48 protein-coding genes, 1 tRNA gene and 2 pseudogenes (2 of these 51 running past the window's edge) are annotated in these 57376 nt (G+C 62.3%); 23 read left to right on the forward strand and 28 right to left on the reverse strand.

Annotated features, from left to right (window positions below; genetic code table 11):
• Positions 1 to 348 carry the start of a M48 family metallopeptidase gene (locus ACTJLD_RS24525; protein WP_440659807.1) on the reverse strand. 1347 nt of this gene lie to the left of the window's left edge, so only the first 348 of its 1695 coding nucleotides appear in the window; its start codon is at positions 346 to 348; its stop codon lies off the left edge, out of view.
• A gap of 273 nt (positions 349 to 621) precedes the next feature.
• Between ACTJLD_RS24525 and moaC the strand changes: the two genes are divergently transcribed.
• Positions 622 to 1110 carry a cyclic pyranopterin monophosphate synthase MoaC gene (moaC, locus tag ACTJLD_RS24530; RefSeq protein WP_440659809.1) on the forward strand — a complete coding sequence of 163 codons (489 nt, stop codon included), beginning with the start codon at positions 622 to 624 and terminating at the stop codon, positions 1108 to 1110.
• A gap of 130 nt (positions 1111 to 1240) precedes the next feature.
• The gene (locus tag ACTJLD_RS24535) at positions 1241 to 2224 is read left to right on the forward strand and encodes a tyrosine-type recombinase/integrase (protein ID WP_219705650.1); all 984 of its coding nucleotides are present in this window, start codon (positions 1241 to 1243) and stop codon (positions 2222 to 2224) included.
• Between the two features lie 356 nt (positions 2225 to 2580).
• Here ACTJLD_RS24535 and ACTJLD_RS24540 read toward each other — a convergent pair whose 3' ends face one another.
• From ACTJLD_RS24540 to ACTJLD_RS24560, 5 genes are all read right to left on the reverse strand, one after another.
• Entirely contained in the window at positions 2581 to 3372 is a 792-nt protein-coding gene (locus ACTJLD_RS24540; protein ID WP_219705648.1) for a nucleoside 2-deoxyribosyltransferase, read from the reverse strand.
• A gap of 162 nt (positions 3373 to 3534) precedes the next feature.
• A complete protein-coding gene (locus ACTJLD_RS24545) occupies positions 3535 to 4710 on the reverse strand; it encodes an FRG domain-containing protein (protein ID WP_219705647.1) in 1176 nt (391 codons plus the stop codon).
• A 71-nt stretch (positions 4711 to 4781) separates the two neighbouring features.
• The gene (locus ACTJLD_RS24550) at positions 4782 to 6578 is read right to left on the reverse strand and encodes a GmrSD restriction endonuclease domain-containing protein (RefSeq protein ID WP_219705645.1); all 1797 of its coding nucleotides are present in this window, start codon (positions 6576 to 6578) and stop codon (positions 4782 to 4784) included.
• A 190-nt stretch (positions 6579 to 6768) separates the two neighbouring features.
• The gene (locus ACTJLD_RS24555) at positions 6769 to 7083 is read right to left on the reverse strand and encodes a hypothetical protein (protein WP_219705643.1); all 315 of its coding nucleotides are present in this window, start codon (positions 7081 to 7083) and stop codon (positions 6769 to 6771) included.
• A 34-nt stretch (positions 7084 to 7117) separates the two neighbouring features.
• Entirely contained in the window at positions 7118 to 8728 is a 1611-nt protein-coding gene (locus ACTJLD_RS24560; protein WP_219705641.1) for a lysozyme inhibitor LprI family protein, read from the reverse strand.
• A 139-nt stretch (positions 8729 to 8867) separates the two neighbouring features.
• Between ACTJLD_RS24560 and ACTJLD_RS24565 the strand changes: the two genes are divergently transcribed.
• Positions 8868 to 9110, forward strand: coding sequence for a helix-turn-helix domain-containing protein (locus tag ACTJLD_RS24565; protein WP_219705639.1), 243 nt, complete (start codon positions 8868 to 8870; stop codon positions 9108 to 9110).
• Here the strand turns inward: ACTJLD_RS24565 and ACTJLD_RS24570 are convergent.
• From ACTJLD_RS24570 to ACTJLD_RS24580, 3 genes are all read right to left on the reverse strand, one after another.
• Positions 9105 to 9704, reverse strand: a complete 600-nt coding sequence (locus ACTJLD_RS24570; RefSeq protein WP_219705637.1) for a recombinase family protein — start codon at positions 9702 to 9704, stop codon at positions 9105 to 9107. The two genes, ACTJLD_RS24565 and ACTJLD_RS24570, sit on opposite strands and share 6 nt — an antisense overlap.
• 174 nt (positions 9705 to 9878) lie before the next feature.
• On the reverse strand, positions 9879 to 11006 hold the full coding sequence (locus tag ACTJLD_RS24575) for a hypothetical protein (RefSeq protein ID WP_219705635.1): 1128 nt from the start codon (positions 11004 to 11006) through the stop codon (positions 9879 to 9881).
• Positions 11007 to 11012: 6 nt separating this feature from the next.
• Positions 11013 to 12530 (reverse strand): AAA family ATPase, encoded by a 1518-nt coding sequence (locus ACTJLD_RS24580; RefSeq protein WP_219705633.1) that lies wholly within the window; start codon positions 12528 to 12530, stop codon positions 11013 to 11015.
• A gap of 472 nt (positions 12531 to 13002) precedes the next feature.
• On the opposite strand from ACTJLD_RS24580, the gene ACTJLD_RS24585 reads away from it, so the two are divergent.
• Positions 13003 to 13353 carry a hypothetical protein gene (locus tag ACTJLD_RS24585; RefSeq protein WP_219705631.1) on the forward strand — a complete coding sequence of 117 codons (351 nt, stop codon included), beginning with the start codon at positions 13003 to 13005 and terminating at the stop codon, positions 13351 to 13353.
• Positions 13354 to 13494: 141 nt separating this feature from the next.
• Positions 13495 to 13830, forward strand: coding sequence for a hypothetical protein (locus ACTJLD_RS24590; protein WP_219705629.1), 336 nt, complete (start codon positions 13495 to 13497; stop codon positions 13828 to 13830).
• Positions 13831 to 14073: 243 nt separating this feature from the next.
• Here the strand turns inward: ACTJLD_RS24590 and ACTJLD_RS24595 are convergent, their stop codons facing one another.
• A complete protein-coding gene (locus tag ACTJLD_RS24595; protein ID WP_219705627.1) occupies positions 14074 to 17001 on the reverse strand; it encodes a hypothetical protein in 2928 nt (975 codons plus the stop codon).
• A 618-nt stretch (positions 17002 to 17619) separates the two neighbouring features.
• On the opposite strand from ACTJLD_RS24595, the gene ACTJLD_RS24600 reads away from it, so the two are divergent.
• Positions 17620 to 17994, forward strand: coding sequence for a hypothetical protein (locus ACTJLD_RS24600; RefSeq protein ID WP_219705625.1), 375 nt, complete (start codon positions 17620 to 17622; stop codon positions 17992 to 17994).
• A 665-nt stretch (positions 17995 to 18659) separates the two neighbouring features.
• On the opposite strand, the gene ACTJLD_RS24605 is transcribed toward ACTJLD_RS24600, so the two are convergent.
• Entirely contained in the window at positions 18660 to 23639 is a 4980-nt protein-coding gene (locus ACTJLD_RS24605; RefSeq protein ID WP_219705624.1) for a DEAD/DEAH box helicase, read from the reverse strand.
• A gap of 362 nt (positions 23640 to 24001) precedes the next feature.
• Here ACTJLD_RS24605 and ACTJLD_RS24610 point away from each other — a divergent pair.
• Positions 24002 to 24139 (forward strand): annotated as a pseudogene (locus ACTJLD_RS24610) (cyclic pyranopterin monophosphate synthase MoaC); the annotation flags it as partial.
• Positions 24140 to 24229: 90 nt separating this feature from the next.
• A complete protein-coding gene (locus tag ACTJLD_RS24615) occupies positions 24230 to 25435 on the forward strand; it encodes a hypothetical protein (protein WP_440659814.1) in 1206 nt (401 codons plus the stop codon).
• A 97-nt stretch (positions 25436 to 25532) separates the two neighbouring features.
• On the opposite strand, the gene ACTJLD_RS24620 is transcribed toward ACTJLD_RS24615, so the two are convergent.
• The 9 genes from ACTJLD_RS24620 to recA all read right to left on the reverse strand — a co-directional run bounded on the left by ACTJLD_RS24620 (position 25533) and on the right by recA (position 34709).
• Positions 25533 to 25883, reverse strand: a complete 351-nt coding sequence (locus ACTJLD_RS24620; protein WP_060083077.1) for a TonB family protein — start codon at positions 25881 to 25883, stop codon at positions 25533 to 25535.
• A 453-nt stretch (positions 25884 to 26336) separates the two neighbouring features.
• Entirely contained in the window at positions 26337 to 28115 is a 1779-nt protein-coding gene (locus tag ACTJLD_RS24625) for a PglL family O-oligosaccharyltransferase (RefSeq protein ID WP_440659815.1), read from the reverse strand.
• A 153-nt stretch (positions 28116 to 28268) separates the two neighbouring features.
• Positions 28269 to 28865, reverse strand: coding sequence for a pilin (locus ACTJLD_RS24630; RefSeq protein WP_027789216.1), 597 nt, complete (start codon positions 28863 to 28865; stop codon positions 28269 to 28271).
• Between the two features lie 97 nt (positions 28866 to 28962).
• Complete coding sequence (locus ACTJLD_RS24635; protein ID WP_027789215.1) at positions 28963 to 29667, reverse strand: TerC family protein; 705 nt, start codon at positions 29665 to 29667, stop codon at positions 28963 to 28965.
• 162 nt (positions 29668 to 29829) lie between these two features.
• Positions 29830 to 30711: a succinate--CoA ligase subunit alpha gene (gene sucD, locus ACTJLD_RS24640; protein WP_006477916.1), complete on the reverse strand. Its 882-nt coding sequence runs from the start codon at positions 30709 to 30711 to the stop codon at positions 29830 to 29832.
• A gap of 68 nt (positions 30712 to 30779) precedes the next feature.
• Positions 30780 to 31946 (reverse strand): ADP-forming succinate--CoA ligase subunit beta, encoded by a 1167-nt coding sequence (sucC, locus tag ACTJLD_RS24645; RefSeq protein ID WP_006755512.1) that lies wholly within the window; start codon positions 31944 to 31946, stop codon positions 30780 to 30782.
• Positions 31947 to 32014: 68 nt separating this feature from the next.
• Positions 32015 to 32623, reverse strand: a complete 609-nt coding sequence (locus tag ACTJLD_RS24650) for a DUF2889 domain-containing protein (protein ID WP_060083079.1) — start codon at positions 32621 to 32623, stop codon at positions 32015 to 32017.
• A 146-nt stretch (positions 32624 to 32769) separates the two neighbouring features.
• Positions 32770 to 33639: a recombination regulator RecX gene (gene recX / locus ACTJLD_RS24655; RefSeq protein WP_440659817.1), complete on the reverse strand. Its 870-nt coding sequence runs from the start codon at positions 33637 to 33639 to the stop codon at positions 32770 to 32772.
• A complete protein-coding gene (gene recA, locus ACTJLD_RS24660) occupies positions 33639 to 34709 on the reverse strand; it encodes a recombinase RecA (protein WP_440659819.1) in 1071 nt (356 codons plus the stop codon). Before recA ends, recX begins: the two co-directional genes overlap by 1 nt.
• Positions 34710 to 34898: 189 nt before the next feature.
• Between recA and ACTJLD_RS24665 the strand changes: the two genes are divergently transcribed.
• From ACTJLD_RS24665 to ACTJLD_RS24690, 6 genes are all read left to right on the forward strand, one after another.
• Entirely contained in the window at positions 34899 to 35627 is a 729-nt protein-coding gene (locus ACTJLD_RS24665) for a response regulator transcription factor (RefSeq protein ID WP_059649778.1), read from the forward strand.
• Positions 35628 to 35644: 17 nt separating this feature from the next.
• Positions 35645 to 37192, forward strand: coding sequence for a sensor histidine kinase (locus tag ACTJLD_RS24670; protein ID WP_060174912.1), 1548 nt, complete (start codon positions 35645 to 35647; stop codon positions 37190 to 37192).
• A gap of 225 nt (positions 37193 to 37417) precedes the next feature.
• Entirely contained in the window at positions 37418 to 39076 is a 1659-nt protein-coding gene (locus ACTJLD_RS24675) for an MFS transporter (protein ID WP_059699958.1), read from the forward strand.
• 96 nt (positions 39077 to 39172) lie between these two features.
• Positions 39173 to 39249, forward strand: a tRNA-Met gene (locus ACTJLD_RS24680).
• A gap of 71 nt (positions 39250 to 39320) precedes the next feature.
• Positions 39321 to 39467, forward strand: a complete 147-nt coding sequence (locus tag ACTJLD_RS24685) for a hypothetical protein (protein WP_440659821.1) — start codon at positions 39321 to 39323, stop codon at positions 39465 to 39467.
• Positions 39468 to 39587: 120 nt separating this feature from the next.
• The gene (locus ACTJLD_RS24690; RefSeq protein WP_440659823.1) at positions 39588 to 41780 is read left to right on the forward strand and encodes a hypothetical protein; all 2193 of its coding nucleotides are present in this window, start codon (positions 39588 to 39590) and stop codon (positions 41778 to 41780) included.
• Positions 41781 to 41865: 85 nt separating this feature from the next.
• Here the strand turns inward: ACTJLD_RS24690 and ACTJLD_RS24695 are convergent, their stop codons facing one another.
• Together ACTJLD_RS24695 and ACTJLD_RS24700 are read right to left on the reverse strand one after the other, a co-directional pair.
• Positions 41866 to 42840, reverse strand: a complete 975-nt coding sequence (locus tag ACTJLD_RS24695; protein ID WP_027789208.1) for a LysR family transcriptional regulator — start codon at positions 42838 to 42840, stop codon at positions 41866 to 41868.
• Positions 42841 to 43021: 181 nt separating this feature from the next.
• Complete coding sequence (locus ACTJLD_RS24700) at positions 43022 to 43993, reverse strand: GlxA family transcriptional regulator (RefSeq protein ID WP_060174909.1); 972 nt, start codon at positions 43991 to 43993, stop codon at positions 43022 to 43024.
• Between the two features lie 118 nt (positions 43994 to 44111).
• Between ACTJLD_RS24700 and ACTJLD_RS24705 the strand changes: the two genes are divergently transcribed.
• The gene (locus ACTJLD_RS24705; protein WP_021160187.1) at positions 44112 to 44795 is read left to right on the forward strand and encodes a DJ-1/PfpI family protein; all 684 of its coding nucleotides are present in this window, start codon (positions 44112 to 44114) and stop codon (positions 44793 to 44795) included.
• A gap of 67 nt (positions 44796 to 44862) precedes the next feature.
• Positions 44863 to 45174 (forward strand): cupin domain-containing protein, encoded by a 312-nt coding sequence (locus tag ACTJLD_RS24710; RefSeq protein WP_059523457.1) that lies wholly within the window; start codon positions 44863 to 44865, stop codon positions 45172 to 45174.
• Between the two features lie 37 nt (positions 45175 to 45211).
• On the opposite strand, the gene ACTJLD_RS24715 is transcribed toward ACTJLD_RS24710, so the two are convergent.
• Together ACTJLD_RS24715 and ACTJLD_RS24720 are read right to left on the reverse strand one after the other, a co-directional pair.
• Complete coding sequence (locus ACTJLD_RS24715) at positions 45212 to 45496, reverse strand: PAAR domain-containing protein (RefSeq protein WP_027789204.1); 285 nt, start codon at positions 45494 to 45496, stop codon at positions 45212 to 45214.
• A 138-nt stretch (positions 45497 to 45634) separates the two neighbouring features.
• Complete coding sequence (locus tag ACTJLD_RS24720) at positions 45635 to 45841, reverse strand: hypothetical protein (RefSeq protein WP_196494395.1); 207 nt, start codon at positions 45839 to 45841, stop codon at positions 45635 to 45637.
• Here ACTJLD_RS24720 and ACTJLD_RS24725 point away from each other — a divergent pair.
• Positions 45840 to 46022 (forward strand): hypothetical protein, encoded by a 183-nt coding sequence (locus ACTJLD_RS24725; RefSeq protein ID WP_440659825.1) that lies wholly within the window; start codon positions 45840 to 45842, stop codon positions 46020 to 46022. The genes ACTJLD_RS24720 and ACTJLD_RS24725 overlap by 2 nt on opposite strands.
• 9 nt (positions 46023 to 46031) lie before the next feature.
• Here ACTJLD_RS24725 and ACTJLD_RS24730 read toward each other — a convergent pair whose 3' ends face one another.
• A complete protein-coding gene (locus ACTJLD_RS24730; RefSeq protein WP_440659826.1) occupies positions 46032 to 46424 on the reverse strand; it encodes an MAPEG family protein in 393 nt (130 codons plus the stop codon).
• A gap of 421 nt (positions 46425 to 46845) precedes the next feature.
• Here ACTJLD_RS24730 and ACTJLD_RS24735 point away from each other — a divergent pair, with 421 nt between their 5' ends.
• Positions 46846 to 49953 (forward strand): transglycosylase domain-containing protein, encoded by a 3108-nt coding sequence (locus ACTJLD_RS24735; RefSeq protein WP_440659827.1) that lies wholly within the window; start codon positions 46846 to 46848, stop codon positions 49951 to 49953.
• 34 nt (positions 49954 to 49987) lie between these two features.
• Here the strand turns inward: ACTJLD_RS24735 and ACTJLD_RS24740 are convergent, their stop codons facing one another.
• Positions 49988 to 50335, reverse strand: coding sequence for a GFA family protein (locus ACTJLD_RS24740; RefSeq protein ID WP_027789199.1), 348 nt, complete (start codon positions 50333 to 50335; stop codon positions 49988 to 49990).
• Between the two features lie 155 nt (positions 50336 to 50490).
• On the opposite strand from ACTJLD_RS24740, the pseudogene ACTJLD_RS24745 reads away from it, so the two are divergent.
• Positions 50491 to 50750, forward strand: a pseudogene (locus ACTJLD_RS24745) (DUF1272 domain-containing protein).
• Positions 50751 to 50772: 22 nt separating this feature from the next.
• On the opposite strand, the gene ACTJLD_RS24750 reads toward ACTJLD_RS24745, so the two are convergent.
• Positions 50773 to 51456: a FadR/GntR family transcriptional regulator gene (locus ACTJLD_RS24750; RefSeq protein ID WP_440659872.1), complete on the reverse strand. Its 684-nt coding sequence runs from the start codon at positions 51454 to 51456 to the stop codon at positions 50773 to 50775.
• 163 nt (positions 51457 to 51619) lie between these two features.
• Between ACTJLD_RS24750 and dgoD the strand changes: the two genes are divergently transcribed.
• On the forward strand, positions 51620 to 52768 hold the full coding sequence (gene dgoD / locus ACTJLD_RS24755) for a galactonate dehydratase (RefSeq protein ID WP_021160175.1): 1149 nt from the start codon (positions 51620 to 51622) through the stop codon (positions 52766 to 52768).
• A gap of 174 nt (positions 52769 to 52942) precedes the next feature.
• Here dgoD and ACTJLD_RS24760 read toward each other — a convergent pair whose 3' ends face one another.
• Entirely contained in the window at positions 52943 to 53875 is a 933-nt protein-coding gene (locus tag ACTJLD_RS24760) for a CopD family protein (protein ID WP_059699944.1), read from the reverse strand.
• A 373-nt stretch (positions 53876 to 54248) separates the two neighbouring features.
• Here ACTJLD_RS24760 and ACTJLD_RS24765 point away from each other — a divergent pair, with 373 nt between their 5' ends.
• From ACTJLD_RS24765 to ACTJLD_RS24775, 3 genes are all read left to right on the forward strand, one after another.
• On the forward strand, positions 54249 to 55013 hold the full coding sequence (locus ACTJLD_RS24765) for a c-type cytochrome (RefSeq protein WP_027789194.1): 765 nt from the start codon (positions 54249 to 54251) through the stop codon (positions 55011 to 55013).
• A gap of 19 nt (positions 55014 to 55032) precedes the next feature.
• On the forward strand, positions 55033 to 56331 hold the full coding sequence (locus ACTJLD_RS24770; protein WP_021160171.1) for a c-type cytochrome: 1299 nt from the start codon (positions 55033 to 55035) through the stop codon (positions 56329 to 56331).
• A gap of 134 nt (positions 56332 to 56465) precedes the next feature.
• Positions 56466 to 57376, forward strand: the 5' portion of a protein-coding gene (locus ACTJLD_RS24775; RefSeq protein ID WP_440659830.1) for a DEAD/DEAH box helicase. The gene runs 535 nt beyond the window's last position; the window shows 911 of its 1446 coding nt (coding positions 1-911); its start codon is at positions 56466 to 56468; the stop codon falls past the right edge of the window.

Below are 57376 nucleotides of genomic sequence, written 5' to 3' on the forward strand. Positions count from 1 at the left end.
GGGATCGCGCCGCACTTCGCGCATCACCCGCAGGCCGAGCCGGCGCTCGGCCTGCGGCGTCAGCGAACCGCCGGAGCCGTCGCCCAGGTCGGGCAGCTCGAGCGCGCGAAGCGGCGCGCGCAGGCTCGCGGCCGGTGCCGACGCGCCGCCCGCGTCGGAGAACCGGCTCTCCGCGCCGCCGTACGTACCGAATACGCCGGCCGCGATGCCGGACGGCACGGTGGAAATCGACCGGGCGCCGTCGGCCGCCGCTTCGAGCGGCGGTGCGGACGCACGCTGCGCATGGCCGCTCGGCGGCAACGCGAGCGCCACCGACAGCGACACGGCAAGCAACTGTTTGACACGCATGGCAGGATGAAAACGACGCCGTCCCGCGCGCCGGGCGCGCATCGCGGCGTTTGGTCTGAATATTCGGGTCATTGTACCGGCGCCGCGATGACTGTCCCGTGCCGCGGCGGTGCCATCTGCGCTCCGGCGACGCGAACGCCGCTGCTATGATAAGCGCCCGTTGAAGCGTTGCATCGGGTCGCGGAGCCGGTTTCGGATGCCGCGCGCTGCCCGATCGCGAAGCAGGATCGACGGACGTGCTCGTGCGAGCACGCCGTTCCACTGGAGCACGACATGTCAGGACTCACCCATTTCGACGCCGCCGGCCATGCGCACATGGTCGACGTCGGCGGCAAGCAGGAAACCCAACGCATCGCGATCGCGCGCGGCACGATCCGGATGCTGCCGGCCACGTTCGCACTGATCCGCGACGGCAAGGCCAAGAAGGGCGACGTGCTCGGCGTCGCGCGCATCGCGGCCATCCAGGGCGCCAAGCGCACGGCCGACCTCATCCCGCTGTGCCACCCGCTCGCGCTGACGCGCGTGGCCGTCGATTTCGAGCTCGACGACGCGCTGCCGGGCGTCCACTGCGTTGCGCAGGTCGAGACGTTCGGCCGGACCGGCGTCGAGATGGAAGCGCTGACCGCCGTGCAGGTCGGGCTGCTGACCGTCTACGACATGTGCAAGGCCGTCGATCGCGGGATGGTGATCACCGATGTGAGCGTGCGCGAGAAACGCGGCGGGAAGTCGGGAGACTGGAAGGCGGAAGATGTAAGCGATTGATTTACAAGCCTTTCCTTCAATGCCATACCGGCCACCCGGCGTCGTCATCGTCTGACGAAATCGCCCCGAACCTGACTGCTGGCACACAAAAAATCGGTCTTGTCCCACTCCTGTCCCACAGGAGACTGGAATGGCCTCAATTCGCCAACGAGACGGGAAATGGCAAGTACGTGTTCGGCGTAGAGGATTCGCCGACGAAGCAAAAACATTCAGCACTCGCGCAGATGCGGAACGATGGGCGCGATCTGTCGAAATTGAGATGGATCGCGGAAGCTTCGTCAGTCGTAGCGAGGCAGAAGCAAACACCCTCGAAGACATCATCAACCGCTACATCGACGACGTATGCCCGACACAACGTAGTGGCGCTGACGCAATCATTCGGCTTCGCGCCACCTGCCGCAACACGTTGGCAAAACTCAGCATGGCGGCATTGACGCCGAAGGCTGTCGCAGCTTACCGGGATGAACGACTCAAACAGGTGAAGCCTGCGACCGTGATTCGTGAACTGGCGTTCCTGTCGGCCATCATCAACCACGCTCGTCGTGAATGGGACATCAACATTACGAATCCCATCGCCCTGATCCGCAAACCGTCCACTCCCCAAGGCAGGGATCGAGTGCTGTCCGCCGACGAGGAAACACGGCTTCTTGCCGAACTGGTTCCGACTGGCCGCATCAATGTATGGCTGCTTCCGGCAACTATCCTGAGCTTGGAGACCGGTATGCGACGCGGCGAACTGGTCGAACTTCGGTGGTCGAACGTCAATCTCGAAGCCCAGACTGCGCATTTGCCGATGACCAAGAATGGGACAGCACGAACCGTCCCACTGTCTAAGAAGGCTATCGCCACGTTGACGGCGCTACCACGATCCATCGATGGCCGGGTCATTCCTGTCAAAGGACTCACGTTGCATGCAGCGTTCCGGAAAGCTTGCGTACGAGCAAGGATCACCGACTTTCACTGGCACGACCTAAGGCATACGGCCATCACGCGAATGGCGCAAAAGCTGCCGAATGTCATCGAACTGGCGGCTGTCTCCGGTCATCGCAGCTTGGCAATGTTGAAGCGGTACTACCACCCGTCCGCGACCGATTTGGCCCGGAAGTTGGGCTAGAAGAGTTCGTAAGGCAACCAATTCATCAGGTACCCACAAGTGCCGGATAAAGGAATTCGGCTCACTGCTAACGCACCGATACCGGATGTCAGTTATCTATCGGCAAGTCGCAATAACGCCATGTCTCGTTCGGCGAGTGCCTGTAGTTCGGTCGAATCAGCACTGTTCCGCATTCCCGACACCTGTACGTCGAACTCTCCCACCCTATCAATGCCGCATGAGTGCTCAGCAGCAAGTCACCGTTGAACGTTGCCAGTTCCCGGTGCGGGCATTTACGGCAGTCGGTGTCAATCAGCGCGGTGCAAGCGTAGCACGGTGTCACCAGTTCTCCTTTGTCAGAGAAGAAGGGGAACTGGTCAAAACGGAATGCTATCGTCGAGGTTTGTGTCTTCAGCCTTCTTCCCTGTCGAGTGGAAGGCAAATTTACCCTCATTCACCTCAATCCACTGCCAGCCATTTTCGGTCACGCAAACGCCATCGTAGGTGTCGTAGCTGCTGCCATCGCTCATCTCTTTTATCTCTACGAATTCTTTGCCTTTCAACCGTCTGAGACCAAGATTGAACCCAAGGTTGTTCAACCCCGCACGTTCGCAGTCGTTTTTTACCTCCCACAACGGCGTCGCACCATCGTCGCGAAAGACGCTACTGGCAATCACTCCGAGCACCGTTAGCTCCTGAGATGACAGCCCATCGATGCTAGCCACATTCGACTGTTCCGCCATCTCTTCCAAAACCTCCCCTTGCTCCAGCATGGCTTTCAGACGCTCAGTCAAATTGTTCTTGAACACCTGAAAGTCGCGTGAGGATTCTGTTTTGTAGGTGACGATGGCTCGATGCTGGATATCAAACGGGAACCGCTTCCCAGCCTTCTGCCGATCGTCCGAGCAGGCCATCACAACGGGGCGTCCGGCTGCGTACGCGAACCCGAGTTCGTACCAAACGTTCGGATTGTCTTCCGTGATGTCCGCAAGACACACTGCCGCACGCTTGATGTTTTTCTCAATTGCCTCGACCAGCACCGTCGCGGACGAATCCTGATCGACCCGATAGGCTGTCATCCCCGCAGCCTCGATGGCGGGTTTGTACAGGTCGTCGAATCGCTTGTTGTAGATGTCAGTGAACGGCTGAATCACAAAGCAAATCGACATGGCTGCCCTCGGTTGTTTGCCTGAATTTCGCATGATTTTACTGATAAGGCGCCACGCGCAAAATCCCCGTTCGACCTATGTTTCCAACTGATCCCATTCTCACCAAGCGCCCATCAAGCCACACACCCGCATCGATCAGCACATTGAACACTGGCATCCCCCCTACTCGGACTTTTCTGCGTCCGCCATCTCTTTGCCTTCACTGGGTCTCGCCGGTGTCGGCAACGCTTCGCGCCGGAACACCATGGCATGGCGCATCATCCGACATACGCCGTCGAGACCGGGGAATAAGCTAGCTGCGGTGAGACCCATGAAAGCCAAGTCTTCGAGTGCCTCACTTGCAAACGATACGGGAACCTCTGCTGCCATCAGGTATCGAGCTTCGTAGTGGCGCTCAATATTGCAGATAAACTGTTCGATGTTGCCAACGTTGGAAGCTAGAAAGCGTCCCTGCTGCGCATATAGCCGTGGATTGTCGCGCGGGGAGACCTGCAAGAAGCAGACATATGGTTCCAAGAAGGGAACTGTCACTATCGGTGGACTGAACCGTTCGACAAATGACCGCGTTAGTCCGTAGACCCGCACGCGCGTAGCGTTCGGTCGGGAAGACCTGTTCTCCAACGCATCCGAAAATGCAAAGAACGCCGCGATGTATGGCGAATCAGTCCAGTCAAGCAACGGAGTGGGAAGCCCGTGATGCTGTGCCAATCCAAGCAGTGTCGAATAGTCAGCAGAATCTCCGGGGTTCAGTCTACGGTTCGTTACCGCTTCGACATGTGAATGAAAGAGAGGCAGCGTTTCCGCGCAATATCGCCCAAGCTGGGTTCGACCCGCACGATAGAGACTCGTCTCCAATCTGAATGCATGCGAACCATGCCCCCGGAACGCCACCGCTCCCTCAGTGCGGACGCGACCGGCCCACTGCTTAAATTCATTCCATGACGCACACTGATGAACGTCCGCTAAACCTCCGCGTGACGGCAATGGCTTTAACGAGATTTTTCCACCAGGTCCATCTGCATCCAACCAGGTTCCGCTCATTCCACTGCGAGTCGCCTTGAGCATGGCTCGCGTGGACAACATCAATCGCTGCGCACGCTCACCAACAGGCGGTTCAAATACGTTACCGTGTTGGTTGAGGGTGAAAAGTTTCGCTGCCTGAAACTCAGAAACATTTCCCCTTTGTGCTACTCGCCTGCCGAGTACGGCAACCGCATGCGTCTCCGGAACACCCCACCAGTGGAGCATGATTTCGTCTGGGCGATCTTCATCGCAGCACATCATTGCGAATGCCTTCCCCTGACGCGTCTCAATCGATCCAAATAGCTGCTTTTCCATACGCGTTGCACTCCAACAGTGTCCGATGATTGCGTGACCGCTCGCAATCGACGTATCGACTACGGGTCGAGTTAAAGTCCCTCGTAGTAGCGCCGAATCTTCGAGGCCATGAGCTGCCGCCGCGCCTTCAGGAACTCGTCAAAGCAGTCTTCACCCATCTGGAAAACAGAATCAGGCACGCAGTTCGCGGCCAGGTTCGCATGCAACGTTGCAATATCAGTGATCGCACCGTATTTCACCTGTCCGCCGTTGCACTGATTCAATACGTGGTCAAAGTACGTCGATGGTGCCTTGTTGCCGATCTTGATGTTGGTCTCTTCTTGCGTGTAGGCATAGTTAGCGATCTGGTTGTACTGACTCCGTGACAACCCAGCCTTCTTCAGAAGATCACGCGGGAAGATGTGGTGGATATCGCCCAGATGGCTAACCAACTCCCTGACCGTGATGTCGCGCGACAGCAACCCCTTGTCATTGGCGCGAACTTGCGCAGCAACGAAGACCCAGAAATAGGGGCTGGTAGTCCCCGATGTTTCCAACTGCTGAGTCAGTCCGAAGTCCCAGAATGCGGGAGAGAGTTCTGCTTGCTCGATCTTCCCAAGAATTTCTGCAAAGTCACCGGTTGCAATCTGGCGGATGTCCTTGTCGAACTGAGTCTCTGACGACCCGGAATACCTCCCCGTCAGGATCGACATAACGAACCAACGACGTACCAGGGACTCGATCTTACCGTCCTGAACCCCACTAGCCCGAAGTCGCAGATACACGATATACGCGAAATTCAGCGCCCCACGCGTGCGGATCATGCTGCCGTCGATGAAGCCCGCCGACTTGATAACCATCACGAACCGGTTGAAATTCGATTCGTTGATGAAGTCCAGCACCCCGCCCGTCAGCTTCGCAAATGAAGCCTCCGCAATGGTTTCCTCATAGTCTTTGGTCTCGAAATTGCGTCCCGACAATAGACTCACAAGGTCAGGCAGCTTGCCACGGCCGAACTCTTTGGTGAAAGCCACACGTAACAGATCGTTGTAGGATGGATCGTAGAGATTGCCATTCTCATTCCGTAACCACGCCATCTTCTGGAAGTACGGGGTCTCCACGAATTCCGTGTCAGCTTCCTTGATCTGGGAGTAGAACTCAGGCGCAATCGCCATGTGGCAGAAGTAATCGATGCACTTCCGCAACTGCTGACCACCGTATTTCTGATCAGCCGCGATCTTTGACATGACGAAATCCGCTTGCGACAGCACCGTGCCCTTTGAGTTGATGCGGATGAAAATCTCGGTGACGGTTTCGATGTCGAGGTCGTGCGCAAGTTCGACGAGACCGATCTGCTTCTTCGCAATCGCCGTCAACTTTGCCAAGTTCTCTTCCACCACGTCTGGATCGGCACTCGGGTTCGCATCCATGTATTGCCGATGCGCTTTAATCAACCCCACCTGCCCACTGACCAACGGCGAGATGTCCGAAATCCATACGGCGTCTTTGGTGATCGCGGGGTTCGTAACCTCAAAACGCTCTTCGAGCGGATTAAACGCAATCGAAATCCTTACCTTGCGGTAATCCTTATTGATGACCTGTTGCCCAATGATCGCTGCCGTCAGCGCCGTAACCCGCTGCTGGCCGTCAATCAGTATCATCTTTCCCGATGCGGTAGTGCCGTCCTTCAACTGAACGTCAGGATTCCGCCACGCGATCAAGTATCCGACGGGGTACCCCTGATAGAGCGAATCCAGCAAATCGCGAACCTGACTACTATCCCAGACGAATGGGCGCTGTATTTCCGGGATCGCGATTTCATTCTCACGAACCTTGGCGAGAACACTCTCGATGAGATACTGATTGACGGCGTATTTCTGAGTTTGCATGGACCGACCCCGATTTTGGTCTTGTTAGCACTGTTTCCAACGATCATATCCCGAAAGTCGCCGAAAACAGTGCACCGCCAGCGGGGTGAAAAAGCGGTGCAGCCGACCGGTCACGCTACCCCAGTCCCGCCGCGAATGCAGCAATTCGCCATTCGGCGTGCCGTCGTCCCGCGATGGCCGCGTCGTGAGACTAGTCGTTGGCCGGTCCCATGAACTTTTTCCCGAACGCAGTCAGGCGCACATCCTTGCCGATGGTGTACTTCCGCGTCGTCGCGGGGCTGGCCCCGTCCGATTCGTCAACTTCAATGATGCCGTCGATGTCAGTGTAGTTCCAGCTTGCATTCACGCCCTTCTCGGTCGTGCTGGCTTCAAATTCGCAGCCGTTACACGAACGTTTGTCCGTCAGCGTAATGCGTTCGCCACCATCCTTGATGGTGCCGATGACATGTGCGTCCGCTGCTGTCATTCCAGCAGCCAGCAACAGACCAATAATCAATCGCTTCATTGCATTCCCCTCGTGTAGTCGTTGTCGAAAATCATCACAGCGCGGACAGGGCTTGGATTCGTGCGTCCGTCACGCGCACCAAGCAGGCCGCATCGTCACAGGCGTTGCGTTCCTTCAACCAGTCCCTTTGCTGTTGCTTCAGTGCTGCCGGATCGCTCGATTTCGCTATTGCCGTGCGGTAGACGTCGGCAAGTTGCTTATCTGCCGTCGCGGTTTCCGCGCTGGAACAGATCAGCTTCTCGATCTTCGAAGCAGCCTTGGTGCAGTCGAACGATGCGACGACTGAGGCTTGTGCGGGCTGTGCCGTTTCCAGTTGTGCCGTATTGTTGACCGGGGCCTGTGCACCATCCAGCGCGGGCGTTGCCGTTGCCGGAACATTCGACGCCACGGCCTGATCGCCAAGAATCGATGCAACGCTTTGCGTCATCGGGCACTGCTGGCCGAGGGACTGCACCAGCTTGTTGAGGTTGACGTAACGATTCGCAAACATGCCGCCTGCCTGCTGCGCGAAGCCGAATCGCCACATGTCCTTCTCGGGAACAACCTTTTCGAGTTCGCTGATCCGGCACGTGCATCGGTCAAGGTCGAACGTCTTGCTGCACGACTGGATCGCGTTGTCCTTGAATGTCTTGTCCCACGATGCCGCGTTGTTCGAACTCGCTGTAATATCGGCCCCGGACAGGGATAGCACCTCGTAGTACATCGCATCGGTCTTCAGCAGCTTATCGACTCGACGATCCTCTTCCGTGGTCAACGTGACAATCGGGCCGTTTTTCTGTTCGGCGGCATCCGAAGGCGTGGCAACCTGATACGTGATCGCCGCAGTGAACGTCGCATCCGACACCGGCGTATGGTTGCCAACCAGCATCACCGGGCCAAAGGTGTCCTGCTGCTGCGCACGTTCCAAGTCTTCTTTGGGGAAATCGATCACGAAGCTGGCCGCGCAATCGATGTTCTTGGACTCGTCATTTCGCGCCGTTTCCCGGATTGCATCAACGTGAAACTTGATCCGGTTATCGCGCAAGGCCCAGACCAGATCGGGAATGCCGGTCTTCATGAGCGGATCGGTGCCATACGCGTCTATGACGTATTGCTTCACGTTCGGCGCTGCACAGTCCAACTTGTTGCCGCTGCCGAATAGGCTGGCAAGACTGAAGGACGATCCGCTCGACGACTGATCGGTAGCCCCACCGCTGGTGTCGGCACCGCCGTGCGTCGCGACCAGCAGACCGAAGACGGCGGCGGCATAGGCAATGACGCATGCGAATGCGACCAGTAAGGGTTTCACCAGCGATTTCTTCGCATAGGTCTTGCCGAACTGTTCCCTCACATAGCTGACTTGCTTGCGCCCGGACAGGGCATACCAGACGACGAAGTAGACCAGTCCGCCGATATTGACGGCACCGCGAACGGCGTCTTTGTCGGGGCCAGCCTTGCCGACCAGGCCAATGGCAACAAAACCCATCGCAGCCAGGATCAGCAGGCTGACGTAAAACCATACCTTCGACGCGGCAGCGCGTTCCGGTTGGCCGAGAGTGCGCCAGTTCGACGCGTGAAGATAGCTACCGAACGCCGGGGTCAGCAGAACGCTGAGACTGGCAGCAGTCGCGGGATTCCAGATTCGTTGATTCTGGGTGTTTTGCATATGGAGACTCCCCGAAGGTTGTGTTTCTTCTGAATAGGCGCGTCCCGGTAAGCCCGCTCCACCACGAGGTAGAGCAGATCGCCGGCACAGAGGACCATGGTCCGTCGAATTGGGCGATGTTACCCCACACGATGACGGGATGCCAATTAGCACCCGTCAACACAAGGACCCGTCATTGATCGCACTCGGCGATGCGATTCGCCGCCGACGCGAAACGAAAGAACTCTCGCAAGAGCAACTGGCCTTACTCGCCGACGTTGATCGCAGCTATGTTGGTCGGGTTGAACGCGGCACGAACAATGCAGCCACGTTGACGCTTAAAAGACTGGCGAACGCCCTCGGCATAACGTTGGCTGAGTTGATTGCCGATGCAGGTTTATGAGACAACCGTTGCTTGGGTACCGACTGCTTCCCGTACTCGCATAATGGTCTGCCGACTGGTCTGCATCTCTCGCGCAATCTGCGCAACGGCGACACCGGCTTTCAGTTGAGCCACGACGGTCACGCGCTGCGCCTCAGTCAGCGCAGATGGACGCCCGAACGCCTTGCCTTCCGCCTTTGCCCGACGGAGACCAGACTGAGTACGTTCGATGAGAAGATCGCGTTCAAATTCTGCCACTGCGCTAATCACGCCCATCGTCATCTTCCCGGCTGCACTCGTCAGGTCTACACCGCCCAGGGCGAGACAGTGAACGCGGACGCCAATAGATGCCAGTCGTTCTACGGTAGCCCGTACATCCATAGCGTTTCTGCCAAGCCTGTCGAGTTTCGTGACGATCAGTACGTCACCGTCTTCCAGTCGATCCACCAGCTTGGAGAATGCCTTTCGCTCGAACGCCGGCACGGACCCGCTGGTCGTTTCGCTAATGACCCGCTGCTTCGCTACTGCAAAACCGGCTGCTTCGATTTCTTGTACTTGATTGTCCGTCGTCTGGTCGGCAGTTGATACCCGGCAGTACGCGAAGATTCTTGTCATTCACACCTCGACATGTACGAAATGGGAGTCCGAATAGTACGTCCTGTCCGATACGTATACAAGCTATTTTTCGGACATACTGGAATTGGGAGGTCCGGAACCGGTCGATTTCGGACACCATTACTTGACGATTGGTAGCGCGACGACCGAGCGTCGCGCGGAGCCTGCCCCGTTCTATGCGAGAGATAATCTCCCCCCCGCACACCCCCATCTAACGATATATGCACCGACCTCTTTCCATTCGCTCATAATTCGAGAAGGTATAGATGTGAGACTATGTTCATACTGCGCTCGGCGCTTCGCCTCATCCTCGTCGAATAGCGAAAGAACCTCTACAAGCGTCTTTTTTCCTATCGGCTCGTAGAGATTGCACGTATTCTTACACCTATGCCACTCACCCCAGTGCTTACAAACTTCATCCTTTTTTTCAAGCGAGTTAATATTTTCGATCCAATAACCACCCTTCGAGTCCGCAACTTTTAGGATACTGCATTTGAGTGGCCCTTTGAGCGGTGCATAAGCCCCCGCCGGAATTGAAGCCAGAGTTGAAGCGTCTTTGAACCATCGAACCCCTTCTACATTGACCCCTTTTTTCGCTTGTGCCTCATGAATAAGCGAAGGTGGGACAATATTCTCGATGGAGTAACACTCCAAAATCTTTACATCTGAAAATGGAGATATCGAATCTCTCTCGTGCTCAAAAATTGGAGCCGCAACGTTCGCTCCGAGTGCTGCTCCTGGATGATCCTTATCGCTATCCACAACACACAGAACAAATCGCCTCTTTTCGTCTTTTAGCTTTTTGTACTTCTTGGGCGTCTCACTACCGCCAGCTGCCTGAACATCAAAGGCTAATTTAAGTCCACCTGAAACACATCGTCTCGACTCAAGATATTCACCAATCAATTTAAAAAACTGACCATCACTCTCATTTTCCACCAACAAAACCGGATCATTGAACAAAGTATCTTTATTCAGCATCGAAAGTGGAACTCGCACCACAATTTGGCTACCAACTACTTGTTTCCGCCAGTCTCCATCAGAAACCACCTCGATGTAGCCAGGCACTGATTTGAACAACGCCCGCTTTCCACGTTGACGAGACTTTACCGACGATATGGTCTGCTTCGCTCGATCCGACAGCCCTGGGATAGACCACAGAGTGTCGAGAGTTTTCTCTGATGCGTAAATGATGTGACGCCCTCGACGCCGAGCCGAAAACAAATCCTCCACAAAATCTTGAAGCGCCCCCGGGTTTTTCTGAACAACAGCCTCAAGAGACTCAGTGAGATAGAATAACATGGCATCTCACTCCGCAGGATCGAAAAAGCCATACGGCCAATTTTCAAGATAACCTTCGGAATCGTATCTCGATTCACGCACCAATGTTTTCCCAGACACGCCAACCTTATCAAACAAATAAATCTTCACATCCTCTTGATTATAATCTCCTTTATCAATCGCGCGACCAAATCTGTTTATTAGCGTCTCGCTATGCGTCTCCAAGACAATTCGAAGATTAGATGGCAAATCCTCCTCATCCTTTGTGACGCTGATAAGCAAATCAGCCAACTTGGCCTGCATGCGCGGATGCAAATGGAGCTCCGGTTGCTCTATCGCGAAATAATGAGGAGCGTTCGCGCTAGTCTTTGTTCGTGACGCCTGCCAAAGTTGGGCAAGAATCGGCAAAACTTGTGAAAAACCAAAACCAGTGTCGGCCAGATTAGTGATTTTATTGCTTCCAGGATCGCTAATAACGACAGAAATATGCCCCTGACGCGCCATTGCCCTAACTTCAAAACCCATATGCTTCGCAGTCCAATGAGCAAATTCATTCGCCTCTTCGTCGGTAAGATTTGCCAAAAACATTGCAACATTCCGCCCTTGCGGATCAATCTCATCCACCGCCAACCCTTGAGTCCGATAATAACGCTCAGCCGTTGCGCGTAATGGCGTCACATAGTGAATGCGCTCCGCAATGATCGAAATATAATCCCCGGCCGCCTCCATAAGCTTATAAAATTCCTTGGCATACAAAAGAGTCACAATTGACTTTAGTTGCGGCGACTCTTTAGTCCACTGACCCACGCGATCTGCCCAGTATGTTCCGAGCGACAGCCCTTTCAATTGATCCAAGATGGCCGATGGCGAGCCTACACTGAGATCACGCAAGGACGAATATATCGCCGAAGAATCCTTTTTACCATGAACATAATCCCTCATCGCCGCACATATCTTTGAGTCAAAATAACTTCTCTCCAACTCCAAGTCACTCTTCAGCGTCACCGCTGGAAGTAAATTAAATTGCCTAAATAGCGCATACTCCCCAGCTGCAGCCGCCGTGAAATCCTGACCATTAACGACAAAGGATTTTATTTTTAAATCTTGATTTATAGTTAATGAAATTTTTTGATCATAAAGTCTGAAATCATACCCAGACAAATGCTTTCCACTTACCTCAGGATCAGGAGAAATTGAGACCCGAAAATGCATCGGCATCAAGATGCGTCTAGAAAACTTCATACCGCTATGAGGTCTGAACCTTATTCTTCTAAAAGGCGCACGAAATGCAAATTCGATGCTAATTGCCTCACCCGACGCATCCTGACTAAGAGCCTCCTCAAATGTACCAAAATCAACAAAAGGCCCAAACCACAAAATCCCCGACGTTGTCTTAACTTGCACACTTTGCTTCACAAGAGGGAAAACTCGGATAAATGTGCTTTTCCCCGAACTATTTTGCCCAACCAGAACATTGATCCGCCCAAATTTAAGCGCATCCGTATCACCGAGACTTCTCAGATTCCTTACTCGAATACTCTCCACAAGCCTTCCCCTAAATCCATTTAAAGCTATATAACAAAACCATCACTCGAAGTTTAACCACCATAACCGATCAATCCGCGAGCCATTTATGGAAACAACAAACTCGACCATTACAGTCCCGACGAGGCATCCCAGGACTCTTCACTCCAAAGATACATGAGCCACATCATAGTCAGACGGACAGATACTTGCATCTGTCCTGAGATAAATCGCTGTAATGAGATTCGTTCCGGTCCGCCAGCATGACAACCGTCTACATACGCTGACTAGGTACCCATCGCCCCATCCGACAGATACTCATCGCATATCACACGTATGCTGGTCAAGCTGAATCTCGATCTGATTCACCAGCACACCAGGAAATATTGTCCATCCTGCTACAGGTAAAGAAAATCCTTATACTGCCGATAATCAAACGTAGCAGCTACTGACACCGCCCTATCGCAGAGCGCCGCAGTTTTACTACGTCCGAATGGACAAGCACGGAGAATCCAAAAAAATGGCTATCACTTGCCCAAAATGTAACAGCCTGCAGATAGACAAGCGCAATTACGGAAAAAAAGCAGGCACTGCGGTTGGGGCGGGCGCAGGAGCAGTGGGAGGCTGGCTGGGCGCAGGCGAAGGAGCGGTGGCCGGTGCCGCAATCGGATCGGTCGTGCCTGTCGTCGGAACCCTGCTTGGCGGCATTGCAGGCGGTATTTTGGGTGCGCTAGGCGGTGCTGCCACGGGTGCGGTTGTCGGTTCAAAGGCCGGCGAGATGGTGGATTCGCATGTGCTTGCCAACTACAAATGCCTTGATTGCAGTTACACATTCAGCGAGTAAGCCCTCTTGAGCCGTCCGATTCGCTACGTCGTTGCGATCCGGCAGACGAAAAATACTGACGGAATGTTAGCGTCCGGCATTTCGAAGTCAGCCCGGCGGCCTCGATGCAGCCCCCCCCGTGATCTCCCGATCAGCTAAAACATGACCGACAAGACACTCGAACAGTTCGACCAAGCAATGCGCGGCATCTACGACGCCGCACGAAAACTGAAGCCGCCATACCACGCGACATACTTTCTGCGCATGGTGGGCGAACACGGCGGCAAGGAGACGGCGAACCGACTGCTGGCAACGAACAAGCCATCGGAAGGATTCACCGAACTCTTTCTCCGTGGACGGGAAAACCTTCGCCTGAGCGTCGAATATCTTGTCCTTCAGAAACCGTGGCGTGATCTGTTCACGCCCGAACAGCTTGCGGTCGCGAGGAAGCGATTGATGGCGGTTGAATGTCCTTTGCCTGCGGACGATCAAGGTTGACTTGACTTCGACTTGCACGGCGCGCATTTGGGCTTGGTTGTGTAGTCTGCGGCATACCCATGTGGGATAGTTGCTCAATGCGCCCCCGCCCTGCGGCACGACACCGCCGTTAGGATGCCGGTAGGGAGATAGGGGAGATAAAGGAGACAAAATCCGCTGATTAAAGACGAACATTTTCAAAACCTGTTTCCAAGTAACCGGTTTTATCTCCTTTATCTCCTTTATCTCCTCCTACTAGTCAGTTCAACCGCCCACGCGCCACATGCGTCCGTTCTTGTTGTCACTGACCACTTTCAGTTGCAGGCCGTCACAGAGGCGATTCCTCCGATTTGACAGCACCTTTCCGACGCTAGTTGCTGAAATCTTCGGGCTTGTCGAAACAGCAATCACAGCCTCATTCAACCTGCTGTCGTTCGATTCCGAATAAGTGGTGGCCCGCAAACAGGTAGATGCCACCTCGTTCGCGGTGAATACGCGATCCCCGAAGCAACCATGCAGTGCCAGAAGGAGATTCCGCAGGGATTCTTTTTGCGGGTCTTCCGCCTGATTCTTCTTCGTCAGGTCCATCACATCGCCAAACTGGCCGGGTGCAATGGTGTGGTTGATGAAGACGATTGTCTGCCGGACAAAATCGTCCCACTTTCTAAACGACCCCATTTCTCCGAGGGCCGGACGGCTCACCTTCGCAGACAGGTAGTACCGAATCAACGTCAGGGTCGCTGCAACCATCTTCTGTCGGTTCACCGAGCAGTATCTAAGCGGTTCCACACTGAAGGACCGGTCGAACGGTGTCTCGGACTGCGGATCAATCCGGCATGGCACGACGCGACGTGGCATATCACCAGCCAGCATCATGTTGTTGCCAGTCAACAGAACCATAGCATTCGTCGGAACACTCGGGGTTTCCGACTTCCCCAACTTGCGGTCCTGAAACATCTGGCTGGTGAGCAAACTTGCCAAGGCTGCACTGTCAAAGGTTCCAAGGATATTGTCCAACACGATTGCCCGCTGACCTGCCAACAAGGCCGAAAACAGTCTTTTCCGCATCTCAGCATCGTCATTGCCGGCGATATGCGGATAAACCACTGGCTCACTACCGGTCGCGAGAACAGCTACGCACTGCGCCAACAATGTTTTCCCACTACCTTGTACCGGTGCGTCATACCCAAACGCAGGTGCGGTCGGCAATGATGCGCGGACTGCCGCAGTCACCAGGGCAGCAAGATGGGCAGTCCGCGCAAGGTCGTCCACGAACGGAAAGTTCTTGAACGGGAACCACAGGGTATCGAGCGCCATGCGGGCTTGCGTCTCGGTCGGTGCGAATGGCACAGGGAATACATCGTCTTCATCGATGTCCAGATACAGCCCACTATCCCGGTCATATCCGGGTTTCGCCAGTACAGCGCCGTCTTCGCGAAGCGTTGGCGAAGTGATGATCGCGCGCAAAGGTTTGAGACCGCGTTCGCTGCCAAGGGCCATTATCGTTTTGCAGATAGACAACGGTGGGTCTTCCAATACCTCATAGGTCTGGCCGTCCGCCCCTGTTTTCTTGTGAAAAAACTGAACAACGCCAGCGGCCCAGTAGCGGAGGCTTGCCTCATTCAAGCTGACGGCCTTACCGTCGTTAACCTTCACGACAGCGGTTCCGAAATCGAAAATTTCGGGGCTTTCCCTCATCACTCGTAAGAGACTGTCTACCGCTTCCACTTCCCGACCAGCCACTCTTTCGATCTGCACCAAGTTGCGGCACAGCTTGAACGTCGCGCCCCCATGCGCGAAGCTGTGTATACGGGGCTGCCCAGAACAGTAAATCTTGCCTACGGCACGGCGACCGTCGTATTCCGGTTCCAGCGGGTCCAGTGTGAGACGATTGTCGTACTTCTCGGGGTTGTCGAGGATCGCATCCACCGTGACAAACGATTCACCGCCGTTGGTATCGATAACCACGATTTGCCAGTCACCCATCAACTGACGACGGTCAACGGCCAGATTGACGATAGTTGCAACTGATCGAGAAGTCAGTGATGGCCGCGACGCGGAAATGCTTTCGGTTCGGCTTCGAACCCACTCGCCGCGCTGGCGATCCGCCAAACCCGTCACCGCAGCCCTTGCAGTGGCCTTGTGGCGTTCAGCGGCAGCCACAATATCGCTCGACGGTTCAGGGACCGCACGACGGCTATCAACCGTGCGAAGCGCCTTTTCAAGGACGACTGGAATCCCACGACGTTGTTCCAGCGGCGAGTCGCACGATGCGCCTCCGGCGAAATCGATGCGGTTGGTCTGCCATACGCTGGCATCGAACATGCCACGTTCCAGCAAAAAGCCACCGGAAGACACCTCAAAGCGACCGTGTCCAGCGGCCCATAGGTGTGTCAGCAACGACTTTCCGGCACGAGGTATATCTGATGCATCGTCCAGGATGAAGTAGAGACGCTGGCCTTTGACGCCCACCAACTGTTCGCCCGTTTCGGCGTTGTAGATTTCCGACGAGGTACTGGGCCACCAAAGCACATCGGATTCGGCCAGCATTGGACAGACGGCGTGTACCGCCTCAATTAGTTCGTCTTCCGTCAATGCCGTCGAGTCATCTTTCGGCGCGTCATAGTCCAACATCAAGATTCCCCGACCGGACGGCCACGCGAACGCTTCGGCTGTACGAGGAACCGAGTCTTCCGGGCAGCCCGCCGCATACCACGACGACTTCGTCGTCAGACGCAGTTCGTCGCGAGGACCAACACCGTAGACGACACATTGATCGGGCGTCAGTCCGATCAGTAGGTCCGCGAAGTCACTAAGGTTGCCAAGACGACGCACGCTGAGATTTCCAGACCACACTTGCGCCGCAGTCTGCTTTTCCAGCTTACCGTCCGGGGAAAGACGAAATTTCTTGGTGACGGGCGCGCTCGCAGTCAAGACGGTGAGTGCAACCTCGCTTGTGGAAGCTTGATCACCAGAATCTGATGCGGCACTGTCGCTAGTTGAGGCTGCACGAATGTGCGAATCCAACTCTGTCGAACGATGTGCTTCGTTGACGCATCTGGCTTCGAAGGCAGTCGCTTCGATGACAGAAAGGTCGATTGAGCAATTTTCATCGCCCCAATCACCGAGATCGAAGGCGTGGATACTAATAGGATTGCTTACAAATTGTTGTGTTCCAGCGTGGTTTAACATGATGTCACTGCGCATACAGCGCATAGCTTTTGAGTCCGCACGCGACCGACAGCACCGTACCCGCGAGTTATCGCGTGGGCTGCGCTTCGGCCAGCGAACCGACCATTAGTTTGAATTTTGCCCGCAATCGACCCAATCCAGATGCGAATTGACTCGACGCATGTGGAATGCGCCGCGCTCGACTGCGTGCTGCTAGATAATCATATAGATACGGGACCGATACCGATCACCGTGAAGACGAGCGTTTGATGTTGAGTCAAACGTCTTTTGCTTGGCCCCTACTACGAAGCGTGTTTGACGCCACACAGCAAGCCTTACCAAGAAACAACATTATCGCACAACAAACGCAATGCCGTCAAATAAAACTGGTGCCTTCGTGTTTTCTGTGGTAACGCGCCAACATTCCGCGATCTAAGGGTTTGCTACCGCCAGCCCAGTCGCTCGCGAGATGCCGTACCTCCGCGTCGATAGTCTTGACGGCAGCAGACGTGTGTCCTACGTGCAGCCGCCAGGGCGGTACATCAGTGCGCGATAGCTTGTCGGGCGCTAGAATCTGACGTTGCGGAACACCGGTACTGAATCGCCGAATACCGATAATCGCTACGGGGAGCAACGCAGATGCTTTATTCAATCGACAGCGACAAGTACATCACCGACATTCCATATGAGAAGGACTTTCGTCGCTGGAAAAGTCGTCTCTCTCAGTCAGAATACGATGCCCTTGTTGCCGAACTGAACAACCGAATCGACGGCGGCCAGATTCACACATCCAGTTGGATACCGGGGAACGACTGGTCAGATACGGTCTACGATCCGATCTACCGGAAGGCTTGCGAATACGATGAAGTCGAATCGGGCAAGTGCTTTGGACTATTCGTCTGGGTCGTCCTTCAGCAGCATCAAGATGTCTGGGCGTTTGGGCGCTACCAGAAAGACGGCATTCAGATTCGCGGGTTGACCTACTTCAAGCTCGACAATCCGCCACCGCGTTGAACGCAGTTGAGAATGGATGCCCCCGATAGACCGCGTCAATGCATGGAACCGTTGGAGACCGGTAGTCGCGCCAATGCGCCGGCAATGGTGGGCGACTGTCGCCACTGTAGGCACGGGTCCACCAGCAACACCTACCCACCCGCACCGCACCATACCGACCAGTGTCAACGATGCGGTCCCGTGCCACCGGTACGACAGGTTGATAGGCGCGGTACCGACGCCATTGACCGTCTAGTAACAGCGTCGCCATAGAGGTAACGCCGTTACCCGGCACAGCGTAACGGTCACGGGTGACTGTACATTCCATTCCCGTTGTCACAACGGCAACCAGATCACCGTCAACGGTAGCACGGGCACTGGTTGCGGCCTCACCGTAACGGGTGACCGCGCATTGATTCTCGTCGCCGAACCGTGACCACACAACCTACAGTCGATCAAAGGTCTATGGTTGGCAACCACAACCACTGGCGACTACTGATCAACTGTAACAACCAGTGCTTCGGGTCCACCACGCGTGTAATGACTACCCTTAACCACTGAACACTGACCGGACCACTGCGACTGTTGCCCCTATAGTCGTTGCCAACAGGCATCGACGCCATTGAAACCCGCGTCTCGACAACAGTCGGCATCCACCATTGCAGATGTCAACCGTTGAGAACCAATCAGGCAGTCAATGCGTCTGGTTCGTCCTTAGCTTCCATCAACTGCCCTACAGTCGGACCAGGCTGCTGAATGTCCAGACGCGGCAGGGTCTTCACAATCTTCATCGTTTCCAGACTCACCGTGACGACCCGTTGAAACAGCTCCAATGGATAGCGCGGATTGTTCATTGTTTCGACCGCATAGTCGTTGGCGTCGTTGACGATGCCACTATCTTTGTCAATCTTGACGCACTGGCGTTCGACGACCCAATCCAATGCTGGTTTACCGTTGACCACGTATTCATAGGCTTCCAGCGGGATGCCCTTCAGCGTGATCTTGTCGTTGTAGATCAGCGTCGTGAGGTCTTTGTCCTTGCTCTTCTTGGGATACTTCATCTTCTCGACACGGTAGTCCGCATCCGTCAACAACGGTCCTTCGCCTTCGATCTGCAACGGGAACTTTTCTACCGTCTCGTAGTTGATGTGCAGGTCGGCGAGCTTTCGTCCAGCCTTCGAAAACGCCCAAAAGTCAGTGGCTGTCTTCACGCATGGGATGCGCGGCAACTCCTTCGACAGATTGTCGGCATAGCGTTCGCGGTAGTCAGGTGAATGCAACAAGCCATAGACGTAGTAGAAGATGTCTTCTTTGCTGATCTGTTCGCCGGGATATGCAACTTCGAAGTGCGCGAGTCCTTCGTCAGTTAGCGCATCTCGGCGTTTGCGCCTAGCGGCCTGATCGGGGTCAAACAATCCGGCTTGTAACTGCTCGTCGCCCACTTCGCCATTCGGTTCGTCGTAGAGATAGAGCGGGAAGCACTGAGCACCGCCATCAGGTTGAAGGGAGACGACCTTGTCCACCATTAGCGCAAACTGACCGGCATCGGCGAGATTGCCTTTAATCATGATGGCGCGATTCTCCGCCGTCGCGTCGGGAAAGATACGCGGCATCTGCAATACCATTTCATTGAAACGGCGGTTGAAATACAGCCATTGCTTGCTGAATGGCCGATACAGACTTGGTGTCAGGCATTCCGGTTCGAAGGCAAACCGTCGGTTCTTGACTAGTTCCTGCTTCAGGCCACGCGTCCAACTGATCCGAGAAGGATCATTGTCAATGAAGTCATCCACGCGCAACATCTGAGTCTTCGGGTCCAGCCGACCGAATTTGCTTGAAAACCTTAAAACTTCATGGTTGTAAGCGTCAATCATGCGTGACATGCTCGCTGTCACGCCGCTCTTGGAAGCGTTGTAGCACCATGCGTCACGGTTTGTAGAAACACCCAACGAGAAGTTTTCAAATAGCCTTGGCGCGTTGCTTCTCTTGTCGCCCAACACGATGTATTCGCCGAAACGGTCGTCTCGCTGGTTCAGCCAATCACCGTGTTGGTCAGGGACGATGTGTTGCCAGCCACCTACTTCCCCGATCCCTTGAATGCTTCTGAATGCACTTACCTTCTCCAATTTCTCTTCGCGGCTGAGATAGTCACCGATGTCGTGGAAGTAAATCTGACCATGCTGCACGGCATTCGGATTCTTGACCAGCACAGAAATCGCAATAGGAGCGCGACTGCCGCTTCCAAAAATCTTGCCACCTTCCTTTCGCGACTGTTCTCCCGCCGTGCGTTGATTGCCGCGCAGATGAAACACATAGATAGTCGAAAACTCTTCTGCCAGACATTGGCGAAGACCATCAGCAGTGTTGGCGTCGAGAAAGCCCGCATTGGTCACAAAGCCGATCACGCCACTGTTGCCGATGCGGTCACTGGCCCAGCGAATAGCGCGAATGTAGCTGTCGTACAACCCCTTGGACAGAGCGGCGCTTGACCGCTGCACGTAAGTTTCCGTGATTCGCTTGTCGAGATGCGGGTATGCGACATTCTGGTTGTTGTCATTCGCACTGGCTTGTCCTACCGAATACGGCGGATTCGCCATGATGACGCGAATGTCCAGCTTCTTCTGACGCTTTCGGCGGGCGCTGTTCTGCTCCAACAGCGCATCAACCATGTCTTCCGTCTCGTACATCTGAAACGTATCTGTAAGGCAAATGCCTTCGAACGGCTGGTACTTGCCGCCGACGATGCCGTGATACACCGCTTCTATGTTCACGGCTGCGATGTAGTAAGCCAGCAGCACGATCTCGTTCGCATGAATTTCATGCTTGTACTTGCGTGGCAGTTCTTCGGGCGTGATGTGGCCGCTTTGCAGAAGCCGTGTCACGAACGTGCCCGTACCAACAAAGGGATCGATAATGTGGACGCCCTTGCTACCCAAGGTCTGGCCGAACTCGGACTGCAACACATGGGCAACGCTATGAATGATGAAGTCCACGACTTCGACCGGCGTGTAGACGATCCCCAACCGCTCAGTCATCTTCGGGAAGGCATTGCGGAAGAACCTATCGTACAAATCGACGACGATCTTCTGCTTGCCCGCCGCGTTGTCGATGCCTTCCGCCCGGAGTTTCACACTCTCATAGAACCGTTCCAGCGTGTCGGCTTCCTTGTCCAGCCGATGTTCATCCAGCACATCCAACACATGCTGCATCGCCAGCGACATCGGGTTGTGCTTCGCAAAGCTGTAGTCCGCGAACAGGGCATCGAACACCGGCTTCGTGATGAGATGCTGCGCCAACATCTCGATGATTTCGCCATCGGTGATGCTGCCATTCAGGTCATCACGCAGTTCTGCGGCAAACTCGTTGAACGCGTCTCGTTCCTTCGCGTTGGCAGGGTTCTCGACGATGGCCGTAATACGGTCGATGTGAGTGCGAGCTATCTTCGCGATGTCGTTCGCCCAATCTTCCCAGTGGTGACGGTTGCCGACCTTCTGCACCAGTTTCGCGTAGATGGCCTTCTCGATCTCGCCGATCTCGAATTGCAGTTCGTGCTGTTCCTGCGCGGTGCGCTTCTTGACCGCTTCGCCAATGGTGAAGCCGCCCTTACCAGCGTCCTTGTTCTTCGTCCCGTTGGCTTTCTGCTGCTTCTTCTGAATCTTGTCAGTGATCGCGATGACTTCCATCTTGCTAGTGTTCGGCCCGTTCAATTCGAGCTTGTTCACCATTGCATCGAAGCGGTCGTCGTGCGACCGAAGCGCCTGTAAGACCTGCCAGACGACGGCGTAGGTCTTGTTATCATTCAGGGCTTCGTGTGGTTCGACGCCTGCCGGAATCACCACCGGCAAGACCACATAACCGCGCTTCTTCCCCGGTGCGTTGCGCATCACGCGACCGACCGACTGCACCACGTCAACCTGCGAGTTACGCGGCGTCAGGAACAGCACGGCATCCAGTGCCGGAACGTCCACACCTTCGGACAGGCAGCGAACGTTACTGAGAATGCGGCAAGTGTTTTCGGGCGTCTCGGCCTTCAGCCATGTCAGCTTCGCTTCCTTCTCGCTGGCATTCATGCCACCGTCAACGTGTTCAGCTTCGCAGTGAAGTCGGGCCGCCTGTTCGAATTCTTCCGTCTCTTCAGACTCCTGATACGCTTCAACGACCGCTTGGAACATCCCGGCGATCTGTTTCGAACTGACCTTGTGCGTCTTAGCCCCTTTCGAGACTTCGATGACCTGACAGAAGGCCACTGCACGACTCATAGGATCGCCGTCGCCAACCAAGTCGTCGGTCAATCCCTGCTTCGACAGGGCTTTCCAGCAGCCAACAATCTTGGCTGCGTCGTCAACCTTCAACTGGTTGTTCTCATCCCGCAGCAGGTCTTGCAGACGCCGGTTGACGTGCGTCTCTTCGACCGCCAGCACGATCACCTTGTAATCGACCAGCAACCCGCGTTTGACGGCTTCCGAGAACGTGATGACGAACAGTTCTTCGCCATACAGCGCCTTGTCGTCCATCGAACAAAGCGCAACGTTGTCACGTTCAGCCGTGGCCTTGGCCGAATCTCCGTAGATTCGCGGCGTCGCCGTCATGTACAGGCGCTTGGCAGCGCGGATGTAGTCGGCATCGTGAACCCGAACGAACGTGCTTTCGTCATCGTCGCCAAACGTTGCGCCCGTCGTGCGGTGCGCTTCGTCGCAGACGATCAGGTCGAAGTCGGCCATCCCGAACTGCTTCTGCGCACGGCTGATGACATCAATCGAGTGATAGGTCGAGAAGACGACGCTCATGTGCGACGCATCGTGCCGCTTCGCCATCTCTGCCGCCAGTCGGGCCGAATCCGTCGTGGCCGGATAGCGCAGTTCATGGACGAAGGTTTGCACCATGTCGTCTTCTTTCTTGCGTTTCTTGCCAACATCGCTATCCGAGCAAACCGCAAAACTATGAAGCGGCGTCCCGCTCTCCTGAGTCCATTCCGTCAAGGTCTGTGAAAGTAGCGACAGACTCGGTACAAGGAACAGCACTCGCTTGCCAGCACCGGCCAGCGTTTCTGCGATTTTCAAGCTGGTGAACGTCTTGCCGGTACCACAGGCCATGATCAACTTGCCCCGGTCGGCATCAGAAAGACCATGAACAACTGCATTCAGTGCGTTGGTCTGGTGTGGGCGCAGTTCCTTCTTCGCCTTGATGACCGGCGCAGCCTTGGGCTGGTACTGGCCCCACTCGATCTGGCTTTCTTCAAGAGCAGTCAGATCAATCTTGCTGACGGGCGGCTGCTGATCCAGCAAAGCGTCTTCGGCGTGTTCGCTCCAATGATTCGTCGTAGCGACAATGATTCGACGCGTGAACGGCTTCTTGCCTGATGCCGTGAAAAAGCTATCGATGTCGCTCTTCTGAACCTTGTGTTCGGGCGCAAACAGCTTGCATTGAATCGCATGGAATTCGTCCGTGCCACGCGTCTTCGCAACAAGGTCAATGCCGGTGTCCCGTTTGTCCAGCCCTTGCAGGTCAGCCCATTCCGCATAGGTCCACACGTCGCTGTACAAATCGCGGTACGTGGCCTCGTTCCGCAAATAGGTGACGATCAACTCTTCGAAGTAGGTCCCCTTCTCCCGTTCAGTCACGGCGGTTTGGCGGAAGGTGTCGAGAAGCATTTCGAGTGCGGTCATAGTGCTGAGGTGCTTGTTATTGTGACGATTAAGCCACGAAGCCGACATTATGCCGTTCAGCCAATCCCTCGACACCTGACGAAATCACGAAGCACGTGCCAGCAACGCGGACTGAATCTGATCCAGCGCGATACAACACGTCACCACGCTCCGGCGCACGTCCAACGATGCGCCGAATGATCGCGTCCGAAATATCCTGTCGTGCTACGACATGTACTTTCCCCCGAACGGTTCGATCGCGTAAACTCGCGACACAGTGCGGTCCGATTGTTGTCCCAAATCCGTCCCACTGCTGTCCCACTTTATCAACCGAGTGGGACAAGATCGAATGAGGCGCCATCAGTAAGTCTTTGATTTAAAAGGCCGTGCAGGTCGGGCTGCTGACCGTCTACGACATGTGCAAGGCCGTCGATCGCGGGATGGTGATCACCGATGTGAGCGTGCGCGAGAAACGCGGCGGGAAGTCGGGAGACTGGAAGGCGGAAGACGTCGCGGGTTGACCGCCAGCGGTAACAGCCGCCATTCACGGGGCAGCGCCGGCCGTAGCGATGCTCCGTTCGAACGATAAAAACCAGAAAAACACTTCACTCATGAAGAATCCCACGCTGAAATGCGCCGCGCCGCTGCTGTGCGCGCTCTTCCTGCTGCCGGCCGTCGCATCGGCCGCCGGCGCCTGCCCCGCCGCCGACACCGCCGCGCGCGCGGCCATCGACGCGCAGCACCGCGTACAGCAGATCCGCAATCCGCCGAGCGACGGGCCCGGCGTCGAGATTTCGCCGCCGCTGCGCGACGCGCTGCGTGCGTACAAGCAGGCGCTCGCCGGCGCGATCGATGCGCGGCTCGCCTGCAGTGACGAACAGGTCGACCCGGCCGCGCTGAAACGCACGCTCGCAGCCGCGCTCGGCGTGCCGGCCCGGCCCGTCCAGCCGAAAGACGGCGAATCGGCGTTCGGCCGCAATCCGGACGTGGACGTCGAACGCGGCGGCACGTCCCGCCCGTTGCTCTTCGTGCGCGCCGGCTTCGACATCGCATGCGGCGACGACAACCTGCTGACCGCCTACGCATGGGAAAACGGCGGCTGGCAGCGCGTGCTGCGCTGGCAGGCCGACGACTACAAGGACATCGGCGGCGCGTACGGCGGCGGCTTCTGGTTCTCGGCGCTGCCCGGCGGGCAGATCGCGGTCGTCCACGGCACGCCGTGGTGCGCGTCGCGCTGGAGCCGGTTCGCCGTGGACGTGGCCGCACCGGCCGACGGCCCGACCGCGCAACGCGTGCTGTTCCATGCCGAGAACAGCTACGTGCTCGACGAAAACCCGATCCGGTTCAAGGTGCGCCCCGACGGCTTCGAGGTGCGCGCGACGGTCGGCTCGATGGACAGCGAAGTGTTGACGCGGCCAGGCGTATTCCGCTATCGCGTCGACGGCGGCACCGTGCAGCGCGTACAACCCGTCGCGCTCAACGGCCGCGATTTCGTCGACGAATGGCTGAATGTGAACGATGCGCAGGCGCGCGAATGGAGCGAACCCGCCGCCGCGGCTGCCGCGCTGAAGGGCCGGCAGGCGTTCGACAAGGCCCGCAAGGCGCCCGGTACCGGGTTCGAGTACGGGCCGGTGCGTGGCTGCTCGGACAGCAAGGACCGCTTTCAGGTCGAACTCGATCTGACGGGCAACACCGGGGAGACGGTTGCGCGGCACTACGCGCAGATTCGCCAGGAACGCAACGGGTTCACGCTGCTCGGGCTGAGCACGGCGGCCGAGCCGGCTTGCCGCGGCGCGAACCTGATGCCGCGGCACTGAACGTCGGGCACGCGCGGCCCAAGGCCGCGCGCAGCGAAGGGGCTGACAGGAAACAATACCGGACGGCGACCGGCACGCACGCCGCGCCGCCCGCGCATCACTTGCCGCGCTGCGGCTCGAACACGAACGGTTGGGTCAGCAGGAACGGATTCGCGGTCGCGCCCGTCTGTACGCAGGTTGCGTGCGTCATCGCGTCGACGGCCGCGCGATCGGCCGCCGCATTACGGCTGCTCGTCGTCACGGTGACGTTCTGCGCTTCGCCGGACGTCGTCATCAGCGCGCGCACGAGCACGGTCGCCGGACGCGTGAGCGGCTTCGCGGTATCCGGATAGACGGCGCGCGGAATGTGGCAGGTCAGCTTGCTTTCCTGCGACGACGACAGCATCGCGCAGCCGGAAAACAGCATCGCGACGGCGGGCAGGATCAGGTAGGTCGAGCGAATAGCCATGGTCGAATATCGTTCTTCAGCACTGTTGCGGACGAACGCGCCGCGCGCCGGGGAACATCGCCCGGTCGCATCGCATGCGTCACACCGCGCCGCGGCCATCGGACCGGCGCCCCGTTACGGCCGCACGGCCGATCGATGCTCGGCCGCGATCCTGCGTGGCGGACTTCCCGGGTGGCCCGGTGTTGCCGGTGTTCGCGTCGCCCCTGCCCCACACGGGCCGGCACGCGAGCGCTTTCGCGCATTGTGCACGCGCCGCCCGGCAAGCGGCGGCGATTTGACAATGGTTGACGCGAATCGCCGCGCCTTCAGCCGGAATCCGCGCAATCCGCGAGGTAATCGATACGCGGCCGGATTCGCCGGGTTCACGCCAAGCGGTTGCGTTCGGCACGCGCCGCTGCTTTCGCACGGCGCGGCCCCTGCCGGCATTCCCCGTTCCGGCAGGGGCCGCACGTATCAATCCGAATCGTCGTCGTCCTCGTCGTCGGCCGCGTCGGCCGGAACTTCGCCGTATTTCGCGACGACCGCCGCCTTGAACGTCTTCAGCGCCGGCTGCTGGTCGCACAGCTTGTACAGCGCCGCCAGCTGTTGCGGCCAGTCCTTCAGCTCCTTCGCGAACACGTGCAGGCGCGCGACGGTGTCGAGCGCATCGGCTTCGCGGCCGGCCAGTGCCTGCAGCACCGCATAGCGGCGCAGCACCGTCTCGCCGGGCAGCAGCGCGATCGCGCGCTCGTGCGCGGCGAGCTTGGCCGGCAGGTCGTCCGCCGAAATCGGGAGCAGCGTGGCCGCGCCGTATTCGCCCCAGGCGCCGAACAGCAACGACGGCGCGTCGCGGTATTGCGCGGCCGGATCGCTGCCGTAATACAGCACCTCCGCGCGCTGGTAATCGCGCAGCACGGGCACCGCCGCCAGCACGCCGCCGACCGACAGCACCGTGAACAGCCCGAAGGCTGCACGCCCCGGCAGGAAACGCAGCGGCTTCACGTCGAGCAGCCCGATCACGAACATCGCCGGCAACAGGAAGAACATGTACTGCTGCGGATACTCGACCAGCGCATGCATCAGCAGGATGCCGATCAGCGCGAAGCCGAACACGCGCATGCTCGACTGCGGTGCGCGCACCGCACGCACGAACCACGTCACGAGCGCGACGACGAGCACGCCCAGCCCGACGAGACCGGACTTCGCGAGCAGGTCGATGAAGATGTCGTGCGAATTGTTCGCGATCTCGACGCCGCCCAGCGAGCGCACGAGCGCGAACTGGTGTGACGGGAACTCGCCCCAGCCGACGCCGAGCAGCGGGTGCTCGCGGAACATCGCGAGCCCGTACTTCCACAGTGCGAGGCGCGGCGCGATCTGCCCCGCGTCGCGCATCCGGTCGGCCGCGGATTCCGCGAGGTTCAGGTGATAGTGCACGTTGGCCCAGCGCACCGCGACGTTCACCGCGACGAACGCCACCGCGAGCACGACCGGGATCAGCCACGCGCGCGCATTGCCCGGTGCTCGGCGCGTTTCGAGCCACGCCATCCAGAAGCCCGCGACGACCATCACCGCGACCTGCAGCCACGGCCCGCGCGACACCGTCAGCGCAAGGCCGACCGACAGCACGAGCGACAGCGCGAGCCACGCCCATACCGCGAGCCGGCGCGTCTGCACGAGATACAGCGCGCCCGCAAGCGCGAACGCGATGTAGCTGGCCAGATGGTTCGCCTGCGCCATGTTGCCGTACGGGCGGCGATCGACCGCGACGTTGTACATCACGACGAACGGCGACAGCGCCGACTCGAGGTGGAACAACTGCACGATCTGGGTGCCGACCGCGAACACCCCGCCGACGAGCAGCGCGCCGGCCATCATCCGCGACACGGCCTCGGCCAGCCCGTCGCGCGCGAGCGTAAAACCTGCCTGCATCGCGACCAGCGCGGCGGCGAGATAGCCGACCGCGAGCCAGTTCATCGACGGCACCTTGAGCGGAATCAGCGCGACCTGCGCGATGAGCACCACCGCGAACCCGAGCGGCGCAACGAATGCGGTCGGCGCGGCGAACGGTTCGGCCGGGCGACCGGTGCGCGCGAGCAGCACGACGGACACTCCCACCAGCAGATACAGCACCAGCGCGGAAAACTCGGAATAGAAGGTCGGGATCGGATACGTGTGATTCGTGATCGCGTACGGCACGATCAGGGCGACAGCCAGCGCAACGAGCGGCAACGAACGGGAAAAAGTAGAAGGCATGAGCGAACCGGATGTCAGCAACCGGCGCACTATACAAAACTTTCCCCCCTCTGTGCGGGGCCTTCGCGCCGCGCCCCGGCGCGGCGCGGCCGCCCCGGCCGACCGAAGCGGCGGCCGGCATGCTGCCCGTGCCGCCCTGCTCCGCTGCCGGCACTACGCGCGGCACTCCGCCGGCGCATATTTCGCAGGCAGCGTCGCGGCATCGCCCGGCAACGGCCCGGCTCCCGGCGCCGGCAGCGACGACGCGTCCTTGCCGGCGGCGAAGCACTCCCACGCGATCGCGCCGGCCTGCATCGCGCCCTTTTTGAGCGGCACGCGTGCGGTGGGCGCGTCGGCCTTGTCGGGCGCGGACGGCACGAGCACCAGCGTATTGGCGCCCGCCGCCGCGACGCGCGTGGTGAAGGCGACCGTGATCTGGCCGGTCTCGCCGTCGATCGCGACGGATTCGACGTTGCGGGTCGCGGCCGGCGGGCTGTAGCCGCCGTCGAGGCCCGCGCCGCTCGCGGCGTTGTCGGCGACGGCCAGCCGCGCGGACGACGCAAGCGCGAGCCCCTCGCCGACACGCGAGCGCGCAAGGTAATCCTGGTACGCGGGAATCGCATAGGCGGCGATCACGCCGACGATCGCGAGCACGATCATCAGTTCGATCAGCGTGAAGCCGGCCGGCCGCCAGCGCGGCGACGACCGGTTTGCGCGCCGCAGGTCGGCGGCAACACGACGGAACAGGGAAACGGAAAAGGCTTCGAACATGGCAGGCTCCGGAAACGAAAAACGCCTGCCGTTAAAGGCAGGCGTCTCGATCGTAGCCAGCAGGCCGTGAATCCGGCAGTCGGCCGGATGGCCAGTGTCAGTGTGCGCGCGGTGCGCCGCTGCGCCGCCTGAGCGCGTAACCGATCGCCACCACGAACAGCGCGCCCGCGATGCTCGCCCCGTAGAGCACCGGCTGCGTATCGAGCACCGGCCAGCGGTCGCCGACCGGGTCGTTCACGATCAAGCCGCCCGCGATCCAGCCGAGCAGCCCGGCGCCGAGCGCCACGACGATCGGGAAACGGTCGAGCAGCTTCAGCACCAGCGTGCTGCCCCACACGATGATCGGCACGCTGACGACGAGCCCGAAGATCACGAGCGGGATCCGGTGCGACGGGTCGGCCTGCTCGGCCGCGCCGGCGATCGCGATCACGTTGTCGAGGCTCATCACGGCGTCGGCGATCACGATCGTCTTCACGGCGTCCCACAGCCGGCTGGCCGGCTTGATGTCGTCGTGCGCGTCGGCGGCCGGCGCCATCAGCTTGATGCCGATCCACAGCAGCAGCAACCCGCCGCCGAACTTCAGGAACGGGACGTCGAGCAGCGCAACCGCGAACGTGATCAGCGCGACGCGCAGCAGGATCGCACCCGCGGTGCCCCAGACGACACCGCGCAGCCGCTGGTTCGCGGGCAGGTTGCGACATGCGAGCGCGATGACGACGGCGTTGTCGCCGCCGAGCAGGATATCGATGATGACGATCTGGAGCACGGCGCCCCAGTGCAGCGACGTCAGGAATTCGAGCATGGGGTGATGTGCAGGACAGTGGCGGCCTGGCAGGCGGCCGGGTTCATCGCCGGCACATGCACGACGCATGTCCGGTGGGTGCTTACGAATTCATTGCGCGAGCATAACAAAAAACGCCGGCAAGGCCGGCGTTTTTTGCAGGACGAACCCAGGGGGGAAATATTACAGCGCCTTCTTCAGCAGACGGCCCATTTCCGACGGGTTGCGCGTGACGGTGATGCCGCACGCTTCCATGATTTCCAGCTTCGCTTCGGCCGTATCCGCACCGCCCGAGATCAGCGCGCCGGCGTGGCCCATGCGCTTGCCCGGAGGCGCCGTGACGCCAGCGATGAAGCCGACGACCGGCTTCTTCATGTTGTCCTTGATCCACTCGGCGGCATTGGCTTCGTCCGGACCGCCGATTTCGCCGATCATCACGACTGCGTCCGTATCCGGATCGTCGTTGAACATCTTCATCACGTCGATGTGCTTCAGACCGTTGATCGGGTCGCCGCCGATACCGACTGCCGACGACTGGCCGAGGCCCAGTGCCGTCAGCTGCGCAACGGCTTCATACGTCAGCGTGCCCGAACGCGACACGACGCCGATGCGGCCCTTGCGGTGGATGTGACCCGGCATGATGCCGATCTTCAGTTCGTCCGGCGTGATCGTACCCGGGCAGTTCGGCCCGAGCAGCAGCGTCTTGCGGCCTTCGCGACGCATGCGGTCCTTCACTTCGATCATGTCGCGCACGGGAATGCCTTCCGTGATGCAGATCGCGAGATCGAGGTCGGCTTCGACCGCTTCCCAGATCGCAGCAGCTGCGCCTGCAGGCGGAACGTAGATGACCGACACGGTCGCGCCGGTTTCTGCCTTCGCTTCCTTGACGCTCGCGTAGATCGGAATGCCTTCGAAATCTTCGCCGGCCTTCTTCGGGTTCACGCCCGCGACGAATGCTTCGCGGCCGTTTGCGTATTCACGGCAGGCGCGCGTATGGAACTGACCGGTCTTGCCGGTAATGCCCTGCGTGATGACCTTCGTGTCCTTGTTGATCAGAATCGACATGTATTTTGACCTCTGTTCGATTGGCGTCGCGTGCAAGCCGCGCCGCCATACCTATTCATTGAGCGCGCTTACTTGCCTGCGGCAGCCGCGACAACCTTCTGCGCAGCCTCTTCCATGCTGTCAGCCGAGATGATCGGCAGGCCCGAATCGGCCAGCATCTTCTTGCCGAGGTCTTCGTTCGTGCCCTTCATGCGCACGACGAGCGGCACGTTCAGGTTCACGGCCTTCGAACCGGCGATCACGCCTTCCGCGATCACGTCGCAGCGCATGATGCCGCCGAAGATGTTCACGAGGATCGCCTTCAGGTCCGGGTTCTTCAGCATCAGCTTGAACGCTTCCGTGACCTTCTCGGTCGTCGCGCCACCGCCGACGTCCAGGAAGTTCGCCGGTTCGCCGCCGAACAGCTTGATCGTGTCCATCGTCGCCATCGCGAGGCCTGCGCCGTTCACGAGGCAGCCGATGTTGCCGTCGAGCGAGATGTACGCGAGGTCGAACTTCGACGCTTCGATTTCAGCCGGATCTTCTTCGTCCAGGTCGCGGTACGCGACGATTTCCGGGTGGCGGAACAGCGCGTTCGAGTCGAAGTTGAACTTCGCGTCGAGTGCGATGACCTTGCCGTCGCCGGAGACGTTCAGCGGGTTGATTTCAGCCAGCGATGCGTCGGTTTCCCAGAATGCCTTGTACAGGCCTTGCAGGATCGCGCGCGCTTGCGGAATCGAAGCAGCCGGCACGCCGATCTTCGCGGCGAGGTCGTCTGCCTGGGCGTCGAGCAGGCCCGTCGACGGCTCGACGATGACCTTGTGGATCAGTTCCGGGTGCTTTTCGGCAACTTCTTCGATGTCCATGCCGCCTTCGCTCGAACCCATCAGGACGATCTTTTGCGAGATGCGGTCGACGACGAGGCTGACATACAGTTCCTGCTTGATGTCCGCGCCTTCTTCGATCATCAGACGGTTGACCTTCTGGCCTTCCGGACCGGTCTGGTGCGTGACGAGCTGCATGCCGAGGATCTGGTTCGCGTATTCGCGGACCTGCTCGATCGACTTCGCCACCTTCACGCCGCCGCCCTTGCCACGGCCACCCGCGTGAATCTGAGCCTTCACGACCCATACCGGGCCGCCGAGCTCTTCTGCCACCTTGACGGCCTCGTCAACCGAGAACGCCGGCTTGCCGCGCGGTACCGCGACTCCGAATTTCCGCAGGATTTCCTTACCCTGGTACTCGTGAATCTTCATGCGTGATTCCCTTCAGTCTGAGAGTTGGATGAAAAGTCGCTTTAGACGCTTCTTCGAATGATTTCCGTTCATTCCTTCGTGCTGCCATCACCGGGCAAATCCGGCCGAAGCGGGCCATACCACCGCGGGTAATACTGCCGCACGACCTCGCCGTCGAACCGCAACGCCCGGCAGCGGCCGAGCTGGAAAGGCGGTTCGGCGTGCACGTCGCCCTGATCCGGCCCTTCGCCGCCCTCCTCGCGCACGTTCCACACGTCACCGGCGAACGCCTGGATCGCGGCCGTCGGCAGCACGGCGCACAGTTCGGTGAGATGGGAACAGCCTGCGACGCCGGCGAGCAGCCGGTTCGCGTTGCGGCGGAAATTGCGGAAGAGGTTGAGCCCGATGAGGGCCCGATAGGCGGGGGAAGCGGATTGACAGTGACCGGGATAGGGAACCCATTCCGAAGACGCTTCGGCGTCGACGACATTGAGGTCACGATCGATAGTCACGCGCAGCCAGAGTTCGTGGATCGGCAGGCCCTGGGGCCGGATGCCCGACGCAAGCGCGACATCGCGCGGCTTGTGGTCGGTCAGGCAGGCTTCGATGTCCCACAAGCCGTCGCCGCGCTCGTAAGCTTCCGCTCGGATTGCGCGTCGATGTCGCAACTGACGGGGCACGGGCTCGGATAGCGGCATGCTGGAGGTTGAGGCCGAAGAGGAAAACCCACGGATTTTAGCATATTGGGTATTTGAGACACTTTGACGCGACGGCGGGTATTCCCGCCTGTCCGGAAGCAGTTGCGTTGCAGCAAAATCGCGCGCCACGCGCGCGATCGGCACGGTCAGTCGTCGATCGGGAAATCGTCGCCGACCTTCAGCAACTTCACGATGGTCGCGCTCGAGAAGCCCCGCGCAGCGAGAAAGCGCGCCTGCTTCGCCCGCTCGGCCGGCGTTTGCGGCAGTGCACCGAATTTCTTGCGCCAGACCGCCTGCGCACGCGCCCATTCGGTCTCGCGAAGCTGCGCGTTCACCTCCTCGACGAGCGTGTCGCCGACCGCATGACGCTTCAGCTCGCTGACGATGCGTGCGACGCCGACACGCGACGCGCGGCGATGCACGAGACTCTCGGCAAAACGCGCATCGGACAGCCAGCCATCCTTCTCCAGCGCATCGAGCACCGGTTCGACGGACTCGTCTTCGCCGACATACGGCGCGAGCTTGCGCGCGAGTTCCGTGCGGCTGTATTCGCGCCTCGACAGATAGCCGAGCGCACGGCCTTTCAACGAACGCGGCGGCTTCGACGACTTGCGCGTGCCGGCACCCGGATCGTCGCCGGAAGCAGCGCTTGAAGCACCGCCCGACGCACGACGCGTGCGACGCGGATGCTGGCTGCTGCGCGTGTAGACATCTTCCCTGGCCGGCGCCGACGCATCGGCTGTGCGATCGCCAGGGAAACTGACACCGGAGACGCGACGACGGGAGCGGTCGTGCGCGTCGAACGATTCATCGTCGTCGAATGGATCGTCCGGTGCAGCAATCTCAAACGAAACGAGGGCATCGTCGGATGCCCTCGTCGCGGTGCGGTTCGCGGCATGGCTGCCCGCGACCCGCCGATCGGCGCTCGAGGATCCGGCTCGCCGGCCGGGGCGACCCGCCGCTTCGGGCGCGTCGCTCTCCTCCGGCTCGCCAGCCTGACCTCGGCGCCCGACCATCACTCTTCTTCGTCCACCGCCTCGGCTTCGTTGCCTGCACTATCGGGCATTGCGACGACGCCGAGCGATTCGCGGATGCGGTTCTCGATCTCGCGCGCGATTTCCGGATTCTCGCGCAGGAATTCACGCGCGTTGTCCTTGCCCTGGCCGATCTTCTCGCCGTTGTAGCTGTACCAGGCGCCGGCCTTGTCGACGATTTTCGCCTGCACGCCGAGATCGATGATCTCGCCCTGACGCGAAATGCCTTCGCCATACAGGATGTCGAAGATCGCTTCGCGGAACGGCGGCGACACCTTGTTCTTGACGACCTTCACGCGGGTTTCGTTGCCGATCACCTCGTCGTTCTTCTTGATCGAGCCGATCCGGCGGATGTCGAGACGCACCGACGCATAGAACTTCAGCGCGTTACCGCCCGTCGTGGTTTCCGGGTTGCCGAACATCACGCCGATCTTCATACGAATCTGGTTGATGAAGATCACCAGGCAGTTCGTGCGCTTGATCGTGCCGGTCAGCTTGCGCAGCGCCTGCGACATCAGGCGGGCCTGCAGGCCCGGCAGCGAATCGCCCATCTCGCCTTCGATTTCGGCCTTCGGCACGAGCGCCGCGACCGAGTCGATGACGATCATGTCGATCGAGCCCGAGCGCACCAGCGCGTCGGTGATTTCGAGCGCCTGCTCGCCGGTGTCCGGCTGCGAAATCAGCAGCTCCGGCACATTCACGCCGAGCTTCGACGCGTACTGGACGTCGAGCGCGTGCTCGGCGTCGATGAACGCTGCGGTGCCGCCCAGCTTCTGCAGCTCGGCGATGACCTGCAGCGTGAGCGTGGTTTTACCGGACGATTCCGGGCCGTAGATCTCGACCACCCGGCCGCGCGGCAGGCCGCCGACGCCAAGCGCGATGTCGAGGCCCAGCGAACCCGTGGAGACGACCTGGATATCTTCCGCCGCCTCGCCGTCGCCCATGCGCATGATCGAGCCCTTGCCGAACTGCTTCTCGATCTGGGCAAGCGCGGCGGCCAGCGCCTTGCTCTTCTCGGCGGTCATCCCGGAGCCCTTCTTGCTATCTTCCATGAATCGTCCTTTGCTATGATGAGCAGCGTCTGTCAGAGGCGCGCCCGCTTTCAAGCGCCGCCCACGAATGCAGACACTGTATAAAAAAACAGTATTTTGTGCAAGCCCGCAATGCAGGCTGCGTTGTACACGAATAACTTCGGAGACAGCCGGCCGGCGCGAACGCCCCGCCGGCCATCGGTCAGCACCATGCGAATTCTCATCGCGGAAGACGACAGCATACTCGCGGACGGCCTCACCCGGTCACTCCGCCAATCGGGCTATGCGGTCGACCACGTGAAGAGCGGCGTCGATGCCGATACGGCACTGTCGATGCAGACGTTCGACCTGCTGATCCTCGACCTCGGGCTCCCGAAAATGTCCGGGCTCGACGTGCTCAAGCGCCTGCGCGCCCGCAATTCCAACCTCCCCGTGCTGATCCTGACGGCCGCCGACAGCGTCGATGAGCGCGTGAAGGGGCTCGACCTCGGCGCCGACGACTACATGGCCAAGCCGTTCGCGCTCAACGAGCTCGAGGCGCGCGTGCGCGCGCTGACCCGGCGCGGTGCGGGCGGCGGCCCGACCGTCGTGCGCCACGGCTCGCTCGCGTTCGACCAGGTCGGCCGCATCGCGTATGCGAACGATCGCGTGCTCGATCTCTCCGCGCGCGAGCTTGGCCTGCTCGAGGTGCTGCTGCAGCGGATCGGCCGGCTCGTGTCGAAGGAGCAGCTCGTCGACCATCTGTGCGAATGGGGCGAGGAAGTCAGCAACAACGCGATCGAAGTCTACGTGCACCGGCTGCGCAAGAAGATCGAACCCAGCGGCGTACGGATCTCGACCGTGCGCGGCCTCGGCTACTGCCTCGAGAAGGCGGCGCCGGCCACGCCCGCCGACTCGGCCGCGCCCCAGCCCGCGGTGGCCGGCACGCCGCTGCGCTGACCCCGGGCGTCGCCGCAATGGCCACGCCGGCCCCTACCCGCCACCCGACCGGCGCGCCGTCGTCGGCCGCCGACGAGGCGCGCGACGCGCGCTACGAGAACCCGTTCGCGCCGCCCGACGAAACCGATGCGCCCGAGGCGCCGCGCCCGCGCTCGCTGTTCGGCGAGATCCTCGACTGGATGCTCGCGCCGCTGCTGCTGCTGTGGCCGATGAGCATCGCCGTCACCTACCTCGTCGCGAAGACGATCGCGAACGGTCCGTTCGATCGCGCGCTCGAGACCAACGCGTACGTGCTCGCGCGGCAGATCCATCCGGTAAACGGCGTCGCCGAGCTGACGCTGCCGCAGCAGACGCGCGACTTCCTGCGCGCGGACAACGTCGACAGCGTCTATTTCCAGGTGCTCGGCACCCGCGGCGAACTGGTCGCGGGCGAAGCCGACATGCCGCTGCCGCGCGACGAGGACCGCCCGCCGCCGGGCGTCGTCATGTTCCGCGACGACCTGCTGCGCGGCAACGACGTGCGCGTCGCGTATACGACGGTCGCGCTGCCGCAATCGGACAGCGCACAGCCCGTGCTCGTGCAGGTCGGTGAAACGCTGGACAAGCGCAACGCGCTCGCGAACGACATCATCAAGGGCGTGATCCTGCCGCAGTTCGTGATCCTGCCGCTCGCGATCCTGCTGGTCTGGTTCGGGCTGTCGCGCGGGCTCGCGCCGCTCAACGCGCTGCAGGCGCACATCCGCGCGCGACGGCCCGACGACCTGTCGCCGGTCGAGGCGCAGCGCGCGCCGCCCGAGATCGAGCCGCTCGTCACGTCGTTCAACGACCTGCTCGCCCGTCTCGAACAGAACATGGCGCTGCAAAAGCGCTTCATCGCCGACGCCGCCCACCAGATGAAGACGCCGCTCGCGGGCCTGCGCACGCAGGCCGAGTTCGCGCTGCGCCACCCCGTGCCGCCCGACGTGCAGCGCTCGCTCGAGCAGATCGCGACGAGCTCCGAGCAGGCCGCGCGGCTCGTCACGCAGTTGCTCGCGCTCGCGCGCGCCGAGAACCGCGCGAGCGGGCTGACGTTCGAGCCGGTCGAAATCGCCTCGCTCGCGCGGCGCGCGGTGCGCGACTGGGTGCAGGCCGCGCTCGCGAAACGCATGGATCTCGGCTACGAAGGCCCGCCGGACGACACGCCGCTCGACGTCGACGGCAACCCGGTGATGCTGCGCGAGATGCTCGGCAACCTGATCGACAACGCGATCCGCTACACGCCGGAAGGCGGCCGCATCACGGTGCGCGTGCGCGCCGAACCCGCCGCGCGGTTCGTGCATCTCGAAGTCGAGGACACCGGGCCGGGCATCCCGGCCGCCGAACGCGAGCGCGTCGTCGAGCGCTTCTACCGGATCCTCGGCCGCGAAGGCGACGGCAGCGGCCTCGGGCTCGCGATCGTGCGCGAGATCGCCACGCAGCACGGCGGCACGCTGACGCTCGACGATCACGTCTACCAGCACGCCCCGCGCCTCGCCGGCACGCTCGTGCGCGTCAGCCTGCCGCTGACCGAAGCCGCCCCGGATTAACCCTGACGCGCGCCGCCGCAGGCTGCCCGGATTACGCCGAAATCGACGATTTCGGCGACGTTGCAAGCGTGATAGACACTCAAAGCAGAAACTTAGACGAAAGTTGACGCACATCTGCTTTGCAGACGCGAGTCAGTCCGCCGTAAGTTTCCCTACCAATAATCGTCAACAGGCCCGCCTCACCCAAGGCGGCCGCACACCTACAAAGGGACTTGGAGACGACTCATGGCAACGTTAGGCGGGCAAATTTCGCACTCGCCGATGACGGGTGAAGAGAAGAAGGTGATCTTCGCGTCGTCGCTCGGCACCGTGTTCGAGTGGTACGACTTTTACCTGGCCGGCTCGCTCGCGGCCTACATCAGCAAGAGCTTCTTCTCCGGCGTCAACCCGACCGCCGCCTTCATCTTCACGCTGCTCGGCTTCGCGGCCGGCTTCGCGGTGCGGCCGTTCGGCGCGATCGTGTTCGGCCGCCTCGGCGACCTCGTCGGCCGCAAGCACACGTTCCTCGTGACGATCGTGATCATGGGCATCTCGACCTTCGTGGTCGGCTTCCTGCCCGGCTACGCGTCGATCGGCATCGCCGCGCCCGTGATCTTCATCGCGATGCGGCTGTTGCAGGGTCTCGCGCTCGGCGGCGAGTACGGCGGCGCGGCGACCTACGTCGCCGAGCACGCGCCGGCCAACCGTCGAGGCTTCTACACCGCGTGGATCCAGACGACCGCCACGCTCGGCCTGTTCCTGTCGCTGCTCGTGATCCTCGGCGTGCGCACCTTCATCGGCGAGGAAGCGTTCGGCAGCTGGGGCTGGCGCGTGCCGTTCGTCGCGTCGATCCTGCTGCTCGCGGTGTCGGTGTGGATCCGGATGCAGTTGAACGAATCGCCGGTGTTCCTGCGCATCAAGGCGGAAGGCAAGACGTCGAAGGCGCCGCTGACCGAAGCGTTCGGCCAGTGGAAGAACCTGAAGATCGTGATCCTCGCGCTCGTCGGCCTGACCGCCGGCCAGGCCGTCGTGTGGTACACGGGCCAGTTCTACGCGCTGTTCTTCCTCACGCAGACGCTGAAGGTGGATGGGGCGAGCGCGAACATCCTGATCGCGATCGCGCTGCTGATCGGCACGCCGTTCTTCCTGTTCTTCGGTTCGCTGTCGGACAAGATCGGCCGCAAGCCGATCATCCTCGCGGGCTGCCTGATCGCGGCACTGACCTACTTCCCGCTGTTCAAGGCGCTCACGCACTACGCGAACCCGCAGCTCGAGATCGCCACGCAGAAGTCACCGATCACGGTCATCGCCGATCCGGCCGCCTGTTCGTTCCAGTTCAACCCGGTGGGTACGTCGAAGTTCACGAACTCGTGCGACATCGCGAAGAGCGCGCTCGCGAAAGCCGGCCTGAACTACGAGAACGTCGCGGCACCGGCCGGCGCGACGGCGCAGATCAAGGTGGGCGACACGGTGATCCCGGCCTACGAAGGCAAGGCGGCCGACGCGAAGGCGCAGGGCGCGGCGTTCGACAAGACGCTCGGGTCGACGCTGAAGGCGGCCGGCTACCCGGCCAAGGCGGACCCGGCGCAGCTCAACTGGCCGATGACGATCGTGATCCTGACGATCCTCGTGATCTACGTGACGATGGTCTATGGCCCGATCGCCGCGATGCTGGTCGAGATGTTCCCGACGCGGATCCGCTACACGTCGATGTCGCTGCCCTATCACATCGGCAACGGCTGGTTCGGCGGCTTCCTGCCGGCCACCGCGTTCGCGATCGTCGCGGCGAAGGGCGACATCTACTCGGGCCTCTGGTATCCGATCGTGATCGCGCTGGCCACGTTCGTGATCGGCCTGCTGTTCGTCAAGGAGACGAAGGACTCGAACATCTACGCGCAGGATTGAGGGTGGAGGGCGGCACGGGCCGCCGGCAACTTTTTTCGCGGAAGATGAAAAAAGGTGTTGACAGCCCGAGCGTCGATCTACATAATTCAACTCTTCGGCGAATTAGCTCAGTCGGTTAGAGCGACGGAATCATAATCCGCAGGTCCGGGGTTCGAGTCCCTGATTCGCCACCAAATGCGAGAGCCGCTGTTTCGAAAGAAACAGCGGCTTTTTCATTTTTCCGATGTCACGGCAAGTGGCACGGATGATCAAAATTCCCTGCCCGCGACGCGATCGCCACGGCACCTGGTATCTCCGGGTCGCCCTCAGTCCCTTCAAGCTGCGCTCAGCCCCCGGCGACCTGAACAACATCAACCTCAACGAACGCATCATCAACGCCTGTACGCGGTGATACCGAACGGCGCAAAAATCGATACCCCGCGCAATGCCACCCGGCACACCGCAGTACGCACACGATGCCGCACTTAGAATCGGTACGTCCAAATTCCCGCTGCATCCAGGCATAACGTCAATGAGAAAACGCCTCGCATGCTTCCTGTCGATTCTGATCGGCATCGCAACCCCGCTCGCCTGCCAGGCCGACCCGCTGCCAGACACCACCGTCGACGGCCTGCATTGGAGATTCGAGCAACTGCACGACACCGGGCACGACGACGATTACGAAGTAGCCGCCCGTCGAGGCGAACAGGTCCTCATCTGGGACAACGGCAAGAACCGGCAAGCTTATGCGGAAGCCGTGTTCCTGCTGGTCTCCGCTCCCTATGACCAGGTGCAGCCGCTCGTGGAGCGCGTGCTGCAACGGACGAGCCCGGTCAAGGCCAGTGCCGATAGCTGGCAGTTGCAGAATTTGCCGGACCCCTGGAGCCATGTCCTGTTGTCGCGCCGGCCGGACCTGCGCGCAGCCATCGCCGACCATGCGACCCTGCCGAAACTGCAGCAGGCGCTGCAACAAGGCGCAATCACCCGGCAGGAACTGGACTGGCGCATGGATCTGGCTCGGGCCCGCGTCGACCGGCTGTTCCGCGGCTCCGGCCTGCCCGCGCTGCAACCCACGTACGCGTTCTGGGAGGCCCGCCAGGATCACAGCGACGGCATCACCGGCCAGTACCGGAGCGCGCTGTTCGTCAGGGTGCAGGACACAAGCGCCCTATTCGGGCATCCGGCGACGGTCGTTCAGTTCGGTCGCATCGACTCCCGGCCCAACCCCGACTACAGCCTGTGGAAAGCATTGACACTCCAGGACCTGGACGTGTTCAGCGGCAACCGGACGCAATCCAGCAGGACCGGCATCTCCGTCGTCCCGGCCGACGTGTTCACGGCATTGACCGACGCGTTGTCCGCACTGCCAGTCAGGCTGGAAATCGCCACGTCGCCCGCTGCATGGCAGTTGCCCTCGGCACCGTCGATGCCGCCCCCCGCCATCAAGCCGGTGGCGCCGGACCCGAGCGCCCCGGTAATCAAGCCGTCGATCATCCGCTGGGACAAGTTCGCGACCGATCCGTCGCAACGCACGTTGCTGTACCCGCACGACATCCTCGGCCTGCCGGATGGCAGCCTGCTGTTCAGCGCCCAGGTGGCCGACAACCGCGGCTGGAACGAGTACGTGTGGCGGCTGCGCGCGGCCAACGGCGCGTTGCAGGCGGACGAAATCTGGCACGGCAAGGAGGGGCCGCGACAGATGATGATCAACGGCGACGGCAGCGCCGTCTGGTTCGACGGCCAGCCCGACGCCAAGAGCAAGCCAAGCCTGTACCGATACGACATCGCGAGCAGCAAGGTCGATCGTCATGAAGTCGTCTGGCCGAGCGAGACCGATTGGCGAGACCATCAGATGAGCGATATGTCCTGGATTCTCGATGACGATCTGCCGGCCAATTTCTGGCATGACCTCCGGCATGGCGAGAAGGACGCGAATCCGGTCGGCTCCGCGTTCCTGACCGTGCAGCGCCCGGCGTCACCGCCGCCGGGCAACGACGATCCATGGCCGTTCGTCACGACGCTTTCGTCGGTACGCCAGTCGCTGATGGACGAGATCAGCAACGGCAGCAATGCGCTGATCTGGCCGGTACGCTGGCGGCCTTCCGGGAGCTACTGGACGGAGGATTCGCAAGGGCTCGCCGAGCTGGACGCCCGCACCGGCCGCACGCTGCGTACGATCGTGTTGCCCCGGCGCTTCGGCGCGCCGGATTCCGTCAGCGCCGCCGGCATCGCTCATTGGGCGCCCAAGCCGCTCGGCTCGCCGCAGGGTCACTGGATCGCGACAGGCTTCGTGCTGTTGCTCGACGACGACGGCAGCATGCCACCTCCCGTGAAGGCCCCGGGTCCGAAACGGGCGCGCTTCGTCGGCATGCATGTGGTGGATCTCAAGAACGGGCACGTAACGTCGGCCCTGCTGGGCACTGCCGACACCTTCAAGGCCGCAGCCCGTTCGGCAAACGGTCGCTTCCTTGCGATGGGTACGACCTGCAAAGCGGGCGGCTGGAAACATCGCGTGGCACTGTGGGATGTCGCACAGGGCCGCACGCCCGTGCAGCTCGACGCATCGTCGCTACCCAAAAACAGCGAGATCCAGGCGCTGGCCTTTTCGTGGGACGGTTCTGCGCTGTGGGCAATCGGTACGCGCGAACTGATGCTGTGGAAATTGCCCGCCGCGCTGCGCGATCGCGCGACGCAAGGCGCTGTTCCGGATCAATCCCGCAACTGAAACCGCGGCATCGACACGCGGCTTTTCCGGGACGCCAACACCGCGGTGACCGGCGGCACGGCCACCCCGGCCGCGCCCCGGCGCCTCACGCCGCCACCGCCCCTCGCTGCAGCTTCGCCGCCTGCGCCCCCACCCGCCCGCGCCAGTTCTCCCCACCTTCCAGCGACGGCGTCGCCTCGAACACCTCCGCGACCCAGTCGGCGAACACGCGCACCTTCTGCGACAGGTGCCGGTTGTGCGGATACACGATCGAAATCGGCTTCGGCTTCGGATTGCAGTCAGGCAGCACCTCGACCAGCGAGCCGTCGAGCAGGTTCGGCAGCACCATGAACAGCGTCGGCTGGATCATCCCGAACCCTTCGAGCCCGCACGTCACGTAGGCATCCGAATCGTTGACCGTGACGCTTCCGTTCATCCGCACCTCGAACGGCTTGCCGTCGATCATGAACACCCACGGAATCGCACGCGCGCCGTGGCTCGCACGGAAATTCACCGCGTGATGGTCGGCGAGATCGGCAATCTCGTGCGGCTCGCCGTGACGCGCGAGGTAATCGGGCGACGCGCAGGTCACGCGCTTCAGCATCCCGATCCGCCGCGCGACCATCGACGAATCCTCGAGCGGCCCGACCCGGATCATGCAGTCGATGCCCTCCTCGACCGGATCCACGTAGCGGTCGGAGAGCCCCAGTTCGAGCGTGATGTCGGGATAGCGCTGCCGGAAAATCGACAGCGACGGCAGCACGATGCGCCGCCCGAGCGAACTCGGCATGTGGACACGCAGCACGCCGCTCGGCTTGCGGTTGCCCGTCTGGAAACTCGCGTCGGCCTCCGCGATCTCCGAGATGATCTTCGTGCAATGCTCGTAGTACGCCGCACCTTCCGGCGTGAGCGACAGCCTGCGTGTCGTCCGGTGCATCAGGCGCACGCCCAGCAGCGCCTCGAGGTTCTGAATGATGGTCGTCACCGACGCGCGCGGCATCGCGAGCGTGTCGGCCGCGCGTGTGAAACTGTTCGCGTCGACCACACGGGTAAAAACTTCCATTGCCTGGATTCGGTCCATGCTGCTCCCCCTTCGAATCGCCAACGGAACAGAATAGAGCGCGCGACGGGCACGGCACAAGCCCCCGTCCATTGTTCTCTGATCCTGAATAGTTTCTGCGTTTCGGACTGGAAAGCGATCGATTTTCGTTCAGTTTCACTCGGCGATCGTTCCGGCCCCGAGCGCAGCCGCACGCCGTGCGTTATCGCACGAAGCGCTCGCGATAGCCTTGCGGCGACACGCCCAGCACCCGCACGAAACAGCGTCGCAGCGTCTCCTCGGAGCCGAAGCCGCAACGCGCGGCGATCCGCTTGACGGGCCAAGCCGTTTCGCCGAGCAGGCGCTGCGCGGCCTCGACGCGGAGCTGCTCGACCGCGCGAGCGGGGGTGCGGCCGGTGCCCGCGCGGTAGTGGCGCACGAAGCTGCGCTCGCTCATGCTTGCGCGCTCGGCCAGCGCGGGCACCGACAGGTCGGCCGTCAGGTGCTCGGCCATCCACGCATGCAGTTCGCCGAACCGGTCGTCGGTGCGCTGCATCGACAGCATCGTGCTGAACTGCGCCTGTCCACCCGGGCGCTTCAGGAACACGACGAGTTCGCGCGCGACGTCGAGCGCGGTCGCCCGCCCCAGGTCCTCCTCGACCAGCGCGAGCGCGAGATCGATGCCGGCCGTCACGCCGGCCGAGGTCCACAGTGCGCCTTCGCGGATGAAGATCGGATCGGATTCGACGCGCACGTTCGGATAGCGCGCCGCGAACTCGTCGCAGCGCGCCCAGTGCGTGACCGCACGGCGCCCGTCGAGCAGGCCGGCCTCGGCGAGCAGGAATGCGCCGGTGCAGACGGACGCGACGCGCCGCGTGCGCGCCGCCTGCTGCCGCACCCAGCGCACCAGCCGCGCGTCCCGGGATGCCGCATGCACGCCTTTGCCGCCGGCGACGATCAGCGTATCGGGATGGCGTGCGGCCGAGCGCAGCGACTCGGCCATCACGACGAGACCCGACGACGTCTCGACGGGCCCGGCCTCGGCCGCGACGACACGCGGCGCGTAGGGCGCCGGCTGGCCGCGCTCCTGCGCGAGCTCGTTGACGGACGCAAACACCTGCAGCGGCCCCGACACGTCGAGCAGCTGGGCACGAGGGAACGCGAGAACCAGGATCGAACGCGGGGCGGCAGGCATGGCGATTGGCTGAAAACGTGGGTGATATGGCAATTTCGCCAAACACTACGCGCCTAGAATCGATCTGTCCATCCCGCGCCGGCAACGGTGCGCCCCCCCTTCCAACCGGAGTCTTCGAATGACCCTGCATATCGGCTTTCTCGTGTTCCCGGGCGTCCAGCAACTCGATCTCACCGGCCCGCACGACGTGCTCGCGTCGCTGCCCGACGCGGCCGTCCACCTGGTCTGGAAGTCGCGCGACACCGTCGCGTCGAGCAGCGGGCTCGCGCTCGCGCCGACCTGCACGTTCGACGATTGCCCGCCGCTCGACGTGATCTGCATTCCGGGCGGCATCGGGATCAACGAACTGCTGCTCGATGCCGAAACGATCGCCTTCGTGCAGCAGCGCGCGGCCACCGCGCGCTACGTGACGTCGGTCTGCACGGGCGCGCTGCTGCTCGGCGTGGCCGGCCTGCTGCGCGGGCGGCGCGCGACGACGCACTGGGCGTTCCACACGCTGCTCGAACCGCTCGGCGCGGTGCCGGTGCGCGAGCGCGTGGTGCGCGACGGCAACCTGATCACGGGCGGCGGCGTCACGGCCGGCATCGACTTCGCATTGACGATCGCCGCGGAACTGGCCGGCGACGAGGAAGCGCAGGCGATCCAGCTGCAACTCGAATACGCGCCCGCGCCGCCGTTCGACGCCGGTTCGCCGGACACCGCGCCGGCAGCCGTCGTGAAGCGCGTCACCGAACGTTCGGCGGCCGGTTTCGCGAAGCGCAAGGCGACGATCGAACAGGCGCTGCGCGCGATGTCGCGCTGAATGCGGATACGTAGAAATTGCCTCGACGACTGAAAGACGACGCGCACTCGCGCCGGAGAACATATCGATGAACATCGTCCGCAGCGCCGCGTTCACCGCGGACCGTGCGTGGGGCGCGCTCGACATCGCGAACCTGGGCGGCATCACGGTTCGCCTGCACTGGACCGACCAGCCGTATCGATGGCACGTGAACGACGGCGAGGAAGTGTTCGCGGTGCTCGACGGTCGCGTCGAGATGCGTTATCGGGAAGCAGGCGTCGAGCACGCGACGGTGCTCGAAACGGGTGACGTGTTCCACGCGACGGCCGGCACCGAGCACGTCGCGCATCCGCTCGGCGAAGCACGCATCCTCGTGATCGAAACCGAAGGCAGCGTCTGACGGCCGTTGGCCGTGCGCCGAGGCCGCGCGGCGGGTTTCATCCGGTGATCGTCCCGGTGGCCTGCGACGCGATCAGCTTCGGCTGCGGCGTGCACTGGCACTGGCACAGGTCGTGTTCGAGCGCGACGACCTTGCCCATCACGGTCATCGTCCGCTCGCCGCCGTCGGATACGATCACGCCGGGAGACTTGCAGGCGGCGCAGAACACCGACGCCCCGAGATAGGCGAGTTCGCGTCCGTCGAACGACGAATTGGCGATCCCGTCGAGCACGACACCGCCGTGGTCGGTCGTGTCGCCCTTCAGAATGAATTTGCGGCTCATGTGTCGGTTCTTCCCTCGGAAATGCCGTGCAGCGCGGCATCACGGCCGCACGCGGGCAATCGGAATCCGCCCGTCGATCGCGGGCGTGCCGCGAGCATATCACCGCTCGCGGCCGCCGCTAGCCGATCGCCGCATTCGTCAGAACTTGTGCCGGACGCCGATCCGCGCCTCGAACTGGCGGTCGTTCGCGGACGCGCCGGGGCCGTTGATCGCGGCAACCGCCGCGTGCCCCATCGAATCGGTGCCCGATGCGCCGCAGCCGATCGTCGAATGCACGTCGTTCAGCGCGGCGTTTTCGCTGTCGGTGCACACCGACACCGTGTCTTGCGCGCCGAAGCGCTTCATGGAAATCGACTGGATTCGCGAGCGGATGGTCGCGATCGACGTGGAGGAAACGATTCCGGCCGTGCCGGTCGGCATGCTCATGCGCCGCGATGCGCTGAACACGATTGCCTGTGACTACCTGATCCACTGCTTCGTCGAAGCCGTGCGCCGGCACGATCGCGCGACGCTACTGTGGCGGTAGCGCCGCCGTTCAGACGAACAGCGCGACGCACAGCGCGGCCCCGCACAGATAGGTGCCGAGCGCGCCGATGAAACGCACGGGATTCGGGTTGGCCATCGTCGGCCAGGCGAGCAATCCGATGACCAGCAGGCAGCGGAACGTGGTTGCCGCGACGATCAGCGCGAGGATCGCGCGAGACGGATCGTGGGCGCCGAAATAGAGAAACAGCACCGCGAGGAACGGCGCGTGTTCGGCCGTGTTGCCGTGCGCGCGCACGATCTTGTGCAACCCGTTCGTCGGGTCGGACGCACACCCGGACCCGATGGTGCATCGAAAGCGCGTGACGGACACGACGAACCCGAGCCCGAACAGCAGCAGCCCGAGGATGGCCGTGCACACGAGTGCGACGGGATGGATCGCCATGGGACTCCGGGCGGAAGCGGACATGCGCCGCACATCCGGCGATCGTACCCGCCGCCGGCGCGCGCGGCTATCGCGGAAACCCGTAGCGTCGCCGTGCGACGCCCCCCTTTCACGAACGGGTTCCGGCCCGAATTGGAACGATGCCGCAGCGCACGAAATCCGTGCATCGTCCGTCGGCCCGGCGGCGGCGGGCCTGCCCGCCGCCGCCCCTGCCACGCGGACGCCGCCGCGCGCAACGCGCAAACGTTTAAGCCGCAGCGACGCGCACCATCTCGGCGCGGCGCCCGTTGCCGCGCATCACAGGCATGCACGTTGCGCCGACGCATCTCGGTAGTCGACGCCCTTGGCAGCCCGCTGCGGAGGACTACACTAATCTTTAATGGGGTGCGGCCGGAGCCCGCGCCTTCAGGGAGACGCCGCCATGAATCGGCCGCTGAATCGTATCCTGCCGCGCGTGACCGGTCCCGCATCGGTCTGGACGTGGGTCAAGTGGTCCCTGCTCGCCGCGCTGCTGATCGCGGTGGCGATCGTCGCGCGGCTCGTGCAGAGCGAGATCGAAACGTCCCGGCTGCAGGCGCACTACCTGTCCGATCTCACCCGCGACGTCGGCTACACGCTCGAGGCGGGCCCGAGCGATCGCATCCGCTTCCCCGCGAACGGCCCGTACGACCAGCGCCTCGGCTACGCGATGATTCCGGCGTTCCAGGAACGGCTGCTCGCGCGCGGCTTCGTCGTCGGCAAGCAGGCGCGCGATTCGCAGCGGATGCTGTCGATCGGCGATCGCGGGCTGTTCCTCCCGTTCGAGGAGAAGGACCAGGCGGGCCTGACGCTGTTCGACTCGACCGGCGCGCCGCTGTTCGCGACCGTGTTCCCGCAGCGCGTCTATGCCGACTTCGACGGGGTGCCGCGCGTGATCGTCGATTCGCTGCTGTTCATCGAGGATCGCTACCTGCTCGACGCGAACGAGCCGAACCGCAACCCGGCGATCGACTGGGGGCGCTTCAGCCGCGCGCTCGCCGACCAGGCGCTGCACGTCGTCAACCGCCACCAGGCGCGCCCGGGCGGCAGCACGCTCGCGACGCAGATCGAGAAGTTCCGCCATTCGCCCGAGGGCCGCACCGCGACGCCGCCCGAGAAGCTGCGGCAGATCGCGTCGGCGTCGGTGCGTGCGTACCTGAACGGCCCGCAGACGATGCTCGCGCGCCGCACCATCGTCGTGCGCTACCTGAATTCCGTCCCGCTCGCCGCGCGGCCGCACATCGGCGAGATCACCGGCATCGGCGACGGCCTCGCCGCGTGGTACGGCCGCGACTTCAACGACGTGAACCGCATCCTGTCCGCGCCGACGACGGGCGACAACGTCGACGAACAAGGCAAGGCGTTCCGCGAGGTGCTGTCGCTGATCATCGCGCAGCGCGCGCCGTCGTACTTCCTCAATCGCGGCTATCCGGCACTGAAACGGCTGACCGACAGCTACCTGAGGCTGCTGTCGAACGGCGGCGTGATCTCGCCGGCGCTGCGCGACGCCGCGCTTGCCGCGCAGATCGAACGCAGCGCGCCGCCGGCCGCCGTGCACGTGCAGTCGTTCGTGTCGCGCAAGGCCGTGACGTCCGCACGCGCGTCGCTGCTGTCGGCGCTCGGCATCAGCGACCTGTACCAGCTCGACCAGTTCGACCTGCAGGCGACCAGCACGCTCGACAACGGCGTGCAGCAGGCCGTCGCCGAACGGCTCGCACGGGCGTCGACGCGCGACGGCGCGCAGGCGGCAGGCCTGTACGGTTTCGAGATGCTCGCGCCGAAGGACGACCCGTCGCACCTCACGTACAGCTTCACGCTGTACGAACACCGCAACGGCGCGAACCTGCTGCGCGTGCAGACCGACAGCGTGAACGAGCCGTTCGACGTCAATCGCGGCGGCCGCATCAACCTCGGCTCGACCGCGAAGCTGCGCACGCTGATCACCTACCTGCAGATCGTGTCCGACCTGCATGCGCGCTACGCGAACCTGTCGAACGCGGAGCTGGCCCGCGTGAAACCCGACCCGATCGACGGGCTGTCGCACTGGGCGCTCGACTACCTGTCGCATACACGCGACCGCTCGCTGCAGGCGATGCTCGACGCATCCGTCGAACGCAAGTATTCGGCGAGCCCCGACGTGTTCTACACGGGCGGCGGCGCACAGGTGTTCTCGAACTTCGAAAAGTCGGACAACGGCCGCATCCTGACGCTGCACGCGGCCTTCGAGCACTCGGTCAACCTCGTGTTCGTGCGGCTGATGCGCGACATCGTCCACTACGAGACGCTGCAGGCGGCCGGCCCGTCGTCGTCGTGGCTCGGCGACCCCGAACAGCGCCGGCACTACCTGCAGCAGTTCGTCGACGGCGAAAGCCAGGTCTACGTGAAGCGCTACTACACGCGCTATGCGGGCAAGGCGCCCGACGACGCGCTCGCGCTGATGCTGAAGGACGTGCGCAAGTCGCCGCCGAAGATCGCGACGGTGCTGCGCAGCGTCGCGCCGAACGAATCGCTCGCATGGTTCGACGCGCAGATGCGCGCGCAACTGAAGGGCACGCCGGCCGCAACGCTGTCCGACGACGATCTCGCCAGGCTCTACGCGAAGTACGCGATCGACCGCTTCAACCTCAACGATCGCGGTTATATCGCGAGCGTGCATCCGCTCGCGCTGTGGACGCTCAACTACCTGCGCGCCCACCCGGCGGCGCCGCTTGCCGATGTCCAGCGCGACAGCCGCGACGCGCGTTTCTACACGTACTCGTGGCTGTACAAGACGCGCTACCACGCGACCCAGGACCGCCGCATCCGTCGCATGGTCGAACTGCGCGCGTACGCGGAGATCACGAAGTCGTGGCGGGCACTCGGCTACCCGTTCGCGGAAGTCACGCCGTCGTACGCGGCCGCGATCGGCGCATCGGGCGACCAGCCCGACGCGCTCGCGAAACTGATCGGCCTGATCGCGAACGGCGGCCAGAAAGCGCCGACCGAGACGATCACGCGGCTCGACTTCGCGAAGGGCACGCCGTACGAAACGCGCTTCGTGCGCGCGGCCGCGCAGCCGCAACCGGTGCTGTCGCCCGAGATCGTCAACGTCGCGCACACGCTGCTGCGCGACGTCGTGCTCAACGGCACCGCGCGCCGCCTCGCGGGCGGCTTCACGCTGCCCGACGGCAAGACGCTCGACGTGTACGGCAAGACCGGAACGGGCGACCAGCGCTTCAACGTCTACGCGCGCGGCGCGCGGCTGATCGAGTCGCGCAAGGTGAACCGCAGCGGCACGTTCGTGTTCGTGCTCGGCGACCGGTTCTTCGGGGTCCTGACGGCGACGGCGCACGAACCGTACGCGGCACGCTACGACTTCACGAGCGCGATGGCCGTGCAGTTGCTGAAGTCGATGGCGCCGGCGCTCGCGCCGCTGATCGAACGCCCGGCCGGCACCGGCACGCGCACCGCGGGCGCCGCACCGCACGCGGCAGCGCCCGCGACGGGTGCCGCGGCCGCGCAACTGTCCTGACGGCCGCGCGTCCTGTCATGCGCCGACGCGCCGCTCAGTGCGAGCGGCCGTCGTAGTGCGTGACCGGCAGCGCGTCGAGATCGACGCCTTCGAGACAGCGCACGTTGATCGCGACCATCGCGGTGCCGTTCGGGTGGACGCCCTCGCCGAACGTGTGAATCCCGCAGCGCTTGCAGAAGCGGTGCTTGATCACGTGCTTGTTGAACATGTAGGTGGCGAGATGCGCGTCGGGCGTGAGCAGCGTCATGTGATCGCGCGGCACGAACCACATCAGCGCGCCCTTGCGCTGGCAGATCGAGCAGTTGCACGCCATCACGCCCTGCAGGTCGCCTTCCGCCTCGAACTTCACGTCTCCGCAATGACAGCTTCCGCGATAAAGCATGGTCGTCTCCCGGTGCGGCCCGTGCGCATCGGCGGCGCCCCGGCGGGACACCGTTGGCCAGGCCGATCCAGGCGGGTACAGTAGCGCGCAGATGCGCCGCACGCAATGTCCGGCGGCGCCCTTCCCGCCCCCTGTCCGAACCAAGGGAAACCGTCATGCTCGAAATGCGCCCCGGCTGCGAATGCTGCGACAGGGACCTGCCGCCCGATTCGGCGGATGCCCGCATCTGTACGTTCGAATGCACGCGGGCGGCGAGCCGTTCTGCGCGATCTGCGCCGACGACGTGCTGAAGGGCCGCTGCCCGAACTGCGGCGGCGATTTCGTCGTGCGCCCGCGGCTACCGGCGAGCCTGCTCGCGAAGTACCCGGCGTCGACCGAGCGCATCCACAAGCCGGGCGGCTGCGCGAACGCCTGACCGCGCCGCCCGCCGTTTCGCGTCACGACATCTCGATCCGCGCGCGCGTCACCGCGAGCAGCGCCGCCATCGCGCGGCGCGCACCGTCCTCGTCGCGCACGCGGATCGCGTCGCTGACCGCCGTGTGCTCGGCGAGCGACGCGTTGTACACGTCCGCGCGGCGCGCATTCAGGTGCAGCTGCGCCTCGAGCGTGCGATCGATCAGCGTGCCGAGCGGCACCAGCAGCTCGTTGCCGCCGGCCTCGAGCACGCTCAGGTGAAAGCGCAGGTCGGCGCGCACCCATTCGTCGACGTTGCGCGCGGCGGCCATCGCGCACGCCGCGCCGTCGATCGCATCGAACGTTTTCGGTGTATGCATGCGCGCGGCGAGCGCGGCCGCATATGGCTCGACCATCTCGCGCATTTCCTGCAGCTTCAGCGCAAATGCGAGCGGCGGCGCGACGCGCGCATACCAGTCGAGCAGGTCGGCGTCGAGCAGGTTCCATACGCCGCGCGGCCGCACGCGCGTGCCGATCTTCGGCCGCGACTCGACGAGCCCCTTCGACGTGAGCGTGCGCAGCGCCTCGCGCATCACCGTGCGGCTCACGCCGTACATCTCCATCAGGTCGGGTTCCCTCGGCAGCAGCGACTCGGGCGGGTAGTCGCCGCGCAGGATCGCCGTGGCGAGCAGGAAGGCCGTCTGTCCATGCAGGTCGCGTCGAATGATCGTTCTCCGTTATGCCGGTACCCGGGTGTACCGGCTGCCCACTATCTGCACAATAGTGCTATTAATACTATTTTTTATCGGCCTGCGCTAGGATAACCGCGAAAGCACGCGACCGCGCGCGGCGCCCGACTGCCCGCGCCGGTCAATCCTGGAGACACGCATCGTGAAAATCACCCGCCTCGAAACCTTCGTCGTCCCGCCGCGCTGGCTGTTCCTCAAGATCGAAACCGACGAGGGCATCGTCGGCTGGGGCGAGCCTGTCGTCGAAGGCCGCGCGCACACGGTCGAGGCCGCCGTGCAGGAGCTGGCCGACTACCTCGTCGGCCGCGACCCGCTGCTGATCGAGGATCACTGGCAGGTGATGTACCGCGCGGGCTTCTACCGCGGCGGCCCGATCATGATGAGCGCGATCGCGGGCGTCGACCAGGCGCTGTGGGACATCAAGGGCAAGCATCACGGCGTGCCGGTGCATGCGCTGCTCGGCGGCCAGGTGCGCGATCGCATCAAGGTGTATTCGTGGATCGGCGGCGACCGGCCGAGCGACGTCGCGAACAATGCGCGCGCGGTGGTCGAGCGCGGCTTCAAGGCCGTGAAGATGAACGGCTCCGAGGAGCTGCAGATCGTCGACACCTACGACAAGGTCGAACAGGTGATCGCGAACGTCGCGGCCGTGCGCGACGCGGTCGGCCCGCACGTCGGAATCGGCGTCGACTTCCATGGCCGCGTGCACAAGCCGATGGCCAAGGTGCTCGCGAAGGAGCTCGACCCGTACAAGCTGATGTTCATCGAGGAGCCGGTGCTGTCGGAGAACGCCGAGGCGCTGCGCGACATCGTCAACCAGACCAACACGCCGATCGCGCTCGGCGAGCGGCTCTACTCGCGCTGGGACTTCAAGCACATCCTCGCGGGCGGCTACGTCGACATCATCCAGCCCGACGCGTCGCATGCGGGCGGCATCACCGAGTGCCGCAAGATCGCGACGCTCGCGGAGAGCTACGACGTCGCGCTCGCGCTGCACTGCCCGCTCGGGCCGATCGCGCTCGCCGCGTGCCTGCAGCTCGACGCGGTCAGCTACAACGCGTTCATCCAGGAGCAGAGCCTCGGCATCCACTACAACCAGGGCAACGACCTGCTCGACTACCTGCGCAATCCCGAGGTGTTCCGCTACGAGGACGGCTTCGTCGCGATCCCGCAGGGCCCGGGGCTCGGCATCGACGTGAACGAGGAGAAGGTGCGCGAGATGGCGAAGACGGGCCACCGCTGGCGCAACCCGGTATGGCGACACGCGGACGGCAGCGTCGCCGAGTGGTGAGCGCGATGCGCGGCGTGCGCGGCCAGTCGCGCTGAGTCGCGACAAGTATCGATACGAGAACGGCTGCCCGACAGGCAGCCGTTTTTGCATGCCCGGCGCGGCGCCGCGCACATGGCGAATGCACGTGGCGGATGCACGTCGGCGGCCTTGCGTCGCGCCGCGCGCAACCGGCCGTCAGCCGAGCGCCGCGAACCCCGGCACGCTGAACGACAGCACCGCGGCCGCGACGAACACGCCGATCATCGTCAGCGCCTCGAGATGCAGGATGTTGCGGAACGTGTGCGCATCCTCGGTCGACGCGGTGCGGCGCAGGCGCGGCAGCGCCGAGAAACGGTTCAGGCCGCCGAGCACGAGCGCGAGCGCGACGAGCAGCAGCTTCAGCAGCAACACGCGCCCCCACGTGCTGCCGTCGAGCGGCGCGAGCGACCCGCCGAGCCCGCGGATCGCATTGAGCGCGCCGGTGCCGAGCACGAACACGACCGCGACGATCGACGTACGCGACAGGTGCTGGCCGATGCGGATCAGCGCGCCGCGCGCGACCGACGACCCGAGCGCCGGCAGCACCGCGAGCCCGCCCGCGAGCACGAGGCCGCCCCACACGGCGGTCGCGAGCAGATGCAGCGTCTGCACGCCGACCGCCGCGGACAGCGCGCCCGTATCGGCCGCATGGCCGAGCGAAGCCTTGCCGGCCGCGACCACGATCACCGCGAGCCACAGCACCGCGTGCGCGGCCGGACCTTCCGGCTTCGCCAGCGCGACGATCGCGAGCACCACGGCGCCGGCGAACGCGACGCTCCATGCGAAGCCCGTATGGGTCTGCGTCAGCATCACGGGAATCGCGGCGAACGCGCCGCCGAGCCCCGCGCCGCTCATCGTCGCGGCCTCGTAGACGAGCCAGCCGAGATCCGCGAGCACCAGCGCCAGCGCCGCCGCGGCCAGCGAATGTTGCGCGCGCAGCCACGCGGGGTGCGACGGCGCGACGACCGGACGTGCACCGTCCTTGCCGAGCCAAGCCTTGAGCAGCGCCGAGCCGACCGCCATCGCGAACGCGGCGTCCATCAGCGCCGCGAGCGCGACCTGACCGATCCACAAGCTGTCGAACTTCATCGCGCACACCCTCCCGAAAGCGGCAGGCCGACGAAGCGGCAACGGGACGGACAGCGTGAGGAAGGCAACGGCACGGTAGAAAACGTCATCGATGAATCCGGAAACGGGAGAAATGACTGGACCTGCGGCGGAGGCGGCGCCGCGCGACCCGCGAGTGTACGGTCTTCGATGGTGAAAACGCACGCCGGTTCACACAGGTGCGGCGCAATGCGCGTCAAATTGTCGCAAGTCGCAAACGGACAGGAACCGATGTCCTTTTGCCAAATAGCCGTCATTACCCATCGATGATAGAATGCCGCGTCGCAGCAGCCCGGCTGCCTTGCCGTCATGCGCCGAGCCGATCGTAGCCCGGACAGGTCCCCGTCGAATAAACATGGAGTCTCGTGTGTCTTCAAGACGCCTCTTCCGTCCGCTGCTCGCCGTTCTGATGTTCGGCGGCGCGGGCCTTATGAGCGCTGCCCAAGCGCAGACCAAGCCCACGGAGCAAGCGCACGCCCAGCAGGCGCCGCTCAAGGCACCCGATACCATGGCCGAGCGCGTGCGCGGCTGTACGGCCTGCCATGGCGTCCATGGCCAGGGTACGGACAACGACTACTTCCCGCGTCTTGCCGGCAAGCCGGCCGAGTACCTGTACAACCAGCTCGTCAACTTCCGTGACGGTCGGCGCAAGTACCCGCCGATGAACTACCTGCTGACGTACCTGAACGACGACTACCTGCGCGAGATGGCCGAGCACTTCTCGGCCGAACGCCCGCCGTACCCGACGCCGGCGAAGCCGACGCTGCCGGCCGCGACGCTCGCGCGCGGCAAGCAGCTCGTCACGCAAGGCGACCCGTCCCGCAAGCTGCCGGCCTGCGTGGCCTGCCACGGCGCGACGCTCACCGGCATGCAGCCGGCGATCCCGGGCCTGGTCGGCCTGCACGCCGACTACCTGAGCGCGCAGATCGGTGCATGGCGCTCGGGCAACCGCCACGCGAAGGCGCCCGATTGCATGCATGAAGTCGCTTCGAAGCTTTCCGACGAAGACGTGACGGCCGTGACCGCATGGCTCGCCGCGCAACCGGCGCCCGCCAACCCCGTGCCGGCTCCGGCGCGTTCGATGAAGACTCCGCTCGCCTGCGGCAGCGAACCGCAATAAGGCAAGGGAGACAGACACAATGAAACGCAAGTCCCTGTTTGCACTCTCGGCTGTCGCGATCGTCGCGGCCGCCGCCCTCGTGCCGGTCCTGTGGCCGGGCAACGACACGCTGCACGGCGCTGCCGCCGTCGCGGCCACGCCGGCCGACCAGGCCGCGCTGATCAAGAAGGGCGAGTACCTCGCGCGCGTCGGCGACTGTATCGCGTGCCACACCGTGCGCGGCGGCAAGTCGTTCGCGGGCGGCCTGCCGATGGCGACGCCGTTCGGCACGATGTACACGCCGAACATCACGCCGGACGACAAGGACGGCATCGGCAAGTGGACGTCGGACGACTTCTACCGCGCGATGCACACCGGCCGTTCGAAGGACGGCAGCCTGCTCTACCCGGGCTTCCCGTTCGCGAGCTACACGAAGGTCACGCGCGCGGATTCCGACGCGATCTACGCGTACCTGCGTTCGGTCGCGCCGGTGTCGGTGCCGAGCCGTCCGCACGAACTGAAGTTCCCGTTCAACAACCGCAACCTGCTGATCGGCTGGCGCACGCTGTTCTTCAAGGAAGGCGAGTACAAGCCGGATCCGACCAAGTCGGTCGAATGGAACCGCGGTGCGTACCTCGTCGAGGGCCTCGGCCACTGCTCGATGTGCCACACGTCGATCAACATGATGGGCGGCCCGGTGAGCTCGGCAGCCTTCGCGGGCGGCCTGATCCCGCTGCAGAACTGGTATGCGCCGTCGCTGACGAACGACAAGGAACTCGGCCTCGGCGACTGGCACGTGCAGGAGCTGTCCGACCTGCTGCAAGCCGGCGTGTCGAACAAGGGCGCGGTGTTCGGCCCGATGGCCGACGTCGTGCACAACAGCCTGCAGTACATGAGCGACGAAGATACGCGCGCGATGTCGACGTACCTGAAGTCGATCCCGCAGAAGGCTGAAGCGCCGAAGAACATGCAGTACGAGCCGTCGAAGCAGTTCGGCAACGCGCTGTTCGACCAGGGCAAGAAGATCTACGCGGACAACTGCGCGACCTGCCACGCCGAAACCGGCGCGGGCAAGCCGCCGGCCTATCCGCCGCTCGCGGGCAACCACTCGATCGTGATGGAATCGGCGGTCAACCCGATCCGCATGGTGCTCAACGGTGGCTATCCGCCGAGCACGTTCAAGAATCCGCGTCCGTACGGGATGCCGCCGTTCGCACAGTCGCTGTCGAACCAGGAGGTTGCGGCGGTCGTCACGTATATCCGGATGTCGTGGGGCAACAACGGTACGCCGATCTCACCGCAACAGGTGAGCGACCTGCGTTCCGCGCCGCTCGACTAAGAAGCGGCTGACAAACACGGGGCGCGGCTGCGGGAAACCGCGGCCGCGCCCTTTTGCATTTTGCAATTTGCGATGTCACCTCCCGCGCGGGCCGCGCGAGACGTCGCCGATCATAAAACTGAAGAGTGGTATCTATGTCTTTCGAATCTCTCGGCCTGGCCGAACCGCTCGTCAAGGCGGTCAACGAGCTCGGCTATACGTCGCCGACTCCCATCCAGCAGCAGGCGATCCCTGCCGTCCTCGGCGGCGGCGACCTGCTCGCCGGTGCGCAGACGGGCACCGGCAAGACGGCAGGCTTCACGCTGCCGATCCTGCAACGCCTGCACACGTTCTACGCCGAGCATCACGGCGCGAAGCGCGCGGTGCGCGCGCTGATCCTCACGCCGACGCGCGAACTCGCCGCCCAGGTCGAGGAAAGCGTGCGTGCCTACAGCAAGTACCTGAAGCTGCGCTCGACCGTGATGTTCGGCGGCGTCAGCATCAACCCGCAGATCGACGCGCTCAAGCGCGGTGTCGACATCGTCGTCGCGACGCCGGGCCGCCTGCTCGATCACATGCAGCAGAAGACGATCGACCTGTCGGACCTCGACATCCTCGTGCTCGACGAAGCCGACCGGATGCTCGACATGGGCTTCATCCACGACATCAAGCGCGTGCTCGCGAAGCTGCCGCCGCAGCGCCAGAACCTGCTGTTCTCGGCCACGTTCTCCGACGAGATCAAGGCGCTCGCCGACAGCCTGCTCGATTCGCCCGCGCTGATCGAGGTCGCACGCCGCAACACGACCGCCGAGAGCGTCGCGCAGAAGATCCACCCGGTCGACCGCGACCGCAAGCGCGAACTGCTCACGCACCTGATCCGCGAACACAACTGGTTCCAGGTGCTCGTGTTCACGCGCACGAAGCACGGCGCGAACCGGCTTGCCGAGCAGCTGACGAAGGACGGCATCAGCGCGATGGCGATCCACGGCAACAAGAGCCAGTCGGCCCGCACGCGCGCGCTGGCGGAGTTCAAGAACAGCACGCTGCAGGTGCTCGTCGCGACCGA

Origin of the sequence: Burkholderia sp. 22088 (genome assembly GCF_052045915.1) — a bacterium.
Classification (GTDB): Bacteria; Pseudomonadota; Gammaproteobacteria; order Burkholderiales; family Burkholderiaceae; genus Burkholderia; species Burkholderia cepacia.

Excerpts from the sequence above, each read along its gene's own strand:
- ACTJLD_RS24545 (WP_219705647.1), bottom strand. The coding sequence starts at position 4,710 with ATGGAAAAGCAGCTATTTGGATCGATTGAGACGCGTCAGGGGAAGGCA.
- ACTJLD_RS24615 (WP_440659814.1), top strand. The coding sequence starts at position 24,230 with ATGAAGAATCCCACGCTGAAATGCGCCGCGCCGCTGCTGTGCGCGCTC.
- ACTJLD_RS24575 (WP_219705635.1), bottom strand. The coding sequence starts at position 11,006 with ATGTTATTCTATCTCACTGAGTCTCTTGAGGCTGTTGTTCAGAAAAAC.
- ACTJLD_RS24630 (WP_027789216.1), bottom strand. The coding sequence starts at position 28,865 with ATGTTCGAAGCCTTTTCCGTTTCCCTGTTCCGTCGTGTTGCCGCCGAC.
- ACTJLD_RS24555 (WP_219705643.1), bottom strand. The coding sequence starts at position 7,083 with ATGAAGCGATTGATTATTGGTCTGTTGCTGGCTGCTGGAATGACAGCA.
- ACTJLD_RS24700 (WP_060174909.1), bottom strand. The coding sequence starts at position 43,993 with ATGCCTGCCGCCCCGCGTTCGATCCTGGTTCTCGCGTTCCCTCGTGCC.
- ACTJLD_RS24695 (WP_027789208.1), bottom strand. The coding sequence starts at position 42,840 with ATGGACCGAATCCAGGCAATGGAAGTTTTTACCCGTGTGGTCGACGCG.
- ACTJLD_RS24625 (WP_440659815.1), bottom strand. The coding sequence starts at position 28,115 with ATGCCTTCTACTTTTTCCCGTTCGTTGCCGCTCGTTGCGCTGGCTGTC.
- ACTJLD_RS24635 (WP_027789215.1), bottom strand. The coding sequence starts at position 29,667 with ATGCTCGAATTCCTGACGTCGCTGCACTGGGGCGCCGTGCTCCAGATC.
- ACTJLD_RS24535 (WP_219705650.1), top strand. The coding sequence starts at position 1,241 with ATGGCCTCAATTCGCCAACGAGACGGGAAATGGCAAGTACGTGTTCGG.
- ACTJLD_RS24720 (WP_196494395.1), bottom strand. The coding sequence starts at position 45,841 with ATGAAGCGCTTCGGCGCGCAAGACACGGTGTCGGTGTGCACCGACAGC.
- ACTJLD_RS24735 (WP_440659827.1), top strand. The coding sequence starts at position 46,846 with ATGAATCGGCCGCTGAATCGTATCCTGCCGCGCGTGACCGGTCCCGCA.
- ACTJLD_RS24590 (WP_219705629.1), top strand. The coding sequence starts at position 13,495 with ATGACCGACAAGACACTCGAACAGTTCGACCAAGCAATGCGCGGCATC.
- sucD (WP_006477916.1), bottom strand. The coding sequence starts at position 30,711 with ATGTCGATTCTGATCAACAAGGACACGAAGGTCATCACGCAGGGCATT.
- ACTJLD_RS24710 (WP_059523457.1), top strand. The coding sequence starts at position 44,863 with ATGAACATCGTCCGCAGCGCCGCGTTCACCGCGGACCGTGCGTGGGGC.
- ACTJLD_RS24540 (WP_219705648.1), bottom strand. The coding sequence starts at position 3,372 with ATGTCGATTTGCTTTGTGATTCAGCCGTTCACTGACATCTACAACAAG.
- ACTJLD_RS24605 (WP_219705624.1), bottom strand. The coding sequence starts at position 23,639 with ATGACCGCACTCGAAATGCTTCTCGACACCTTCCGCCAAACCGCCGTG.
- ACTJLD_RS24770 (WP_021160171.1), top strand. The coding sequence starts at position 55,033 with ATGAAACGCAAGTCCCTGTTTGCACTCTCGGCTGTCGCGATCGTCGCG.
- ACTJLD_RS24550 (WP_219705645.1), bottom strand. The coding sequence starts at position 6,578 with ATGCAAACTCAGAAATACGCCGTCAATCAGTATCTCATCGAGAGTGTT.
- moaC (WP_440659809.1), top strand. The coding sequence starts at position 622 with ATGTCAGGACTCACCCATTTCGACGCCGCCGGCCATGCGCACATGGTC.
- ACTJLD_RS24725 (WP_440659825.1), top strand. The coding sequence starts at position 45,840 with ATGGAAATCGACTGGATTCGCGAGCGGATGGTCGCGATCGACGTGGAG.
- sucC (WP_006755512.1), bottom strand. The coding sequence starts at position 31,946 with ATGAAGATTCACGAGTACCAGGGTAAGGAAATCCTGCGGAAATTCGGA.
- ACTJLD_RS24760 (WP_059699944.1), bottom strand. The coding sequence starts at position 53,875 with ATGAAGTTCGACAGCTTGTGGATCGGTCAGGTCGCGCTCGCGGCGCTG.
- recX (WP_440659817.1), bottom strand. The coding sequence starts at position 33,639 with ATGGTCGGGCGCCGAGGTCAGGCTGGCGAGCCGGAGGAGAGCGACGCG.
- ACTJLD_RS24600 (WP_219705625.1), top strand. The coding sequence starts at position 17,620 with ATGCTTTATTCAATCGACAGCGACAAGTACATCACCGACATTCCATAT.
- ACTJLD_RS24690 (WP_440659823.1), top strand. The coding sequence starts at position 39,588 with ATGAGAAAACGCCTCGCATGCTTCCTGTCGATTCTGATCGGCATCGCA.
- ACTJLD_RS24565 (WP_219705639.1), top strand. The coding sequence starts at position 8,868 with ATGCCAATTAGCACCCGTCAACACAAGGACCCGTCATTGATCGCACTC.
- ACTJLD_RS24570 (WP_219705637.1), bottom strand. The coding sequence starts at position 9,704 with ATGACAAGAATCTTCGCGTACTGCCGGGTATCAACTGCCGACCAGACG.
- ACTJLD_RS24620 (WP_060083077.1), bottom strand. The coding sequence starts at position 25,883 with ATGGCTATTCGCTCGACCTACCTGATCCTGCCCGCCGTCGCGATGCTG.
- ACTJLD_RS24560 (WP_219705641.1), bottom strand. The coding sequence starts at position 8,728 with ATGCAAAACACCCAGAATCAACGAATCTGGAATCCCGCGACTGCTGCC.
- ACTJLD_RS24595 (WP_219705627.1), bottom strand. The coding sequence starts at position 17,001 with ATGTTAAACCACGCTGGAACACAACAATTTGTAAGCAATCCTATTAGT.
- ACTJLD_RS24665 (WP_059649778.1), top strand. The coding sequence starts at position 34,899 with ATGCGAATTCTCATCGCGGAAGACGACAGCATACTCGCGGACGGCCTC.
- ACTJLD_RS24715 (WP_027789204.1), bottom strand. The coding sequence starts at position 45,496 with ATGAGCCGCAAATTCATTCTGAAGGGCGACACGACCGACCACGGCGGT.
- ACTJLD_RS24705 (WP_021160187.1), top strand. The coding sequence starts at position 44,112 with ATGACCCTGCATATCGGCTTTCTCGTGTTCCCGGGCGTCCAGCAACTC.
- ACTJLD_RS24740 (WP_027789199.1), bottom strand. The coding sequence starts at position 50,335 with ATGCTTTATCGCGGAAGCTGTCATTGCGGAGACGTGAAGTTCGAGGCG.
- ACTJLD_RS24585 (WP_219705631.1), top strand. The coding sequence starts at position 13,003 with ATGGACAAGCACGGAGAATCCAAAAAAATGGCTATCACTTGCCCAAAA.
- ACTJLD_RS24675 (WP_059699958.1), top strand. The coding sequence starts at position 37,418 with ATGGCAACGTTAGGCGGGCAAATTTCGCACTCGCCGATGACGGGTGAA.
- recA (WP_440659819.1), bottom strand. The coding sequence starts at position 34,709 with ATGGAAGATAGCAAGAAGGGCTCCGGGATGACCGCCGAGAAGAGCAAG.
- ACTJLD_RS24685 (WP_440659821.1), top strand. The coding sequence starts at position 39,321 with ATGATCAAAATTCCCTGCCCGCGACGCGATCGCCACGGCACCTGGTAT.
- ACTJLD_RS24670 (WP_060174912.1), top strand. The coding sequence starts at position 35,645 with ATGGCCACGCCGGCCCCTACCCGCCACCCGACCGGCGCGCCGTCGTCG.
- ACTJLD_RS24650 (WP_060083079.1), bottom strand. The coding sequence starts at position 32,623 with ATGCCGCTATCCGAGCCCGTGCCCCGTCAGTTGCGACATCGACGCGCA.
- ACTJLD_RS24765 (WP_027789194.1), top strand. The coding sequence starts at position 54,249 with ATGGAGTCTCGTGTGTCTTCAAGACGCCTCTTCCGTCCGCTGCTCGCC.
- ACTJLD_RS24730 (WP_440659826.1), bottom strand. The coding sequence starts at position 46,424 with ATGGCGATCCATCCCGTCGCACTCGTGTGCACGGCCATCCTCGGGCTG.